The sequence below is a fragment of the Sedimentitalea sp. genome, assembly GCF_039973035.1.
Lineage (GTDB): Bacteria > Pseudomonadota > Alphaproteobacteria > Rhodobacterales > Rhodobacteraceae > Sedimentitalea.
This window is the reverse complement of record NZ_JBDWLR010000054.1, coordinates 1-44,355: the sequence shown is the minus strand read 5'-3', so window position 1 is coordinate 44,355 and position 44,355 is coordinate 1. Positions and strand designations below refer to the sequence as shown.

The following is a 44,355-nucleotide window of genomic DNA, read 5'->3' as shown; positions in this document are numbered from 1 at the left end:
GACGGTGATCGAGATCATGTTTGGCAGGCTCAAGGACTGGAGGCGCGTCGCAACCCGATATGACAGATGTCCGAAGGTCTTCCTCTCGGCCATCGCGCTCGCCGCAACCGTCATCTATTGGTTATGAATCCTGACACTAGTAACGTCATCAAGCGTTTTATCTCTCGAAAGCGTCCAATACTCATCTAAAGCTATCGCTGATAGTTAGCTTTGGTATCCCTGCTGTTCCGAGTAGTGCGCAAGCTTCATCAATATCCGATGCACGTTCAATGCGCTCCAACAACTTGTGCGTCGATAAGTCTGTGACGTTGTCAACGGACAAGTAGCGAAACCCTCGCGCGGCAGCCACTTGTACAGGGGCCAAGTGGCTTCGTGTGGCGTCTACGCCATCTCCTGAAAGTCTCGCGTCCCACCCCTCGAGCGAGTTGTCCCAGACCAAGCGCCATTTTGCTTCAGCTTGCTCTCTACTGTCTGTGTGAAGCGACAGTAGAATAGCTCGACGTTTTTCGACAGAATGGCACCTTTTGGGTACTCGCCGGCGCAAATACCAAGTTTTGGATCGTAGAGCTATCGGCGTGTTTGAAATACTGGTCCGTGTGTATCACTTTGTGTGTCAGAAAGTGTATCACCCGGAAGTTTTTTGGTCGAGACTTTAGGGATATAGCAATAAAAATAGGCCGTTATCTTGGTTTGGGGCCTGTAAATTGGCGGAGAGACAGGGATTCGAACCCTGGGTGGGCTTGCACCCACAACGGTTTTCGAGACCGCCCCGTTCGACCACTCCGGCACCTCTCCGCGGGGGTCTGGTGCGTGCGTGTAATCGGGATCGCGGGGGCTGGCAAGGGCCGTTTTTATCGTTGACCACCCGTTCTCGCGAAATTCATTTGCGGTCGCGTGTAAAAAGCTTACGATTTTGGGTATGTCATATCATTCACATCGCATTTCCTTTCACCGTTCGCGCTGGCCTTTTGGCCTTGGCGCACCCCTTTTCCTGACGTTGCTGTTGCTGACACTCCCGGGGGGGGTGATGGGCGCGGGGCGGGACCGGATTGAGGCTTTTCTGAACGTGACAGGCTTTGACGTGGCGCTTGACAGTATCGCGCTTTCGGCAGGCTCGGCACCGGACATGTTGGGCGTCGATGAAAACAAGTTTGGCTCTGATTGGGAACGGCTTGCAGACGAGGTGTTCGATACGGCCGTAATGCACGACATGGCGCTCGAGATTCTTGAGCAAACCTTGACGGATGATGCCTTGGATCATGCTGTAACATTCTATGCCAGCGATCTGGGACAGCGCCTTGTCGAGGTCGAGAACCAGACGCATATGAACGAGGATGAGACCAAGGAACTCGAAGGACAAAGGTTGGTTGCCGATATGGTTGCCGCGGGGGATTTGCGGCTGGAGATGTTCAAGCGGATGAACAACGCCATTGATGCTTCGGGAAGCAGTTTGCGCGCTATCCAGGAGATCCAGTTTCGTTTTCTAATGGCCGCCGCATCTGCGGGGGTCGTCGAATTGCGCATGGATCCAGAGGACCTGCGGATGATGTTCAAGGCGCAGGAGCCGGACTTGCTGCCGGTCTTGCGGCAATCGGCACTTGCTGGGGCTGCCTATACCTACCGCTCGTTTTCCGACGACGATCTGGCCGCCTATGTCGAGGCTTTGGAAGAGCCTGAGATGATAGAGGTCTACGAATTGTTGAATGCGGTGCAGTACGAGATCATGGCCAATCGGTTTGAAGTTCTGGCCGGCGGCATGACCGAGCTGCACCCTGGACAGGATATCTGAAATGCGGATGCGTCGGCTGGTGGCAGGGCTTGTCGCGCTGGTGATGCTGACATCGACCGCATGGGCAGAACCGCTCGAACAAGAACTGGCCCGTGTCCTCAAGGTAGACGAGGTGTCCGCGATCCTGCGGGATGAAGGGGTGCGATACGGAGCCGAACTTGAGGCCGACATGCTTGGGGGACAGGGAGGCAGGTACTTTCAGGATCGAGTGGCTGCGCTCTATGATGCTGATGCCATGGGCGCGGCACTCACCAAAGCCTTGGCTCAGACGCTGGACAACGATGAGATGCGGGCCGTCATAGACTTTTTTGATACGAAAGAGGGCCAGCGCATTCTGACGCTTGAGAATGCGGGCAGGGTGGCGATGGCGGACCCGGCTGTCGAAGTCCTCGCACGGGCGACCTATCAGGACCTCGTGGGCAGCGATGATCCCCATCTGGTGGCCGTTGAACGCTTTGTCGAAACGAACGACCTGATCGAGCGCAACGTCACATCCGGTCTGGATTCCAACTACCACTTCCTTCGCGGTCTGGTCGAGGGCGGCGGCGCAAAGATGGGCGAGCGCGAGATAGTGTCAGAGGTCTGGGCGCAGGAGGATGAAATGCGCGCGGATACCACCAGCTGGATCTACGGGTTTCTTTTGATGGCCTATCAACCGCTGACCGGGGACACGTTGCAATCTTATTCCGACTTTTCAGCGTCGGTGGCGGGACAGTCGTTAAACAAGGCGCTGTTCATCGGGTTTGAGCAGATATACAACGAAATCTCCTACGAACTCGGACTGGCCGTGGCGCAGGCGATGAATGGCAGCGATATTTGAGCGGGATTGCGGTTGACAGACGGCTCTGCTCTGTTCATAAGCGCGCATCCCGGCCCGAGTGATCGCGCCGGGTTTATGTATCATATCGCCCGGACATGGGCGCGCTGTCTGAGGTGGCTCTGGGGTTTCCCAGTCCAAAACACCCAACCGGGGGACCACAGGACGCGGTAGACAAAGGAAGAGACGCATGTTTGCGGTCATGAAGACCGGTGGCAAGCAGTACAAGGTTCAAGCGGGCGATATGCTTCGCGTTGAAAAACTGGCTGCAGACGCTGGCGAAACAATTCAGTTCAACGACATCCTGATGCTGGGCGGTGATAAAACCGTCGTAGGCGCACCGCTGATCGAAGGTGCCGGCGTTCAGGCCGAAGTTGTCGACCAGATCAAAGGCGAGAAGGTCACCCACTTTGTCAAGCGTCGCCGGAAGCATTCCAGCAAGCGCACAAAGGGCCACCGCCAGAAACTGACTCTGGTCAAGATCACCGACGTCCTGTCGTCGGGTGCCGACAAGTCCGGCGTTAAGGCCGCTGTTGGTGCGGGTTCTGTTGCCGCTGTTGCGGTTGCAGCCACCGAAGCCAAGGCGCCTGCCAAGAAAGCTGCAGCCCCCAAGGCCAAAGCTGCGCCGGTTGAAGGTGCTGACGATCTGAAAAAGCTTTCTGGCGTTGGCCCGGCGCTTGAGAAAAAGCTGCACGCCGCTGGCGTTACGACTTTTGCTCAGGTCGCGGCATGGACCGACGAAGACGTTGCTGCTATGGATGAGCAACTGTCGTTCAAAGGTCGGATCGAGCGTGAAGGCTGGATCGAACAGGCCAAAGAACTGGCTAACGGTTAAGGAGAGAAAGAATGGCACATAAGAAAGCTGGCGGTTCCTCCCGTAACGGACGCGACTCTGCGGGTCGTCGTCTCGGCGTAAAACTCTATGGCGGTCAGGCTGCCATCCCCGGAAATATCATCGTGCGTCAGCGCGGGACCAAATTCTGGCCGGGCGAAGGCGTTGGCATGGGCAAGGATCACACGATCTTTGCAACAGTCGATGGCGCGGTGACCTTTCACAAGGGTCTGAAAGGGCGCACCTTTATTTCGGTCATGCCCGAAGCCGAGGCCGCTGAATAAGCCGAACCTTAAAGGTCAAGCATACCAAGGGATCGGCGGGCACCGCCGGTCCCTTTTTTGTGTCACGAGCAAACAGCCACAGGTTGTCGCCAAATTTGCCTCAATTCTGCTAAGATGCTGGGTGATACTGCTCTTGATCAAGTTTTCTTTGGGGAAAACCCGTTGCGGCGCATGTTGAATATGCCGCGCGGAATCCCCAATTCTTAAGGACGCTGGTGTCTGTCGCCAGGTTGTCCATGTTTTTGTGATGTTCGGAGGAGGGACAGGCGCATGAAGTTGGATCAAATCATCAACCAGCCGGTAATTGAAACGGAACGGTTCGATTTGCGACCACTGCGGCGTTCGGACAAGGGACTGATCGAACTCTATTGGAGCGATGAACGGGTGGCGCGGATGACCACGTCCATCCCCCATCCCCTGCCGCCCGGCTTGGTAGAGGGTTTCATCGCCCGCGCCATGTCAGATGACCGGAACGAAGATGTCTGGGCAATGGATGGCACAAAGTCCGGCGGCTCTGAACTCAAGGGGCTGATTTCCCTCAACCGGCTTGATCGGGATCAGTCGGAAGTCGGCTATTGGGTTGCACCCATCTATTGGAATACGGGGCTCGCCTCCGAGGCGGTAGAGGCTTTGGTACAGGCCAATCCACTGGGCAGCAACGCGATGTTCGCGAGCGTGTTCCAGGACAATCCGGCCTCGGCACGGGTGCTGATCCATTGTGGTTTTGAGTATCTTGGTGATGCCGAGAGCTTTTCGGTGGCGCGCGATACCACTGTGCCTACCTGGACCTACAGCCGCAAACACTGACGGTTCCGCCGCAGGGGGCGTGCTTGATCTGATCGACTACTGCATCGCCTTTTGCGCGCAGAAACACGACGCCGCTACGGCGCGATCCGCACGTGCGAGGGCAAGATCAAGGCGTAGCTTGATCTGAACGCTTTCGACCTGTTCGCCGCGTTCGATCAGACAGTCGTACAATCCCTTGAGGCTCCAGACGTTGTCCGGATGTATCGTTGCGCGGCTTAACTGCCCACCCAGGCCAAGGTCTTCGCGATAGACGGCTTCGGCGTCTGCGACATGGCCTTGTTCGAACAACAATGCGCCCAAGGCGTGGCGGGCAGGCTGCATCCAGCCCCAGGGTTCGTCATAGAGGAGCGCATCGTCAAGTTCGATGGATCTCCGCAAATGGGCAAAGGCGGCCGCATGGTTGCCTTTACGGTATTCGATCTCGCCCCGCAGCATTTCGGTCGCGATTTCAAGCAGATCAACGACGGTGTTATTGTGCAATAGTCGGGTTTCCGGCACGCGCGCCTTGGCGGCCAGAAACACCTGTTCTTCGGCCTCTGCCTCGGCAACGCGACCCAAGGCTGCAAAGGCAAGCGCACGCGCATAATGCGTTGTCGCCGCCAATGTGCGATACAGATCCAGGTCAGCCGGAGGGGGCATCGCGATCAGGTCTTCCCAACGACCAAACCGGATCAGGATATGAGGCTCCATCGCCATGAAGCTTTCAAAATAGTCGGCCATTGGCGGGCTTTCGATGCGCAGCATCTCTTCGGGGACGGTGTCCGCCATTCCCCGTACCGCCGCAAGGGCCGGTTCCATCTGTCCGAGAAACAGCGCGCCATAGATGACAAAGTGGTAATTGTGCTGGCGATAGCCGGTGTAGATATTGAATGCGCCTTCGCGCTCATAGTACTTTAAATCGGCCTCGATGGCCTTTTGGTTCCAGTAAACCACGTTGTGATAGTGACCGCACAGCACGTCGATATGGGTGGGCATATGGATGAGATGGCCAGCATCCGGCACCAGTGTTCTCAGCACATCACCTGCCTGAAGCGCTTTTTCAGGATACGGCGACATTTCCATCAGGTGCACATAGAGGTGGAGCAATCCCGGATGCTGCATCGCCTCGGGCACATTCTGCATCGCGTCTTCCAGGGCGCGTTGGGCCTCAAGCGTTGCGGCACCTTCGGCGGGCTGCGCCTTGGCCAGATCCCACATTTGCCAGGGTGTCAGGTTCATCAGGGCTTCGACATAGATTGTCCGCAGGTCAAGGTGATCGGGCACCGCTGCGAATGCTGCGCGCATGGCGTCGGCATAATCGTGGTTCCACCCTTGCATATCATCGATCGGGTCACGCTGCGGATATCGGGCGAGCAGGGCGCGGATCAGGGCTTGTTCGACGGGCGTGGTTCCACCAGCAAGCGCCAGCGCGGATTGCGTCGCGTCGTAGGCCAGCGCCAGCGCCTTGGCGCGTCCGGCCTCATCGAACAGCTCCCACGGCATATTGTAATTCGGACCGCCCGCATAGGCGACACCCCAGTGCGCCATCGCACAGTCAGGATCATGGGTCAGGGCGCGTTGAAAGCAGGCACCGGCCTCTTCGTGGTTAAAGGCGAAGGTCCAGATCAGGCCGCGATCAAACCATAGCTGAGCGTCCGGTGAACCGGTTGTTACCGGACACCTGTAGCTGCCCAGATCATAATAGTCTGACATCCACTCAATCTCCCTTTGCGACAACGTATCAGAGGGCCGCATTCGGAAACAGAGATTTACGCGACGCTCCGCTTCTCAAGTCGGCCCATCTGCAGCATCAGGAGGAATCCGACCACCGCGCAGGCAAAGATGCCAAAGGCCAGCGGATAAAGCGTGCCATCAAACAGCAGACCAATCGGGGCGGCAATCAGCACGGCGCATACGGTTGCGATGGCCCCGATGACCGAAGCTGCCATGCCGGCGATATGCCCCATGGGCTCCATCGCGATGGCGTTCAGATTGCCAAGCGTGGTTCCGGCGATGAAAAAGACCGAGGTTTGCCAAATCACGAACAGCGCAAACATTGCATCCATCGACAGCCCGATATCCGACACCAGCAGAATGACCCCAGAGGCGACGATCTGCGCGGCCAGTGACCATGTAACCATGCGCCGCATTCCGACGCGTCCGACCACCGCAGCGTTCAGGATGCTGGCTCCGCCGGAAATCAGCGCGACCGCCCCAAACCAGAAGGGAAAGCTGGCAGCATGGTCAAAGATCACGTCATAGACCGGCTGCACCTGACTGAGCAGGGTAAACAACATGCCAAGGCAAAGGCACTGCACCAGAATTGACAGGCGCACGGTGGGATGCCCCAGCATCTCGCGCACGGCATCCAGCATCAGCGGCAAGCGAAAGCGGCGACGATTCTCAGGCGGCAGGGGTTCTGGCAGCCGAACAGCCATCCAGAGCGCGGTGATGGACGCAAACAGGATGAAGGCGACGAAAATCCCGCGCCAGCCAGAAAACGCGATGATGAGCGCGCCGATCATCGGGGCAAAGGCTGGAAAGATGGTAAAGATCATCATCGCGATCGACATCATCTTTGCCATTTCACGGCCTGAATAGAGGTCACGCATAATCGCGATGCCCACGATTCTTGGCGACGCAGCACCGATGCCCTGAAAGACACGGGCCACGAGGATCCACTCCAAAGAAGTGCTGTACCAGGCCGCAGCTGCCGCCACCATGTAAAGGGCCAACCCCGCAAAGATCACCGGCTTGCGGCCAAAACTGTCCGACAGCGGTCCGGTGACAAATGTTCCGATGCCAAGACCCAGTACAAACGAGGTCAGGATCAATTGCGCGCGGTTGACGTCATCCGGGCTCAGTTCACGGCCGATATCGGGCATGGCGGGCAGCATTGCGTCGATGGAAAATGCGATGGTTGCGAACATCATCGCAACAAGCGCGATGAATTCACCGCGTGACATTTGCTTTTTCATGATCAGAACTCCGCGCTATCCGCGTGCGCTAACACAGGAGATGGCGTCGTGCCATACCGTGCGATGCACAGATGGCTCTGCAAAAATGCGCCTTTGTAGAATGTTGAAAATGTACCGTTCTCAGGCTGGGTAAGACCGACAGTTTGCCGGTCTCAGGGATGCCGTGCGGAGGTATCCGAGGGGTCTTGATCATCAGATGGCTCGGGTTGATCATCTTCGTTGGCCGCCGGAATTGGTCTGTCGCGATGCTCATGACCAAGGTGACCCACCAACCAATCGGCATTTTCCTTGCGCTTTAGCATTTGGTAGAGTGCGAACTGCTGGATCGCGACAGCAAATACCCCCAACCCCGCAAAGATCAAGATGGTTGTCCCGATCTTGCCAAGCGCTGTGATAGGAACCAGAGAGCCATACCCCACGGTGGATATGGTCACGACGGTAAAGAAGTAGGAATCCAGCCAGCTCCAGCCTTCGACAAAACGAAAGAACACCGTGCCAGAGACGAGAACGATAACGAGCGTGACGATAACTGTGTTCGGGCCGATCTGTTTCACTGATCGACGGCTTCTTTCAGCTGTTCCGTCAATTCACCGATGACCTTTCGCCAAAGCTCGGGCGGTTGCGCGCCCGGAACCGCGTGTTTTCCGGCGACGATAAAGGTGGGCACCGAATTAACGCCCATCTCGCGGCTGTTGGTGTCGCGCTTGATGATGTCGTCGCGATCCGCGTCAGAAGCGAGAAGCCGCAGCACCACGGATGCATCAAGCCCGATACCATCCGCGATGTCGGCCAGTGTTTCGTGATCGCCAATGTCACGACCATCGACAAAATAGGCCTTGAAAAGGGCATCCACGGCGGCAAGCTGTTTCTGTTCGACCCCGGCCCAATGAATCAGGCGGTGCGCGTCCAGCGTGTTGGGGGTGCGGGTTATGGCCTCAAGGTTGATCGTCAGACCCGCCGCCTCTGCGCGTTCGACAACCGGCGCATAGGCGCGCGTAGCACCTTCCTTGCCGCCAAACTTGGTTTCGAGGTATTCGCGCCGGCCCATGCCCTCTGCCGGCATGTCCGGGTTCAGCTGAAACGGATGCCATTGGATGACAAACGGATGATCCGGAACCGAGGCGAGCGCCGCGTCGAGGTTGGCCTTGCCGATATAGCACCACGGGCAGATCGGATCAGAGAGAATATCAAGCGTGATGGTTTGGTCGGTCATTTGGTCTGCGCCTCAAAATATGCTGGCAACGCCCGGCGCAGCAGCTTGCCATTGGCACTTGCGGGAAGTGCTGGCAGGTGAACATAGGCGCGCGGTTGCTTGTAGCGCGCCAGCTTGGACCGGACATAAGACTCCAGCTCCAATTCGTCCAGTGGCGAGGGGCCAGTGTAGAAGGCAACGATGATCCGGGTGTCTTCCTTGATCTCGATATCGGTAACGCCGACCTGGGTAATATCAGGATGCCCGGCCAGCGCCGTTTCGACTTCGAGCGGGGACACCCGATAGCCACCGGCGTTCATCATGTCATCATTGCGACCGAGATAGGTGATTTGCCCGTCCACGGCCATCGCACCCAGATCGCCGGTCAGAAACCAGTCGCCCTGCAACCTCGCCGCACTTTCCTGAGGTGCGTTGAGATAGCCCATCATCAAACCGGGATCGTTGTGGTGCACGGCGATCACGCCTGACTGTCCCTGCGGGACCGGGCCGTTTTCATCGACAATGGCAATGCGCCGTCCTTGCTGGGGCTGTCCGAGGGCGTCGCCACGTGCGGGATGGCCGGGGCTTGACGAAATGAAGGTCGAACATTCGGACAATCCATAGGCCTCGTAAAGGTCGGTTCCGGTGGTGTCTGACCACATCGCATGAAGATGGGACGACAGCTTTTCGCCCGCACAGAGGCCATGGCGCAGAGCCGGAAGATTCAGATGCGCGCCGTCGGTGAGAAACTTGCGATAGACACCCGGTGCCGCGGCGAAAATCGTCGCTTTGTGCTTGCGCAACAGGGCGGGGAGTGCGGCAAGGTCGGTGCCCGGTTCCGGGATCAGCGCGGTCGCTCCGATGGTCCAGGGATCCATCAGGCCGGTGCCCAATGTATAGGTCCAGTTGAACGCGCCAGCATGGCACAGGCGGTCCTCTGACGTCAGCCCATACCAGCCATCGATCATCATCTGACGCGCCCATATCGCCCGGTGGGCATGGGCCACGGCACGCGGTTTGCCCGATGTGCCCGAAGTATAGACCACATAGGCCAGTCTGTTGGGGTCGCCCATGGCCCAGTCACAGGGCGCGCAGTCGCGCATCGCGCGTAACGCTGAAAGGTCGATTTCACAGGGATGTTCGGCGCTTTCGACCGCAGAATCGCGCAACACGGCGGCGGGCGACAATTCGGCAATCATCTTGCCAACTTCGGGCGCGGTCAGTTGCGAGGACGTCGGGACCGGCACCAGCCCGGCAGCGATCGCACCCAGATAGGCGATTGGAAAGTCGACGGTATTGCCCAACCGCATGAGCACGATGTCACCGGGGCGCAATCCTGCGTTCAGCAATCCGGTCCCGGTTCCCCGCACCGCGTTTTCGAGTTCCGAATAGGTCCAGTCCTGCGAGCCGTTCTGGCTGAGGACCGAGAGCGCAACTTTGCTGGCATGCGTCGAGGCGCGGCCCAGGACATGGGCGGCCAGATTGAACGGATCGGGGCAGGGCGGCGGAGGCCCGTTGTCAAATATCGATAGCATGGCCTGTGGCTAGCCCGCCGCCGTGGCCGTTGCAAGCCACGCACGGCAACCCTATAGAACCGCAATGACACCGCGCGATCCCAAATCCATCATTCGTATTGCCCGCAAAGCCGGCGACGAAACCGTGGCCGAGCCGTTGGACCTTGGCCTGCGGGTGCGGGATTTGCGCAAGGCGCAGGGCTGGACCTTGGAACAGGCGGCCCGGCAGGCGGGGCTGGCACGTTCGACCTTGTCCAAGATCGAGAACGGGCAGATGTCGCCCACCTATGATGCGCTCAAGAAACTGGCAGTGGGCCTGCGCATCTCGGTGCCGCAATTGTTTACCACGCCGCAGAGCGGGCAGGTCAATGGCCGCATGGCGGTGACCCGTATCGGCGAGGGCGAGGCGCATGCAACCGCGACCTACGAGCATGAATTGCTGGCCGAGACCCTGTCCAAAAAACAGATGTTGCCCTATCGCGCCCGTGTCCGTGCCCGATCAATGGAAGAGTTCGATGGTTGGGTGCGCCATGACGGTGAAGAATTTCTGTATGTGCTGACCGGCGTGGTGCAGCTTTTTACGGAATTCTATGAACCGGTCGAAATGCGCCGTGGTGACAGCGCCTATTACGACGCGGCGATGGGGCATAATGTCGTGTCGGTCAGCGAGGAAGACGCGATGATCCTGTGGGTGACGTCGCTGTCCTGATAACCATTGTCGCGGGGGCTTGTCGTTTAGGCGCGATTACGCGGCCTCGTGGCCGCCGCTGCTTTCGAGAACCAGCGCCTCGACAAAGATGAAATCGTCAATCTCTTCGCGTGCTTCGGTCAGGGACAGGTTGTGAGTCTCTGCCAGATACGCCTCGAACCCGCCGCGATCGACCTTGGCGAATGGCATGGCACCGTCGTCAAGATGTGGAAAACGGGTTTGCAGCCTTTTGTACCAAACGCCCCAGTTACGGGTCATATCCGCCCAAGTCATGTGTGCATCCCCTTCGGCATTCCAATGCCTCCCCTAACGCAGCCTAGCGATGCTGCAGCGCAGAGAAACGTGGCGATCTGTCGCAGCAGTGTTACATTCGTTAACAGTGTCTTTCGAGCCGAAGGATTGGACGCAGTGGGTGATCAAACCCTAGTTCTCTTCGTACCACCAGACATCAGGAAGAAAGCCGGTGCGATCGCCGTAGATTGGCAAGTGTTCGGGATAGTGTAACTGGCGGGCATGGGCGATGCGTCCGACATCATACTGCCAGACCGGGATCACATAGCGCCCGGTGGTCAGAACGCGGTCAAGCGCGCGCGCCGCGGCGGTGAATTCCTCACGAGATTCTGTCGCGAGCATCTTGTCGATCAACCCATCGACGGCGACCGATGCGACCCCCATCAGGTTTCGTGTTCCCGGCACATCCACTCCCTCGCTGCCCCAGTAGAGGCGCTGCTCGTTACCGGGTGACAGCGACAGTTCGCGGCGGAAGGTGGTCATGTCAAAGTCATACTGGTCGATCCGCGCGGCGTATTGGGCATCGTCCACGGTGCTGACATCAACCTGGATACCCAGTCGCGAGAGCGCACGACTGTAGATCTCGATCACGGTCTGGTTGCTGCCGTCGCCCTGTCGCAGCAGCACCTCAATTGCAAAGGGGACGCCCTGCGCATTTCTCAGTTCGCCATCCTGAACCGTCCAACCTGCTGCCGCCAGCATATCAACAGCGCGGCGCAGATTGCCGCGGTTGCGGGCGGTACCATCACTGGTGGGCAGGGCGTAACCCTCCAGCGCACCCGGCAACAGTGCGTCCGCATAGGGTTCCAGCATTTCAAGGACTTGGCCCGTCGCCGGACCGGGCTGCATCGCCAGCTCGGAACTGGAGAAATAGGATGTGATCCGAGGCTGTGCACCGCCGGTCATCGTATCGTTGATGTATTCGAAATTGAACGCGAGCAGCATCGCCTCGCGGACGCGCCAGTCATCAAACGGCGCGCGTCGGGTGTTCATCACAAAACCGGTCATCCCCGAAGGGCGTTTGTGCGGTATCTCCGATTTGATCACGTCGCCACGCAGCACCGCCGGAAAGCCGAATTGGGTCTCCCATTTTTCGGCGTTGAACTCTCGCAGCGCGGTCAGTTCGCCGGCTTTGAACGCCTCGAACAGAACCGTCTGGTCACCATAGAATTCGATTCGCAATTCATCGAAGTTTTGTGTTCCCCGGCGAAATGGAAGGTCGTTCGCCCAATAGTCTGGATTTCTGCGCAAGGTGACGTTTCGGCCAGCCTCAAAATCGCTGATCACATAGGCGCCTGAACCGATGGGGATATTGTTCAGGCCCGAGGCCGTAAAGTCGAGGTCCTGCCACTGTGCCTTTTTCAGGATCGGTCGCATTCCGGCGATTAGCGCAAGCTCCCGGTCATCAGTATTGAACGTGATTTTCAGGCTGCGCTCGCCGGTCTGAACGATGCTTTCGATCTGGGTGGCAAACCCGCGATACCGCAGGTGCCCCTGCGTGCCGAGCGTCTCATAGGACCAGATCACATCTTCGACAGTGACCGGGCTGCCATCGGAAAATCGAGCTTCGGGACGCAAGGTGAATTCAACCCACGAGCGATCCGGCGCGGTGCGAATCGATTCGGCGAGCAGCCCGTACAGGGTGAACGGTTCGTCCCATGAACGCCCCATCAGGGATTCGTATCCCCAGAAGCGCAATTGCCACGGCGCTGTGCCTTTTTGGACAAATGGATTGAGGGAATCAAATCCGCCGGTATTGCCGAACACAACCCGGCCACCCTTGGGCGCATCCGGGTTTGCATAGGGCAGGGACACAAAATCAGGTGGTAGCGCCGGTGCTCCATACATAGCTATGCCATGCGGTGATTCCGCCGATGCGGTATAGGCCACCAAAACGGTGGCGAATCCGGTGACGCGCGCGCTTGCGCGGTGAAAAAAATCTAGTCGCACTTTGGCAACAATCCTGCTCTGGCCTTGTTTTGTTAGGCCACAAGTTAACGAGGGATTCATGTCTTTTCAAACTTTTAGCTTGGACGTCGGAGGGGAATTGCGTATAAGAACGTTACTGCTCGATAGGTTTCTTGCCTGTATGAAACCTGCCTCAATAACTCAACGCCCGCTTCGCGCGGGCGTTTTTTTTTGGGCATACACTTGCTCAATGGTTCTGTCGCAAGTTGGTTAACTATTCGTAACCAGACGCGGAGGATGTTTACCGTTTCCTTTGCAGCTGCAGCATGTCACTTTGCGCGACATCAACCAACAGAGCAGAGGGCCTGTCATGACGCTGAAGGGAAAGACCGCAATCATCACCGGATCGAATTCGGGAATCGGTTTGGGTGTCGCGTGGGAACTGGCGCGGGCAGGGGCGGATGTCGTGCTGAATTCCTTTACGGATCGCGATGAGGATCATGCGTTGGCCAAGAAGATTGCCGATGAGACGGGTGTAAAGGCACGTTATATCAAGGCCGACATGTCCAAGGGCGACGAATGCCGTGCGCTGATTGAACAGGCAGGCGTCTGCGACATTCTCGTGAACAACGCCGGGATACAGCATGTGGCGCCGATTGATGAGTTTCCGGTCGAGAAATGGGATGCGATCATCGCGATCAACATGAACTCGGCCTTTCACACGACAGCCGCCGCGCTGCCGGTGATGCGCAAGGCCGGGTGGGGACGGGTGGTCAACATCGCCAGTGCGCATGGTCTGACGGCAAGCCCGTTCAAGGCTGCATATGTCGCGGCAAAGCATGGGGTCGTGGGCATGACCAAGACAGTGGCCCTGGAGACAGCGCGCGAACCGATTACCGCGAACGCGATTTGTCCCGGCTATGTGCTGACACCGCTGGTTGAGGCACAGATTCCCGACACGATGGAAAAATATGGCATGGGGCGCGACGAGGTGATCGAAAAGGTCATGCTGGAGCGGCAACCGTCCAAGGAATTTGCCACCGTGGAACAACTCGGCGGCACCGTCGTGTTCTTGTGTACCGATGCCGCAGCACAGATCACAGGAACGACGATCGGCGTCGATGGTGGCTGGACGGCCCTGTAGAAAGGGTCGGAAAGGGGGCCAGCCCCCTCCGGTGAAAATCGTATTTTCACCGTTCACCCCCGGAGTATTTTTCCAAAGCTGAAGGGCAGGATGTGGCGACTAAGAAACGGATAAACCTCGCATTGCAGGGCGGCGGCGCGCATGGAGCGTTTACCTGGGGTGTGCTCGACCGGATACTTGAAGACGACGATATCGAGATTGCCGGAATTTCGGGGACCTCTGCCGGGGCGCTGAACGGAGCCGCGTTGAAGGCTGGCATGATCACTGGCGGACGTGAAGGCGCGCGCGCCAATCTCGATTGGTTGTGGTCACAGGTCACCGGGCAGCAGGATGCGCGTCTGGTAGAGTGGATGCATGGGTTGGATACGGGCAAGATGGCGCGTGCGATCGAGTATTCGCCTGCGTTTGCCGCGCTGGACCTGTGGTCCCGCGTGGTGTCGCCCTACAGCTATGGCCCTTTTTATCGCAATCCGCTGATCCCGATCGTGGAGAAGTTTGATTTTGGCAAGGTCTGTGCCGACGCCGGCCCGGATCTGTTTATCTGCGCCACGCGGGTACGTACCGGGAAGATCCGGGTCTTTTCCGGAGATGACATCAGCACCGATGCGATTCTAGCGTCTGCCTGTCTGCCCACGGTGTTTCAGGCGGTCGAGATCGACGATCCTGAAACCGGTCGCCGCGAAGCCTATTGGGATGGTGGATATACTGGCAATCCGGCGCTGTTCCCACTGTTTGCGCGGCATCTTCCTGCTGACATCTTGATTATCAATATCAATCCGCTGGAGCGCGACTCACTGCCGGTGACGACACAGCAGATTCAGAACCGGATCAACGAGATCAGCTTTAACTCGTCACTCCTGAGGGAGTTGCGCGCGATTTCATTTGTGCAACGGCTGCTTGATGACGGAACGCTTACGTCAGAGGACAAGGCGCCCGTCCTGGTGCATATGATCGCCGATGACGGGCTGATGAATGAATTGTCCGTGGCGACCAAGCTGGTGCCAAGCGTCTATTTTATCGAAAAGCTCAAGGCGGCAGGGCGTGCAGCGGCTGAGGCTTTCCTCGCTGAACACAAGAAGGACCTGAACAAGGTCAGCACGGTGGATCTCGCCGGCGCCTATAGCTGAACAGCTATTTCGCCGAAGAACCTTGACCATCCGGCGCAACGGTTGCGTCCTTGCCGTTGGGATAGACGAGACCGGCAGAGATAACCAATTTAGCCGCCTCTTCGACGGACATGTCCAGTTCGATGACGTCTTCCTTGGGCAGGAACAGCAGAAAACCGGACGTCGGGTTGGGGGTTGTCGGAAGGAACACGCTGACCAGTTTTCCGGTGGTTTCGGCGCGTTTTGCGACCTCGCCTTTGGCTGTTGTCGATATGAAACCGATCGCCCAAATATCCTTGCGCGGATATTGAATCAGGCACGCCTTTTCGAACGAGCGTTCGGATTGTGCAAACACGGTTTCCGAAATCTGCTTGATCCCGGAATAGATCGACCGAACCACCGGCATCCGGTCAACGATGCTCTCGCCCCAGCGAATCAACGACCGTCCGATCAGACCCTTGCCGATCCATCCGACCATGATGGTAAAGAGCAGAAAGATGATGACGCCGACACCACGCAGGTTGATGCCGATGTATTCCTCGGGGCGCAGGCGATGCGGCACCAGAGGCAGGACAAAACCGTCAATCCATCCGATCACGGACCAGATCAGCCAGATGGTCAGACCCACCGGTGCAATCACCACCAATCCGGTCAGAAACGACGAGCGTAGCCTCGAGAAGAGGCTGACTTTACGTGGGTGAGGGTTTTCGTCGAATGGGGTGGTCATGTGTAATCCGCCAGTTCCGACGCGCAACTTATGTCTTCGCGATGCGGGCTACAATAGCTGGTGAAAACGTCAGCAACCTTGACTGCGGAGAGCGCCCATTGATTGTGCGATCCGGGCTGCGAACCGCGCATTGTTCCGGACCAGCGCAATGTTCGCGGTGAGTGACTGACCTTTGGTTTGCTCGTAGATGCGCTGCAACAGGTAAGGTGTCACGGCCTTGCCGATGATCCGGTGGCGCGCGGCATCCGCCTGTGCGGCGACAATGATGGGGGCGAGCGTCTCGGCCGGGATTTCGGCCTCGGCCGGAATCGGATTCGCTACCAGTTGACCGCCGGGAATATTCATCGCTCGACGCGTCATGTGTGCACGGGCGATGGAATCGGGATCATCCATCCGCAGAGGTGCATCAAACGGAGACCGTGCCGACCAGAAGGCGGGAAAGGCATCCTGCCCGACCGCGATCACCGGCACACCAAGGGTTTCCAGAACCTCAAGCGTCTTGCTGATATCCAGAATGGCCTTGGCACCAGCGGCGACAACAGTGACCGGTGTTTGCGCGAGCTCTTGCAAATCGGCGGAAATGTCAAAGCTCGCCTCAGCACCGCGATGCACGCCGCCAATGCCGCCGGTTGCAAAGACGTCGATCCCTGCCAGATGTGCGGCGATCATAGTCGCAGCGACCGTGGTGGCCCCGGTGCCGCCGGTCGCGAGACAGGCCGCAAAATCCGCGCGCGAAAGCTTGGCGACGCCTCGTGCCTGACCCAATCCATCGAGTTGTTCGGATTCCAGCCCGATGTGCAGGCACCCCTCGATCACCGCGATGGTGGCCGGTGTTGCTCCGGCATCGCGGATGTCCTGTTCGACCTGACGCGCGACCTCGACGTTCTGTGGATGCGGCATGCCGTGGGTGATGATCGTGCTTTCCAGCGCCACGATGGGTCGTTGATTTTGGCGCGCGGTCTGGACTTCGGCGGAATAAATGGGATCGATCACAGGGGTGTTTCTCCTGAAACATAGGTGGCGGCGGCGTGCAGGGCGCGGGCGAGGGCGGTTTGGCGGTCAGCGCCTGTGGCCTCGGCGGCAATGTGGGCGGCCATGAATGTATCACCCGCGCCGGTGACACGGGTGACAAGCACTTCGGGCGGGGTCTGGCAGATCAGATCGTCGGCATCTGCCTCGGTTGCCGAGTTGCCGCCATCGGTGACCAGCACCTTGAGCGCACCACGCGACAACAGGCCGATTGCGGCCTCACGTGATGTGCCGAATTCAGTCTGGCACAGGAGCCCGGCCTCTTCGAGATTGACGTAGAGCGTGGCGCGTCGGTGGTTGAGAAATGGCAGCAACCGTTCCGCCTTGCCCGGAGAGGCCGGGGCGACGCGAAGGTCGGCGGTGGCAAAGGCCGGGCTCTGCGCGATTTTCTCAAGCAGCGAGTGCGTCAGGTTGCCATCCAGCGCGACATGACCGCGATAGGGAGTGGTGTCTGATCCCAGTGTCCCGTTGCTCAATGGGCGAAGGATCTTGTCGCCTGCCGCCTCAAGCGAATGTGCGTCGGCAATTGCCGCGATCAACCCGTTGGCGCCTTCGACCGCCATATAGCGATCGGTGGGCAGATCCTCGGAGCGATAGACATGCTCGGTGATCATGCCAAGTTCAGTGCAGGCTGCGACCAGTTCGTCGCCCTCGGCGTCGCGCCCGATGGCGGTCAGAAGAACGGGACTGAGGCCAAACCGCGCGAGTGTCATCGCGATGTTCATGGCGACGCCGCCGGGCAGACGTGAGATGCGCCCTGGCACGTCCGAGCCTTGCCTCATATGGCTCGCAGAGCGACCGATCACATCCCACAGGACGCTTCCGATGCACAGTACTGGGGCGTTTGATCCGGTCATGCCCCGACTTGTGCCGTTAAACGGATCCAGGTGCAAGCAATGGGCGCCGCAACGTCAGGGCACGGCGAAACTCATCGCGGCCCAGAGCGACTCCCAAACCTCGGGGCTGTCATCCGACAGCGGGCGCAGGACGACTGCATCCAACAGGTATTCATGTCCGGTTTTGACGGCGATTGTCGTCTGACCCTGCGTGTCAGTGCGTTGCAACCGGATGGTGACAGAATCGTCCAGTGCCTTCTCAAAAACCTCGACTTGCGCATCAGCCCGCGGCTGGCCCCGATACAGCAATTGTACCTGAACACCGTCGTCCAGATCACCGGTGTAGGGATTCGTCAGTGCCACGAATTCCGTTTCCATGCCCGATATACGGTCACTGCCAGCGCCATTCCCGACTGCGATCAGAGCTTTGGCATAGCGGGTGTAGCGCTCGGTAAAGCCATTTTCGGGGAGTTTGCGATCCAGATGCCTCGCGCGGATATCGGGAAAGTCCTTGTGATCGGCAAAGGCCTGAAATTTCTCCCAGGTCTTATACTCCAGTGTTTGTGGTGCGGTTTGATGGACGATGACCAATAGTCCGTCGTCGCCAGCGATGGTTCCAATCGCCGGGATATCGCCCATGCGTCCGGCATAGGGCGTCGACTTTCCGGCAACCACCTGCTCAAGCCGCGCGCTGCGCTTGTCAAAATAGGCAAGAGCCGAACCTTTGAATTTTTGCCCGTTTCGGAAATGCGCATTTAGCGTATCGCCGCTTTCGACTTGATATTCCTCCGGCTCAATCCAAAACTCATGTGACACCGCCGGAATGGCGGTGAGTAGCAATGCGGCCAGAACGGCCAGAAAACGGTGGAGTGACATGCGCAGAACCTTTGGACGACCAAGATCGATGCTGGTTCTCCGGGCTGTATTGTCAAGCCTGCTGCTGCTTTTGGCCTGCCCTGTGCAGGCGCATGAAGTGACGCCCACCATTGGCGATCTGACGGTTACGCAGGACGTGCTGACGCTTGATCTGCGCATGAATGTCGAGGCGTTCGTGGCGGGTATTGATCTGGATGGGATGGTCGATACCGACGAATCTGCCAAGTCAGACCAATACGATGCCCTGCGCGCGATGTCCCCGAATGTGCTTGGGCCACGTGTGCGCAGCTTTGCCGAGCAATGGATCGCGCAGCTTGGCGTTGATGCTGACGGTCCGGTTGCATTGTCTGTTGCAGCGATTGTCATTCCCGAAGTTGGCGATCCGGAGCTGCCGCGGGCGAGTCATCTCGTACTGATCGGGCACGTGCCAGAAACAGCGCAAACCCTGACGTTGCACTGGCCCGATGGGGCTGGCGATCTTGTCTTGCGCCAGCAGGGCGTTGAAGAAGCCTATACCGGCTACATCGAAGGCGGCGCATCCAGCCCGGCCATTTCTCTGGCGGGCGGGGCCAGCACCAGCGGTTGGCAGACCTTCTTATCCTATGTGCCGGTGGGTTTTGATCACATCCTGCCAAAAGGGCTGGACCACATCCTGTTTGTCCTCGGCCTGTTCTTTCTGAGTACACATCTGCGACCTCTGGTCTGGCAGATCAGCGCATTTACCCTTGCCCATACTGTGACGCTGGCACTTGGAGCGCTTGGCTGGGTGCGCGTACCCCCTGATATCGTCGAGCCGCTGATCGCCGCATCGATCACTTACGTGGCTGTCGAGAATATCGTGGCCGATGGTTTGAACCGCTGGCGGCCTGTGGTGATCTTTGGGTTCGGCCTGCTGCATGGACTGGGTTTCGCGAGCGTTCTGGGAGAGTTCGGGCTGCCACCGGGACAATTTTTGCCGGCGCTGATCGGCTTTAACGTCGGTGTCGAGATCGGTCAGCTGACGGTGATCGCCATCGCCTTTCTTGCGGTCGGAGTGTGGTTCAGAAACAAGCCATGGTACCGGGCGCTGATTGCGATACCCGCCTCAACTGTGATTGCATTGATCGGCGCCTATTGGTTCGTTGAACGTATCACTTGACCAGATCGATTGCCTGAAGGAGCGTCGCGAGCGACGCAGCAGGATCGTCTGCGTTCCAGATTTCATCGCCGATACCGAAGAAATCCGTAACCGGCGCAAGCGAGCGCAACAATTCAGGCGTCAGGCCGCCCTCGGCAACCACAGGGATTTCGATCACCTCGGACCACCATTGAAACAGATCCAGTTCTGCGACCGATCCGTCGCCCAAAGCGGTCTCTCCAACCGGGCCAAAGCTGATATAGTCTGCTCCTGCCTCGCCAGCCGAAAGCCCGTCATGCCTGGAGGTCCCGCAAAAACTGCCGACGATTGCATCCGGACCAAGCGCCTTGCGCGCGGCACGCACCGATTTCGCGGCGTCGGTGAGATGCACGCCATCAAGCCCGAGCCGCTCTGCCAGCACAACGTGATCGTCGATGACCAAGGCGACATCCCGTGCATGGGTGACTTCGCGCAGCGTGTCGGCAGCCCGCGCTATCCGGTCCTCGTCACGACCGGACATGGCCAGTCTCACACAAGCGATTTCGGCGCTGTCCATGACCTTGGCCAGCGTATCGGCAAACACCTCTGCCTCAAAAGCCTGCGGCGTCGTGAGGTAGATCTGCGGCTTGTCGGGGGTGTCCATGGGTGTGTTCCTTACAGTGTCTCGCCGTGGTGTAGCGGATCGACTGCTGGAAGAAAACTTCAATACAGCGAAGGGCGGCCAATCTGGGTGTGCCATCAGGCCATGCGCCTCTTGCGAGCCGTGCGTCGCAGGGGTAAACGCCTCGTGACAGAGCACGAGAGGTCCCATGTCGATTGATCAGAACAACGCCGCCCGGGTGGCCAAGCTGGCCCGGATCAAGGTCGAGGACGAGGCGCTGCCTGCGTTGGCCGCCGAATTCAACACCATTCTGGGCTTTATCGAGCAGTTGAACGAGGTTGATGTGGACGGTGTCGAACCGATGACCTCGGTAACCCCACAGCGGCTGAAACGGCGTGCGGACGTGGTGACTGATGGCGACCAGCAGGACAAAGTATTGTCGAACGCGCCCGATGCGCGCGAGGGCTTTTTTGCTGTGCCGAAGGTGGTTGAATAATGAGCGATCTGAACAAACTGGGTCTGGCGACGGCGCGCGATGCGCTCCGCGCGGGCGAAACGACATCTGTTGAACTGACCGATGCCTGTCTCGATGCCATCGAGACAGCGGGCGCGCTGAACGCTTTTGTGCACAATACACCGGACCTCGCGCGGGAACGCGCGGCAGCGGCTGATCAGCGGATCAAGGAGGGCGATGCCCCGGCGATGTGTGGTCTGCCGGTCGGTATCAAGGATCTCTTCTGCACGCAGGGTGTGCCATCACAGGCTGGTAGCCTCATTTTGCAAGGTTTCCTGCCGGAATATGAATCCACCGTAAGCCAGAAACTGGCGGATGCGGGGGCGGTGATGCTGGGCAAGCTCAACATGGACGAATTCGCCATGGGCAGCTCGAACGAAACCAGCACCTATGGCAATGCGGTCAGCCCCTGGCGGCGTGGCAACGACGACGCGGCGTTGACGCCGGGCGGGTCTTCGGGCGGCTCTGCTGCTGCGGTTGCCGCCGACCTGTGTCTTGCAGCGACCGGCACCGATACCGGTGGCTCGATCCGCCAGCCAGCTGCCTTCACCGGGACTGTGGGAATCAAGCCGACCTATGGGCGCTGTTCCCGCTGGGGCATTGTGGCCTTTGCAAGCTCGCTGGATCAGGCAGGGCCGATGACGAAATCGGTGCGCGATGCGGCGATCATGCTCGAGGCGATGGCCGGACATGACCCCAAGGACAGCACCAGCGCCGATCTGGCGGTGCCGGATTTCGAAGCGATGCTGACCGGGGACATCAAGGGCAAGAAAATCGGGATTCCCAAGGAATACCGCATGGAAGGTATGCCGGCCGAGATCGAAAAGCTGTGGGCAGACGGTGCCGACATGCTGCGCGATGCAGGGGCCGAGATTGTCGACATCAGCCTGCCGCACACCAAATACGCGCTGCCTGCCTATTACGTGATCGCGCCAGCCGAGGCGTCGAGCAACCTCGCGCGATATGACGGCGTGCGCTATGGCCACCGGGCCACGCTGGCGCAGGGTGACGGCATCACCGAAATGTATGAAAAGACCCGCGCCGAAGGATTTGGACCCGAAGTGCAGCGCCGCGTGATGATCGGAACCTACGTACTGAGCGCGGGGTTCTATGACGCCTATTACAACCGGGCGCGCCGGGTGCGTACGTTGATCAAGAAGGATTTTGAGGATGTCTTTGCACAAGGCGTTGACGCGATCCTGACCCCTGCAACACCATCCGCTGCCTTTGGACTGGGCGAAATGGCCGAGGCCGATCCGGTGCAGATGTACCTGAACGACGTCTTTACCGTCACTGTGAACCTTGCGGGTTTGCCCGGCATCTCGGTGCCAGCAGGGCTTGACCAGAAAGGTCTGCCGCTTGGGCTGCAACTGATCGGGCGTCCATGGGAAGAAGGTGATTTGCTGAATACGGCATATGCGCTGGAAACGGCCGCCGGGTTTGTGGCCAAGCCTGCGAAATGGTGGTAGAGACCGGCGCCAGAAAAACATCAACGGCAGGACAGCAGCGATGCATTCGGTGGCCCGTATTCCCCTCTATCTGGGGCTTTCCCTAGGACTGATCTCGGCCTGCGCCCCGCAGGTTCCTGACAGTGGTGCAACATACAATGCACGCGAGGCCGAGTTGGCCAGCGGTGTCGCAAGCGCCGAACGCCTGGCACCGCCACAGGCCGTGACGAGTCAGCCGCTGTCTCCGTTGGGGTCACCTGTGCCGCCGGGACCCGTAACTGGTGCTCCGGTGGGAACACCCGAAGGTATCGCCGCAGAGACGGCTGCCGTATTGGCCTCAAGCTCTGCCGTTGGAACCGCACCCGCGATCGCACCTGTGGCCCCGGCACCGGTGATTGCAAGCAGCGGCCTGTCGGTAGAGAATGATTTTTCCGCCGTTTCGGAAAATCGCTCGATTCAGGGCGACGCGGCGTTGATTGCTGAAAACAGCGCTCAGTATCAGGTGATCCAACCAACTGCATTGCCCTCGCGCAGCAGCGGATCGCAGCCCAACATCGTCGCCTATGCGCTGAGCAGCAGTCACCCCAAAGGCACACGTATCTACAGCCGCAGCGGGATCAATCTGCAGGGGCGGGCCGAGCGGAATTGCGCCAATTTCCCATCCTCGGATCTTGCGCAGATTGAGTTCCTCTCCAAAGGCGGCCCGGATCGTGATCGCGCCGGGTTGGACCCGGATGGGGATGGCTATGCCTGTGGGTGGGACCCGGCCCCGTTTCGCAAGGCCCAGAACGGGTGAGCGATCGACCGGCACCAAAGTGGTTGCCGTCGCCGAATTTCGGGCCGCGTCGTGGAGACTTGCAGCCAGATCTCATCGTGATTCACTTTACTGCCATGGCCAGCGCAGAGGCTGCGCTGGAGCGCCTGTGTGATGCGGAGGCCGAGGTCTCTGCACATTACTTGATCGGCGGCAATGGAACGCTCTGGCAACTCGTCGAGGAAGAGATGCGGGCCTGGCATGCCGGGGCCGGAAGCTGGCAGGGCAGGGATGATATAAACTCTCGCTCCATTGGCATTGAACTGGACAATACCGGCGCCCACCCGTTTGCCGAGCCGCAGATGTCTGCGCTTGAGGCCTTGCTGCGCGAGGTGATGGCACGCTGGTCGATACCGGCCACTGGAGTAATCGGGCATTCCGACATGGCTCCTGCCCGCAAATATGATCCCGGTGCACGGTTTGATTGGGCCCGCCTCGCGGGGCAGGGTCTGGCGGTCTGGCCTGAAACGCCGTCACAACCCGGCGACTTTGCCAGGGACGCAGCGCAGTTTGGCTATCCGGAGGCTGAAGAGGCCGAGATTCTGGCCGCATTCCGGGCACGGTTTCGCCCCGGCGCCGATGGACCCATTGATGATGTCGACCGCAGTGTCATGGCCGATCTCGCGCGTCGCTTTGGCGTTGACCGGAGGCAGCACAACGCCTAGAGCGCAGAGGCGCGGAGGGCCGGATGGCCGCTGGCGCCTTCGGGCGCGAGAGGAAAGTCCGGACTCCACAAGGCAACGGTGCCGGGTAATGCCCGGGCGGGGTAACCCGACGGATAGCGCCACAGAAACAAACCGCCTCGGTGAAACCCGGGGTAAGGATGAAACGGTGGGGTAAGAGCCCACCGCGCCGCTGGCAACAGGGGCGGCTAGGCAAGCCCCACCGGGAGCAATGCCAAATAGGACCCCCGCGCGGGCTGGTCCCGGCAACGGGATACCGCCGCTAGGCACGCGTTGGCCAAGAGGGGTCGGGTTGGCAGCTTGAGGCCCGCAGCAATGTCGGCCCTAGAGGAATGGTCATCTACCGGCGGGGCAACCTGTCGGGGACAAAATCCGGCTTACAGGCCCTCCGCGCATAACCTTCTAGTTCGGACTGATCAGGGATGTTGGGGTGGCTTCATCGGTTGGCGCGGATCGCTCGGCGGCCAATTGGGTGGCGGCGATAACGGCACCGCAAAGGATCACGATAACGGCAAAGGGGGGAATACGCATAAACAGCTCCACTCATACAAAACAACAAGGTCTTCAAAAACAATGGCGTTCTAGCGTCTGGTGAGGTCCGTGTAAAGATTTCGCAACGCTATCGGCGGGTTTTGGCAAAACACCTGTTGACTCGGGCCACATCGCGGGTAAAAGCGCACGCTCAGATAGATTTTCCGAGAGGTCCGCTTGGGGCTGGCCTTTCGTTGCAGGAGAGATACCATGGCGAAGCCGACCACAATCAAAATCCGCCTGAACTCGACCGCAGGCACGGGCCACTTTTATGTCACCAAAAAGAACGCCCGCACCATGACCGAGAAGATGATCGTTCGCAAATACGATCCGGTTGCCCGCAAGCATGTCGAGTACAAGGAAGGCAAAATCAAGTAAGCCTTTTCGCAATCGCGAAATCGATATGGGCTGCGCCGGGGCGTGGCCCTTTTTCGTTTGCGCAGCATATCCGGCAGAACCGCGCGAGAACCGGCGGTCATGTCCAGCACCGTACCCAGCCTGCGCACGTCGACGATCGCTGATCTGGCAGTGGTTGATGCGCTGTTGTCACGCGCCTATCCCAAGCTGTTATAGGTGGACTATCCTCCGTCCGTTCTGGTGCCCGCATAGCCATTGATCAGCCGGGCGCAGCCGGTTCTGTTGCGGTCAGGCAGCCACTATGTTCCTGAGCTGGAGGGACACATGATCGTCGGTGCCGGTGGCTGGACGCGCGACAAGGTTCACCACCAGAGGGCCCACGTCCGGCATGTTGTCATCGATCACAGGTTGCGACGCCGAGGGATCGCACGGGCCGTGATCCGACACAGCCTGAACGCGGCTGAGTGGCAGGGCATCACCGAAATGGCGTGTTGGTCGACCCTGACCGCCGAGCCGTTATATGCCTCAATGGGCTTTGTATCCGAACGCCCAATGGAGGTCCCCTGTGGCCTGACATAGGCTTTTCCTCGTTGCGAATGCGCTTGATGATGGTTGCTTGCGCGACAGGCCAGTAGTTCCTAGCGCCGCGGAGCCGGTGTCTGACGGCCGTAGGAATGAGCCATTTCGATACCCAGACACTCACCGCTCGGTTGGCGGAACATCTTTCAGCTTGTCAGACAGGGTGCGGCGCTCGGCGGGTGTCCACTTGTTGTGGCGGCGTGTGGTCGAGGCGGGGTGCTTGCCCAGTCCAGTCGTCGGGCGCCAGCTGGTCTTTGGCCGGATCGGGCGCGGCACCAGATTGCCCCCGCAATTGGGGCACACGTTTTCCAGAACCGATTCTGCGCAGGTTACGCAGTAGGTGCATTCATATGTACAGATGCAGGCTTCGGTCGACTCTGGCGGCAAGTCGCAATCGCAGATTTCGCAATTCGGGCGGAGTTCCAGCATATGATTTCGTACCATGCAAAAAGGGCCGGTCACAAGGACCGGCCCTTTGTTGTTCGGGATGTTCCGCGTTTACTCGCGATTGCCGAGCAGTTGCAGCAGGAACATGAACATGTTGATAAAGTCGAGATACAGGCTCAGTGCGCCCATTATCGCGGCCTTGCCCAGCCACTCGCTGTCGCCGGAATGCGCCATCTGCAGGTAGGTGGTCTTGATCTTCTGGGTGTCATAGGCGGTCAGGCCGGCAAAGATCAGAACGCCGAGGATCGAGATGGCGAAGGCCATCGCAGGCATCGGCCAGAAGATGTTGACGATGGAGGCGACGATCAGACCGATCACGCCCATGATCAGGAAGCTGCCCCAGCCCGAGATGTCTTTCTTAGTGGTATAGCCCCAGAGCGACAGACCGGCGAATGCGACGGCGGTAATCAGGAAGACCTGAATGATCGAGAAACCGGTGAAGACCAGAAAGATCGAGCTGAGCGAGACGCCCATCACTGCAGCAAAGGCGTAGAACACGATCTGTGCAGTCGCGGCGGACATCCGGTTGATGCCAGCGCTAAAGCCAAAAACGAAGGCGAGAGGCGCAAACATCACGACCCATTTCAGGGGCGACGTATAAAGCGCGGCACCAAGCCCGGTCAGATATTTGTCCGCACCGATCTGGTATTCCGTCGGCACATCGCTGACTGCGAGCCCGGCCAACGCCCAGGCGGCGGCAAAGGTGATCAACATGCCTACGGACATCGTGCCGTAGACTTTGTTCATATGCGCGCGCAGGCCTTCGTCGATAGCCGCAGTGCGCACACCGGCGGCGGTCCGGCCCGTCATGTGACTCGTGTCGAATTCAGCCATTCAAGGTCTCCGTTCATATTAAAAGGGGCCGCCAGATAAGTCTGACAGCGTTCCTCTTGAATATTGTATCCGCAGCAGCTTTTTTCAAGTGAATCCGTCAGGTTCGTGCACTAAATTCGGCCGAATGACCGACCGCGACGGCGATTTCTTACCGTCGCGATCTGAGTGCGACGAAATTCGGTCAGCAGCGCCAGCTTTCCGGGGCATCCCAGATCGGGCGGCGCGCTTCGGTCTCGGCCTCTTTACGGGTCAGCCCGATGTCTTGCAGAGCGGTATCGTTCAAGCGGGCAAGGGCCCGACGCTGGCGCCAGAGGTCGTAACGGCGAGTCATGCGATTGATCAGAGGCTGACGATTCGGCCGCGCGTGACTGGGAACAGAGATATAAGTCATTATCGTTGTCCTTTCAGTAAAGGCGATGGGTTCTCGCCGTTTAATCAACTGTCTTGATATATGCTGCTATGTCAGTCATGATGAAAGCCAATATTTGTTGCGTGAAACATCAAGGAATGTGATATTGCGAAATCTCGACATCACGACGCTCCGCTCTTTTGTGGCCGTTGCCGATTCTGGCGGTGTGACGCGGGCGGCCGGGGTTCTGAACCTCACCCAATCCGCCGTTTCGATGCAGCTCAAGCGGCTCGAAGAACTGTTGGGGCTTGAGCTGCTTGATAGGACCGGGCGCACCATCGCGCTGACGGCATCGGGCGAACAGTTACTGGCCTATGCTCGTCGTATGGTGGCGTTGAACGACGAGTTGATCACGCGCCTGACGGATCAGGCGTTTGAAGGCGAAATCGTTCTGGGGGTGCCGCATGACATCGTTTACCCGGCGATTCCCCGAGTGTTGCAGCAGTTCAATGCAAGCTATCCCAGAGTGAAGGTGCAACTTGTCACCGCCAACACGCGCAATCTGAAAGACCGGTTTGAGCGTGGGGAATGCGACATGATTCTCACGACCGAGCCGGACAAGACCCCCGGTGCGGAAATGGTTGCGGCGATTCCGCTGGTCTGGGTGGGGGCGCCGGGCGGCGTGGCTTGGCGCAAACGGCCGGTCGAGTTGGCACAAGGGCGCAGCTGCATTTTCCGGCCCATTGTGCTGAGCGCGTTCGAAACGGCCGGAATTGAATGGAACGTGGCGCTGGACAGCGATTCTGATCGCACAATCGAGGCAACCGTAGCTGCAGACCTTGCCGTGATGGCAATGCTTGACGGAACGCAGCCACCGCATGTGGAGGTGATCAATCATGGCAGCGCCCTGCCGCCGCTGCCCATGCACTATATCAACTTCTACGGCGGCGACCGGGAGGGTGGCGAAGTGTCCGAGACACTTGCGAATCTCTTGCGCGTGACGTTTGCCGACATGAAGCCACGCGCGAGACTCAAGGCGGCGGTTTAGATTTCCGTCGGACGAACGATGACCTTGCCCGTCGATTTGCGGGTGCGCAGCAGCTCCATGCCCTCGGCAACCTTTGACAAAGGTAGGGTATTGCTGATGTGGGGGTGGAGATTGCCGGCGCTGTGCCAGTCGATGAGCTGTCGGAAACTGTCGCGGACAAGATCGGGCCGGAATTTCATATAGCCGCCAATGTAAAAGCCGAGAACAGAGAGATTCTTGACCAGCAGGTGGTTAGCGGGGATTTTTGGCACGTCGCCGCTGGCAAATCCGATGGGAAGCAGCCGCCCTTCGGGATTGCAGGCCCGAAACGCGGCCTTGAACGCGTCACCGCCGACAGCATCATAGACGACATCGGCACCACCAAGCGCCAATACGCGCTCGCGCAGGTCTTCGGCATCATCAACCAGATGGTCCGCGCCTGCCGCACGCGCAACCTCCAGCTTGTCCGCGCCGCGCGCATGGGCAATCACTGTGGCCCCCATCAGCCTGCCGATTTCGACCGCAGTCAGGCCGACACCTCCGGCGGCGCCGGTCACAAGGAGAGTCTCGCCCGGTTGCAATCTGGCACGGTGCGCCAGCGCCATGTGGCTGGTCCCATAGGCGATCTGCAGGGCGGCGGCGTCTTCAAAGCTCATGGTATCGGGAATCAGGGTCGCACGCGCGGCCTCGAACACCCCGAATTCGGCCAAACCTCCCTGTCCTGAGAAGACCGCGACGCGATCACCGACTGAGAGATTGTCAACCGAATCGCCCGTTTTCGCGATGATTCCGGACAATTCCATCCCAAGTGTAAACGGTGCGTCCGGAATATCCTGATACGTGCCCTTTTGTATGAGCAGGTCCGCAAAATTCAATCCGCAGGCCATGATGCGAACCTGGATTTGGCTGGATCCAGGGGGCGGTACCGCGATCTCTGCGAGTTTGGCGTCACCCCCTTTGGTTGCTATCTGATAGGCGAGCATATCAAAATCCTTGTATTTGCGAAGGTTTAAGGTGATTGTCTCAGACAAGTTAAACGTGTCGTGCCAAGAGTTCGATAGTCGGCTGTGGTTGATGACACTCTGCCTATATGGTGAGAAAAACTGTTTCCAAACAGGCACAAATACAACCTTACGCAGAGATATTTTCCCGCTTTCCGGGAGTTGCCCACCTTGAATTCAACTCAAAAGCCCGTAGTATCTGCATCGTGTAGTACTTCGGGTCTAGCCAGAGTGGGTTTTCGCGGATTGACTGAATACAGTCGTTCCGTTGGAGTTCAGCGGTCGAGCTCGAGTGTTAATTAGTTTTGCAAAGGAGAAAAGTATGACTCACCCTGTAGATGTGCATGTTGGAAAGCGCGTGCGTCACCGTCGATGGCTGATCGGAATGACACAGCAGCAACTGGCCGAACAGGTCGGAATCAAGTTCCAACAGATCCAGAAGTACGAAACCGGTGCCAACCGTGTCAGTGCTTCCCGTCTCTGGGATATTGCCGACGCGCTTGATGTGCCCGTAAGCTTCTTTTTTGAAGGCCTCGAAGACGCCGACAGACCCGAGGGTGAAAAGTCGATGGTGCCGGCTGATCTGATGGGGGACAAAGAGGCGCTCGACCTTGTGCGGTCCTATTATGCCATTCCAGAGAACCAGCGTCGCCGGCTCTTTGAATTGGCGCGAGTGCTCAGCGACGTCGCCTGAGCCCGTTGCGGCAACGCTTGCAATTCCCGTGGAGGACTGGCAGTCGCCTGTTATGACCTCTGCGATACTTACAGATCTTGCTCTTGCGCATCTGCTTGCAGATGCGGCGCGTGTGGAAATTCTCCCGCACTTCAGACAACCTGGGTTGTTGGCGCAGAACAAGGAAGCCGCAGGGTTTGATCCGGTTACAGTTGCAGATCGCTCGGCTGAAAAGGCGATGCGCGACTTGCTGACTGAACATCGGCCGCAGGATGGTATTTGGGGGGAAGAGTTCGGGCGCCAGAAAGGCACGTCCGGGCGAGAGTGGGTGCTGGACCCAATTGATGGCACACGCGGATTTATCAGTGGCACACCAACCTGGGGTGTTCTGATTGCGCTGTCGGACCAGAACGGTCCGACACTTGGCCTCATTGATCAACCCTATACCCAAGAGCGTTTTGTCGGCGGTCCCGAAATCGCCGAGCTTATAGGGCCATTTGGCACAGTGCCAATGGTGACAAGACCCACCGAAACGCTGGAACAGGCAATCCTGTTTACCACATATCCCGAAGTCGGCAGCCCAACCGAACGCGCGGCGTTTGAAACCGTTGCGTCACAGGTGAAACTCGCCCGCTATGGCATGGATTGCTATGCCTATGCATTGCTCGCTGCCGGTCAGATTGATCTGGTGATCGAAGCTGGACTCAACGCCTATGATATCCAGGCCCCAATCGCCGTGGTTCGGGCTGCAGGCGGCATAGTCACCGATTGGCATGGAAAACCGGCGCATCTGGGCGGGCGGGCATTGGCTGCGGCCAATCCTGCGATCCACGCCGCCGCACTGGAACTGCTCGCGCCCACCGCCAAGGGTTGAGCCGCAGCGCGTCTGCCGCTAAAAGGACATTAGCGCCAAGTCCTTTGCCCGTTTTCTGTTGGCGCATGTTCACACTTCTCATCCGAACCGGGCCAAACCTGAAGTGTGGAGACGAATATGTCTGAAATCCTGATCAAAAATGCCGATACCATGCTAACCATGGACGACGCGCGCCGGGAACTTGCCGGTGCCGATATCCTGATCCGCGACGGGGTGATCGCCGAGATCGGCCAGAACCTTTGCACCAGCGGGACTGTCCAGTCAGCCTCGGGATGTGTTGTGACACCGGGGTTGGTCAATACGCATCATCACCTGTACCAGACCCTGACACGAGCGGTTCCGGGTGGGCAAGACGCGCTGCTTTTTGGGTGGCTCAAGACGCTCTACCCGATCTGGGCGCGGTTTGGCCCTGAAGAAATGTTTGTGTCCGCGCAAATCGGTCTGGCGGAACTCGCGCTGTCCGGATGTACGCTGTCCTCGGACCATCTCTATCTTTATCCCAATGGCGCACGACTGGACGATACGATTGCCGCCGCTGCCGAACTTGGTCTGCGGTTCCATCCGACGCGCGGAGCGATGAGCATCGGCGAGAGCGATGGAGGCTTACCACCAGATTCGCTGGTCGAGCGTGAAGCCGCGATTCTTGAGGATTGTATCCGGGTCATCGACGCGCACCACGACGCGGGCGAGGGGGCGATGTGCCGCGTTGGCATTGCGCCCTGTTCGCCTTTTTCAGTCAGCCGGGATCTCATGCGCGAGGCGGCGCTGCTGGCGCGGGACAAGGGCGTGATGCTGCATACCCATCTCGCGGAAAACGATGAAGACATTGCCTATTCCCAAGCCAATTTCGGCTGTCGGCCGGGACAATACGCCGAGGATTTGGGGTGGACCGGACCAGATGTCTGGCACGCGCATTGCGTCAAACTGGATGGTGAAGAGATCGATCTGTTTGCGCGCTCGCGCACGGGCGTTGCCCATTGCCCTTGCTCGAACTGCCGATTGGGCAGCGGGATCGCACCGGTCCGCGCGATGCGGGATGCGGGCGTTCCGGTCGGTCTGGGCGTCGATGGCTCTGCCAGCAACGACGCCGGGAACATCATCTCCGAAGCGCGCCTGTCCATGTTGCTGCAAAGGGTGTCGCGTGGGGCCGACGCGATGAGCGCGCGTGAGGCGCTGGAGATCGCCACACGCGGCGGCGCAGATGTTGTTGGTCGGCCTGATTGTGGGCGACTTGCCGTCGGCAAACGGGCGGACATTGCGATCTGGGATACGACCGGTGTGGAAAGTGCAGGGAGCTGGGCCCCGGCGGCGCTCTTGCTGGCAGGGCCGACGCGGGTCAGGGACCTGTTTGTCGAAGGCCGGCAGGTTGTTGCAGACGGACAGATCGCGACACTGGACCTGACCACCGTGATCCAGCGCCAGAACGCGCTCGCAAAACAGATCGCCGTGGCGCTCTGAGCGCAGGCACTATTGTTGTTTGCCGCCGATCCAGACCTCGTGAATGGCGCGATCATCGCCCATCATGATGGTGGCAAACAGTGCCTCCCAGATATCGTTGGCACAGGCGGTTCTCTGGGCGATGGCAGGTGTTGAGGCCAGATCAAGAACGATCAGATCGGCCTCGCGCCCCGCGACGACGTTGCCAATCTGGTCCTGCATGTGCAGCGCTTGCGCCGATCCGACCGTTGCCAGCCACAAAAGCTGTGCGGCGTGCAGTGGGACGCCGCGCAACTGGCCGATTTCATAAGCCGCCGCCATCGTGCGCAGCATGGAAAACGATGACCCTCCGCCGGTATCCGTGGCCAGCCCGATGCGATGGCCGTCTTTCATCAGGCCCATCATGTCAAACAGGCCAGAGCCGATGAAAGTGTTGGAGGTCGGGCAATGAACCAGCGCTGCCCCCATCTCGCTCAGGCGTGCACGTTCGCGATCTTCGAGATGGATCGCATGGCCATAAAGCCCACGCTCGCCAAGCAATCCGTGTGCCTCGTAAGTATCAAGATAATCGCGCGCGTCGGGGAACAAGTCGCGGACCCAGGCGATTTCGTCCACCTGTTCGCTGAGATGGGTCTGCATCAGACAATCCGGATGCTCGGCCCAGAGCGCGCCCATGGCATCAAGCTGTTCCGGTGTTGATGTCGGTGAAAAGCGAGGGGTGATCGCATATGAGAGCCTGTCAATCCCGTGCCAACGCTCCAGTAGCGCCTTGGATTGATCATAGGCGGTTTGCGGGGTGTCACGCAGCCCTTCGGGCGCGTTCCTGTCCATACAGGTCTTGCCAGTCATGACCCGCTGATTGCGACGCTGCGCCTCGGCAAAGAACGCCTCGACGCTCTCTGGATGGATGGTGGCAAAGCTGCACATGGTTGTGGTGCCGTGGGCGGTTGTGAGGTCCAGATAGCGCGCCGCAATCTCGGCCGCATACCCGGCGTCACAAAACCGCATCTCCTCGGGAAACGTATAGGTATTCAGCCAGTCGATCAGCCGTTTTCCCCAGCTCGCGATCATCGCGGTTTGCGGAAAGTGTACATGGGCGTCCACAAAGCCAGCCATGATGACCCGGTCACCATGATCGATCACCGTGGCCTGCGGGGTATCCGCACAAAGCCTGTCAGACGGGCCGACCGCGACGATATGACCATCGCGCAACGCCACGGCCTCCTCGATGCGGGCAGAGTCGGTTGGATCGCCTTCAAAAGGCGTGCCGGAGAAGGATAAGACCTGTCCCTTCAGGATCACGGTTTCGGCCATTGACAGCTCCCTAAGCATCGCTGAATACGAAGAAGCAGCCTAGCGAGCAGATTCACCTGCGTAAATCATCGCATTGTCATTGTTTTCCATTAGCAGCTTCTTTTAATTTGACGCCAATTGAAGGGGGCAGAGCATGACCACCACCGATGACAAGGCGGAAGCCGACGACCATCGCGAAGACGATGCCTATCTGCTGGATCGGAGCGCCGTCGCTGCGATCCTCGATGCCGTAGACGTTGGCAATCAGACCCTCCTGACCGAACTGATGGAACCGCTGCACGCGGCGGACATCGCCGACCTTCTGGAACAGATTGGTCATGCGGAACGCGAAAGCCTGATCCGGCTTTACGATCATGAATTTGATGGCGACATCCTCTCAGAACTGGATGAGAGCATCCGCGAGGACGTGATTTCGATCCTAGCGCCACATGTTCTGGCGGATGCGGTGCGTGATCTCGAAAGCGATGACGTCGTCGACTTGATCGAGGATCTGGAGGAACCACAGCAAGAGGCCATTCTGGACGCGCTTGCCGAGACTGACCGTCTCGCCGTCAAGCAGGCGATGTCCTATCCCGAAGGGTCCGCCGGTCGCCTGATGCAACGCGAGGTGGTGATGGCGCCCGAACACTGGAATGTCGGGCAAGCCATCGATTACATGCGCAGCAATGAACACATGCCGGATCAGTTCTATCATGTCATTCTGGTTGATCCGCGTCTGCATCCCGTTGGCAATGTAACGCTGGGCAAACTGATGGGTACGCGTCGCGAAGTGCCGCTTGTCGATATCACCGAAGAGATGTTTCACGTCATTCCTGTGACGCAGGACGAGGAAGACGTCGCCTATGCGTTCAACCAGTATCATCTGATTTCGACGCCGGTTGTGGATGACGAAGGGCGTCTGGCTGGCATGATCACCATTGATGACGCGATGGCGGTGCTGGACGAAGAACACGAAGAAGACATCTTGCGGCTTGCCGGTGTCGGCGACGAAAGCTCGCTGTCTGACAGCGTCGCTGAAACGGTCAAGCGACGGTTACCGTGGTTGGCCGTAAATCTGCTGACCGCGATCCTGGCCTCACTCGTGATCGCCTTGTTTGAGGACACCTTGTCGAGATTCGTCGCGCTGGCGGTCCTGATGCCGATTGTTGCCTCAATGGGAGGCAACGCGGGCACACAGTCGTTGACCGTTGCGGTGCGTTCACTTGCGACCCGCGACCTCACCGGTTCAAACGTCTGGCGGGTGATCCGGCGCGAGGTGTTGGTGGGCCTGCTGAATGGTCTGGTCTTTGCTGTGACCATGGGCGTTGTCGGCGTGATCTGGTTCGGATCCCCGCAGATTGGGTATGTGATTGCCGTTGCCATGGTGATTAATCTGGTCGTCGCCGGGTTGGCAGGCACCGTGATTCCGGTCGCTATGGACAAGATGGGGGTCGACCCGGCGTTGGCATCAGGCACCTTTGTGACAACGGTTACTGATGTCGTGGGCTTCTTTGTATTTCTTGGTCTGGCTGGAATGGTGCTGCTATGACCGATCTTGCCGCGATCAAGGGAGCCGCGCGCAAGGCGGCATTCGCCCGGCGCAAGGCGGCGTTTGAACGGGCAAGCGGGGCAGGGGCGGGCCTGCTGTCCGAATTGCTTGCAGGGTACCGCGGCGTTGCGCTGTCGGGCTATCTGCCGATCCGCACCGAGATTGATCCGCTGCCCGCGATGGCCGAGGCGGCAGCCCACGGCCCTGTCGGGCTCCCGGTGATCGAGGGCCCTGACCTGCCGCTGCGCTTCAGCCGGTGGGAACCTGACATGCCATTGCGCGCGAACGGTTTTGGCACGCAGGTTCCCGAACACGACGATTTTTTTGAACCTGAAATGCTCATCGTTCCCTTGGTTGCGTTTGACGCTGCGGGCGGGCGGCTGGGATATGGCGGGGGCTTTTATGACCGAACCCTTGAACAGTTGCGCGCCAAACGCGCCACGCTGGCCATCGGTTTCGCCTTTGATGCGCAGGAGGCAGAAAACCTGCCGCTGGAAGCGACCGATCAGCCGCTGGACTTTCTTGTGACAGAAAGCCGGGTCCTGACGTTCAGGGACTGATCGGCGCAAACACGGGGTCAGATCAAATTTCGCGCGTCCTTGCCGTGATACCTTGGCTGCATATCGCAGAGAGGAAGACGTCATGGTATTATCAGAAACCGAACTGGATATGGTGTGCAGCAGTCTGGAGCGTTTGCAGATCGATTTCAGTGGCCATCCACAGTATTTCTATCAATCCCTGTTTCGCCACGCGCCCGAATTGCGCGAGATGTTTCGCGAGGACCTCGAAGGGCAGGGGATGAAGTTCATGACCACGCTCTCCGTCATCGTTTCACGTCTGAACGACGATGCAGGCAGCGCGGAACAATATCTTGGTCTGGGCAAGCTGCACGCGACCCTTGGCATACAGCGCGCCCATTTCGTACCGATGGGCGAAGCGTTGATGGACACATTGCGCGTGGGGCTGGGGGATGGTTTTACCCCGGAACTGGAGGCGGCATGGCGCAAGGCTTATGACCATGTGTCCAGCACCATGATCCGTCGTGGGGCCATCGGCGCGTAGCACCGGATTTGTGCCAAGAAAAATCTGAGGAGGCCGTAAGAACAATCGGTCAGGCGATCCCTGAATATGGCGCGCAACTCTCTTGCCCTTGTCTCTCTCGCAGCCTAGGACAGCGGCATGAGAATATTGTTTTTGGGCGATGTGATGGGCCGGTCTGGACGGGCCGCTGTTACGACGCATCTGGCGCGGCTGCGCGATGAATGGCGGTTGGATTTTGTCGTGGTCAACGGCGAAAACTCCACCAACGGCATGGGCCTGTCGGGCGATCATGCCAAGCTTTTGCTTGATGCTGGGGCCGATTGTGTAACGCTGGGCGATCACGCGTTCGATCAAAAGGACATGCTGCAATTCATCGAACGTGAGCCCCGCGTCATCCGCCCATTGAACTTTGCCAAAAACGCGCCGGGCAAAGGGTATCGTGTCTTTTCGGCTCCCGGTGGGCGCAAGGTGCTGGTGCTTCAGGTGCTGGGGCAGGTGTTCATGAAACGCCCGTTTGACGATCCGTTCTCGGCGGTCGAACCGATCCTGAAATCGCACCCGCGTGGCGGGCTTGCTCATGCGGTGATCGTCGACATGCACTGCGAGGCGACTTCTGAAAAGATGGCGATGGGGCATTACTGCGACGGGCGCGCAAGCCTTGTTGTGGGAACGCATACCCATGTGCCGACGGCGGATGCGCAGGTCTTGCCGGGTGGAACCGGGTATCTGAGTGATGCCGGGATGTGCGGCGACTATAATTCGGTGATCGGCATGGACAAGGCAGAGCCGCTGCGCCGTTTCATCACCGGTATGCCCAAGGCCCGGTTCAGCCCGGCCGCGGGCGAGGCCACCCTCTCAGGTGTATTTGTCGAAACCGATGACCGCACCGGCGCCGCCAAATCCATACGGATGATCCGGGTCGGAGGGCGGCTGCAAGAGGCCACCCCGTGACACGTCGCGAGCGGATCATGCTCCTAGCGTTCCTTGTGGTTCTGGGCGCCGGATGGGGGATAACGCAGCCGCTCTCCAAAATTGCCGTCAGTACAGGCCACGGGCATTTCGGCCTGATTTTCTGGCAGTTGGTGATCGGTGCGCTGCTGATAGGCGTCGTAATACTGCTGCGTCGCGATCACTTGCCGATCACGGCAGCAACGCTCCGCGTATTTGTCATCATTACGCTGGTTGGTACCATCATCCCCAATTCTGCGTCCTACAAGGCGGTTGTGCATATTCCGGCCGGGGTGATGTCGGTGCTGTTGTCTCTGGTGCCTCTCGTCGCCTTTCCGATGGCGTTGGGCTTGGGGCTTGAGCAGTTCTCGTTTCGACGATTTGGTGGGTTGCTCTTGGGCTTGGCAGGCGTCGCTCTGCTGGTGCTGCCGGATACCAGCTTGCCAGAGCCCGGTTTGCTGAAATGGGTGGCCGTGGCGATGATCGCAGCTGCTTGCTATGCGTTCGAAGGCAACTTTGTCGCCCGATGGGGGATCGCGGGCATGAACCCGATGCAGGTGATGTTCGGCGCGTCCCTCGTGGGGGCAATGCTCAGCCTGCCGCTCGCCCTGGGGACGGGCCAGTTCATTAACCCGCTACGGCCATGGGACGAGGCGGAATGGGCCTTGTTGGCATCGTCGATCGTACATGCGGTGACATACACGGGCTACGTCTGGCTGGTGGGGCGTGCGGGATCGGTTTTTGCGGTTCAGGTCAGCTATCTGGTCACTGGGTTCGGTGTGTTCTGGGCCATGTTGCTGCTAGGAGAAAGCTATTCGCCCTATTTCTGGGCAGCAGCGGCGTTGATGCTGGTCGGGGTCTTTGCGGTGCAACCGCGCCGACAACAGCCTCTTGCGCCTGACGTGGCAATGAAGGAGACTGTGCGCTAGCCAATTGCAGTGCCGGGTCCATCGCAAAACATGCAGCTATTTCAGCTTTCTGACACCGGCAGCGCCGTCCTGACTCTGCTCATCGTGGCGGCGATGTTCGTCCTTTTCCTGCGCGAGGCTTTCCCGACCGAGGTCGTGGCCATCGCGGGCGTTGCAACGATGCTTGTAACGGGCGTTCTTCCTTATCAGGCGGCGTTGCCGGTGCTGGCCAACCCCGCTCCCTGGACGATTGCTGCGATGTTCATCATCATGGGCGCGCTTGTGCGGACCGGCGCGCTGGATGCTTTTACCTCGCTGGCGCAACGGCAGGCCAGCGTGAACCCGCGTTTTGCGATCGGCCTGCTGATGGCGTTTGTGGTTTTGGCTTCGGCATTCGTGTCCAACACGCCTGTGGTCGTGGTCATGATCCCGGTGTTTATCCAACTCGCGCGAACGCTCGACCTTGCCGCCAGCAAGCTCTTGATACCGCTCAGCTATGCGGCGGTCATGGGCGGAACGCTGACGTTGATCGGAACCTCGACCAATCTGCTGGTCGATGGTGTCGCGCGGGCGCAGGGGCTTGAGCCATTTACGATATTTGAGGTGACGCCACTGGGACTGGCCGTTGTCATCTGGGGCATGATCTATCTGCGCTTTGTCGGCGCCAAACTGCTGCCGGTGCGCGATAGCATGGCGATGATGCTGTCAGACCGGTCGCGGATGAAGTTCTTTACCGAGGCGGTCATTCCTCCAGACAGCAACCTGATCGGGCGCGAAGTCACGGGCGTGCAATTGTTCAAACGCGACGGCGTGCGTCTGGTTGACGTGGTGCGCGGCGATGTCTCGCTTCGGCGCAATCTCAAAGGGGTTGAATTGCAGGTCGGTGACCGCGTGGTGCTGCGCACACAAATGACCGAACTTCTGAGCTTGCAGAATAATAAGGAACTGAAACGGGTTGATCAGGTCTCTGCGGTAGAGACATCAACAGTCGAGGTTCTGATCACCCCCGGTTGCAAGATGGTCGGGCGGACGCTGGGCACCTTGCGTCTGCGCCGTCGCTACGGTGTTTATGTGCTGGCCGTGCATCGGCGTAATCAGAATATCGGACGGCAGCTTGACGATCTTGTGGTGCGGGTGGGGGATACGCTGCTGCTCGAAGGCGCTCCGGGAGATATTCAGCGGTTGGCTTCGGACATGGAGATGGTTGACGTCTCGCAACCCTCTGCCCGTGCCTTTCGCCGCAACCATGCGCCGATCGCCATCATCGCACTTGTCGGTATCGTGCTTCTGGCGGCTCTGGGCCTCGCTCCGATCCTCTACCTGTCGATCGTCGCCGTCGCGATTGTGCTGATCACGGGCTGTATCGATGCGGACGAGGCGTTTTCCTTTATTGACGGGCGTTTGTTGGCGCTGATCTTTTCCATGCTTGCGATTGGCGCGGCGCTGGAAAGCTCGGGTGCAGTTAGCATGATCGTGAACGCAATCGCCCCGACCTTGCAAATGTTGCCACCGTTCCTCGTGATCTGGGCGATCTATTTGCTGACGTCTGTTCTGACAGAACTTGTGTCCAACAACGCCGTTGCTGTTGTCGTGACACCAATTGCCATCGGGCTAGCAAGCGCCATGGGGATTGATCCGCGACCCTTGGTCGTTGCGGTGATGATCGCGGCCTCAGCCTCGTTTGCAACCCCGATCGGATATCAGACCAATATGCTGGTCTACGGCCCCGGTGGTTACAAGTTTACAGACTTCATGCGGGTCGGCATCCCGTTGAACCTGTCAATCGGGGTTCTGGCCTCAGCCTTGATCCCGCTGCTCTGGCCGCTTTAGGCGACCGAGTCCGAGCGCCCGGCATTCCGACCGGAAAAGATGCAACCACCCAGAAACGTGCCTTCCAGCGCGTTGTAACCGTGATAACCGCCGCCGCCAAAGCCAGCGACCTCTCCGGCCGCGAAAAGGCCCGGCACGACCTCGCCATCAGCGCCAATTGCGCGGCTGTCCAAATCGGTTTGCAGACCACCCAAGGTCTTGCGGGTCAGGATATGCAGGCGAACCGCGATCAACGGACCATTCGCCGGGTCAAGGAACTTGTGCGGCTTGGCCGTGCGGATCAGACGGTCGCCCCGGTAATTGCGCGCGGCATGGATCGCCATCATCTGGGCGTCCTTGCTGAACGGGTTGTCGACTTGCAAATCGCGGGCGGCGATCTGGGCCTGCAACCCGGCCTCGTCAATCAGCGATGTGCCTGTAACGCGGTTCATCCCCGCCACCAGTTCGCCCAGCGTATCGGCGACGACAAAATCCTCGCCGTGCTGCTTGAACGCTTCTACGGGGCCGGTCGCCTTGGCCCCGGCCAGTATCCGTTGGCGGATCACTTCGGACCATTTTGCCGAGGTGAAATCGGGGTTCTGTTCCGACCCCGAAAGCGCGAATTCCTTCTTGATCACCTTTTGGGTCAGGACGAACCAGCTGTAGTCAAACCCGGTCTTGAGAATCTCGCGCAGCGTGGCCAAGGTGTCAAAGCCCGGCAGGCAAGGAGGGGCGAGCCTGTTGCCTCGGGCGTCAAACCACATCGACGACGGACCCGGCAGGATCCGGATACCGTGATCCGGCCAGATCGGATCCCAGTTCTTGACGCCCTCGGTATAGTGCCACATGCGGTCGCCATTGATGACATGGCCGCCGGCGGCTTCGGTAATCGCGATCATCCGGCCATCCACATGTGCCGGGACCCCTCTGATCATGGTCGCGGGCGGCTCGCCCAGCCGATCCCGGGGCCAGACCTTGCGCACCAGATCAAAGTTCCCGCCAATCCCGCCAGAGGTGACGATCACCGACGGCGCGTGCAATTCAAAATTGCCGATCACATCGCGATTGGTACTTTGACCCCGCTCTGCGCTGTCCTCTGCGAGGATTTCGCCCGCGACGCCTTTGGCAGCGCCATTTTCCATGATGATGCCGCTGACCTGATGACGGAATTTCATCTCTATTAGGCCGTTTGCAACATGCTCGCGCACGCGGCGTTCAAACTGTTCCATCACGCCGGGACCGGTGCCCCACGTGATGTGAAAGCGTGGTACCGAATTGCCGTGGCCGGTGGCAAAGCTGCCCCCGCGTTCAGCCCAGCCGACGACTGGAAACCACCGCAGTCCCATACCATGCAGCCACGACCGCATGTCTCCGGCGGCGAAATCGACATAGGCCTCGGCCCATTTACGCGGCCAGGCATCCTCGGTCCGGTCAAACCCAGCGCTGCCCGCCCAGTCACTCGTGGCGAGCTCGCGGCTGTCCTTGATCCCCATGCGCCGCTGTTCGGGGGTATCGACCATGAATAGCCCGCCAAGCGACCAGAATGCCTGACCACCCAGAAATCTCTCGGGTTCCTGATCCAGTAGGATCACTTTCTTGCCGCGATCTCCCAATTCCGCAGCTGCCGCCAGCCCGGCCAGACCACCACCGACGATGATTGCATCCGCCATGCAAGACCTCCCCCTGTTTTCAGCAGCCTAGGGGTGGTCGAGGTGACGCGCAATGGCGCAGCAGGTGACAGGATCAGCCGTACCGTTCGGCGAAACGGCGCAGGATTTCACCTGGAACGGTTACCTGCGCGGCGTGGCAGGTATTGATCAACTCGTCGGCTTGTTCGGGCGGGAAATACCCGTGGTTGCGATAAACATGGATACGGCGTTCAAAGTCGCGCGCGTCTGCCTCGGGGTGAAACTGCGTCGCATAGACGTTGGTGCCATAGCGGATCATCTGGATCGGGCAGGGGGCGGATGCGATTAGATGAACACAGCCCGGCGGCAGCGCCTGCACCGCCTCCTTGTGGCCGACAAACGCTTGGAATTGGTCTGGCAGGCCACTGGTCAATGGATCGTCTGTCGCCTCTGACGTCAGGCTGCAATCAGAGGGGCCAACAGGCTCACCATACCGCGCCTTGCTGACGTCGCCGCCAAGATGATGCGCGAGGATCCCAAGCCCGTAACAACAGCCCATGAATGGGTGATCGCGTTCAGTAATGTTCGGCATCAATGCCAAGATTTGCGCCTCGATCCGCGCGTCCATTTCGGATTTCACCTCTGGCGCATCACTCACGCAACCCGGTCCGCCACCGACGACAACCCCGGCATAGTCGGTGACATCCAGCTCCGTGGGCAGCGCCTGACAATCCAGCCTCACCCGATGCGCGCGATCCTGTGTCAGTCCGCACTTGTCCAGAATCGCGGCAAATTCATCATCGGCGGCGTCGGTTTCGGGGCGCAGTTGCAGGATCAGAAAGCGTTTCATCATGATCGCCTAGAGCGCAAGAGGCCAGAACACAAGGATTGCCGGGATAGAGACCGCGATGATGATAATCTCCAGCGGTAGTCCCATGCGCCAGTAGTCACCAAACTGATAACCACCGGGGCCGAGAATCAGCGTGTTGTTCTTGTGTCCGATCGGGGTCAGGAACGCTGCCGATGCGGCTACGGCCACTGCCATCAGGAACGGATCGGGCGACACCCCAAGGGTTTGCGCCATTTGGATGCCCACCGGTGCGGCGACGATGGTTGTCGCCGTGTTGTTCAGAACGTCCGACAAGGTCATGGTCACGACCATCAAGACCGTCAGGACCGCCCAGGTCGGCAGGCCCTCCGTGAGATCGGTCAATGCCCCAGCGATGAGTTCTGTGCCGCCCGATGTCTCCAGCGCCGAACCCAGCGGGATCATCGACCCCAGCAAGACCACCACCGGCCATTCGATATGGTCATAGATCTCGCGGATCGGCAGGATGCGGGTCAGCACATAGGAAATGACCACAAGACCCAGGGCGATCGGCAAATAGAGCAGACCAAAACTTGCCGCGGCAACGGCGGCGGCGAACAGTCCGATGGCCAACCAGACCTTTTCATTTGCGGTCACGTTCAGGCCCCGCGCCGCGAGAGGCAGGCAACCCAGCCACTCGGTCACGTCGGCACCATGATCCCGCGGGCACAGCAGCAACAGGATGTCACCGGGCAGTATTTCAGTCTGCCGCACATGTCGGGTGATCCGGGAACCCTGTCGCGACACGCCCATCAAGATCGTACTCTGCCGCCATGACAGACCAACGCCCTGCGCGGTCTTGCCGGCGATCCGGGCGGTCTCGGGCACCACGACCTCGATGACCTCCAGCCCTTCGTTATCGGCGGTGAGCATTTCCTGCCGCTTTGTGTCAGAAAAATCGAGCTTTAACGCCGACCTGAATTCGTCGAGCGCTTCGGGTCTCGCCTCAAGGACCAAGGTGTCTTCCGCCGCAAGCAAGGCGTTGGCGGCACGGCCATAGCACCGCTTGCCATTGCGGATCAGCCCGATGATGGCGACATCCGACTTTTCCGCCGTCTCATAAAGTTCCGCCAGCCGTTTGCCGATATGTTCGGAATCCGGCGGCACGGTCAGTTCGGCGACATAATCCGCCAGACTCTCAGCACCGCCTGTGTCACTGTCCCGGTTCGGGATCAGACGCCAGCCAAACAGCGCGACAAAGGCAAGTCCCGCAATTGCAGCCACGCCACCGACAGGGGCAAAATCGAACATCCGGAACGGCTCACCCAGCGATTCCTGCCGGATTGCCGCGATGATGATGTTGGGCGGGGTGCCGATCAGCGTCACCATGCCCCCAAGGATGGTGGCAAAGGCCAGGGGCATCAGCGACAGGCCCGGATTGCGTTTGGCCTTGCGCGCGGTCTGGATATCGACAGGCATCAGCAGGGCGAGTGCCGCAACGTTGTTCATGAAGGCTGACAGAACCGCCCCGATCCCGCCCATCAGTGCGATATGCCCGCCAAGGGCGCGGCTGCTGTCAACCAACGTGCGGGTAATCAGGAATACCGCGCCGGAGCGCACCAGCCCGGCGGATACGATCAGAACCAGCGCCACCACCAAGGTGGCCGGATGCCCAAAGCCAGAAAACGCGTCATCCACCGGAACCACGCCTAGAACGACGCCTGCCATCAACGCCGAAAATGCCACCAGATCATAACGGAATTTCCCCCAGAGAAGCAGGGCAAAGACACCGCCAAACAAGGCGAAAAGGATGATCTGGTCGGTGGTCATTTGCGGAACTGCCCAATTGAACTGGTATTGCGCAAAGCCTATCGCAGGAACGAGCGGGGGGCAAAGCCGCTGTTCCAGTCACTGCCGGACGACCCTGCGCGTGAAACTTGCGCGATGGATTGCGATGCATCCCAGATGCAGAAACCTATAGTCCAGCTTGCTTCTATGGTAGCTGACGTACATTGCTCGGTCGGCGAATGGAAAAGTCGCGGACGAAGCTGCCGTTCGCTGCAAGCGGACCAATGTCGGGTTCGGTGAGCCTTTCAACAAACGATCCTTTTTGAACGCTGCCGAGATTAGGGTCAGGACTCATAGCCAATAGATGACGGTTGCCGCTAGCGCGATTGCGGAGAGGAAGACCTTCGGGCACCTGTCGTATCGGGTCGCGACCCGTCTCCAATCTTTCAACCTGCCGAACATGATCTCGATGCGATTGC

General features: G+C 59.2%; 48 protein-coding genes, 1 tRNA gene and 1 other RNA gene. 27 read left to right on the top strand and 23 right to left on the bottom strand.

Annotated elements, in window-relative coordinates:
• On the top strand, window positions 1-127 hold a 127-nt coding region (locus ABJO75_RS13435; protein ID WP_348123866.1), incomplete at its 5' end, for a transposase.
• 578 nt (window positions 128-705) lie between these two features.
• Here ABJO75_RS13435 and ABJO75_RS13430 read toward each other — a convergent pair.
• A tRNA-Ser gene (locus ABJO75_RS13430) sits at window positions 706-795 on the bottom strand.
• A gap of 124 nt (window positions 796-919) precedes the next feature.
• Here ABJO75_RS13430 and ABJO75_RS13425 point away from each other — a divergent pair.
• The 5 genes from ABJO75_RS13425 (at window position 920) to ABJO75_RS13405 (ending at window position 4,529) form a co-directional block, all read left to right on the top strand.
• A complete protein-coding gene (locus ABJO75_RS13425) occupies window positions 920-1,789 on the top strand; it encodes a DUF2059 domain-containing protein (RefSeq protein WP_348124051.1) in 870 nt (289 codons plus the stop codon).
• A gap of 1 nt (window position 1,790) precedes the next feature.
• Entirely contained in the window at window positions 1,791-2,609 is an 819-nt protein-coding gene (locus ABJO75_RS13420; protein WP_348124050.1) for a DUF2059 domain-containing protein, read from the top strand.
• 187 nt (window positions 2,610-2,796) lie between these two features.
• The gene (locus ABJO75_RS13415; RefSeq protein ID WP_348124048.1) at window positions 2,797-3,441 is read left to right on the top strand and encodes a 50S ribosomal protein L21; all 645 of its coding nucleotides are present in this window, start codon (window positions 2,797-2,799) and stop codon (window positions 3,439-3,441) included.
• Window positions 3,442-3,452: 11 nt separating this feature from the next.
• Complete coding sequence (rpmA, locus tag ABJO75_RS13410) at window positions 3,453-3,722, top strand: 50S ribosomal protein L27 (protein WP_348124046.1); 270 nt, start codon at window positions 3,453-3,455, stop codon at window positions 3,720-3,722.
• 270 nt (window positions 3,723-3,992) lie between these two features.
• A complete protein-coding gene (locus tag ABJO75_RS13405; RefSeq protein WP_348124044.1) occupies window positions 3,993-4,529 on the top strand; it encodes a GNAT family N-acetyltransferase in 537 nt (178 codons plus the stop codon).
• Between the two features lie 36 nt (window positions 4,530-4,565).
• On the opposite strand, the gene ABJO75_RS13400 is transcribed toward ABJO75_RS13405, so the two are convergent.
• The 5 genes from ABJO75_RS13400 to ABJO75_RS13380 all read right to left on the bottom strand — a co-directional run bounded on the left by ABJO75_RS13400 (window position 4,566) and on the right by ABJO75_RS13380 (window position 10,213).
• Window positions 4,566-6,221, bottom strand: a complete 1,656-nt coding sequence (locus ABJO75_RS13400; RefSeq protein WP_348124042.1) for a hypothetical protein — start codon at window positions 6,219-6,221, stop codon at window positions 4,566-4,568.
• A gap of 56 nt (window positions 6,222-6,277) precedes the next feature.
• Window positions 6,278-7,486, bottom strand: a complete 1,209-nt coding sequence (locus tag ABJO75_RS13395) for a multidrug effflux MFS transporter (protein WP_348124040.1) — start codon at window positions 7,484-7,486, stop codon at window positions 6,278-6,280.
• Between the two features lie 152 nt (window positions 7,487-7,638).
• Window positions 7,639-8,040, bottom strand: coding sequence for a potassium channel family protein (locus tag ABJO75_RS13390; RefSeq protein WP_348124038.1), 402 nt, complete (start codon window positions 8,038-8,040; stop codon window positions 7,639-7,641).
• Window positions 8,037-8,699, bottom strand: a complete 663-nt coding sequence (locus ABJO75_RS13385) for a DsbA family oxidoreductase (protein WP_348124036.1) — start codon at window positions 8,697-8,699, stop codon at window positions 8,037-8,039. Before ABJO75_RS13385 ends, ABJO75_RS13390 begins: the two co-directional genes overlap by 4 nt.
• Window positions 8,696-10,213, bottom strand: a complete 1,518-nt coding sequence (locus tag ABJO75_RS13380) for a class I adenylate-forming enzyme family protein (protein ID WP_348124034.1) — start codon at window positions 10,211-10,213, stop codon at window positions 8,696-8,698. The genes ABJO75_RS13385 and ABJO75_RS13380 overlap by 4 nt, the downstream gene beginning before the upstream one ends.
• A gap of 64 nt (window positions 10,214-10,277) precedes the next feature.
• Between ABJO75_RS13380 and ABJO75_RS13375 the strand changes: the two genes are divergently transcribed.
• Window positions 10,278-10,901 carry an XRE family transcriptional regulator gene (locus tag ABJO75_RS13375; protein WP_348124032.1) on the top strand — a complete coding sequence of 208 codons (624 nt, stop codon included), beginning with the start codon at window positions 10,278-10,280 and terminating at the stop codon, window positions 10,899-10,901.
• 36 nt (window positions 10,902-10,937) lie between these two features.
• On the opposite strand, the gene ABJO75_RS13370 is transcribed toward ABJO75_RS13375, so the two are convergent.
• Entirely contained in the window at window positions 10,938-11,174 is a 237-nt protein-coding gene (locus ABJO75_RS13370) for a hypothetical protein (RefSeq protein ID WP_348124030.1), read from the bottom strand.
• A gap of 150 nt (window positions 11,175-11,324) precedes the next feature.
• Window positions 11,325-13,040 carry an extracellular solute-binding protein gene (locus ABJO75_RS13365; RefSeq protein WP_348124055.1) on the bottom strand — a complete coding sequence of 572 codons (1,716 nt, stop codon included), beginning with the start codon at window positions 13,038-13,040 and terminating at the stop codon, window positions 11,325-11,327.
• A 430-nt stretch (window positions 13,041-13,470) separates the two neighbouring features.
• Here ABJO75_RS13365 and ABJO75_RS13360 point away from each other — a divergent pair, with 430 nt between their 5' ends.
• Complete coding sequence (locus tag ABJO75_RS13360) at window positions 13,471-14,244, top strand: 3-hydroxybutyrate dehydrogenase (protein WP_348124028.1); 774 nt, start codon at window positions 13,471-13,473, stop codon at window positions 14,242-14,244.
• Between the two features lie 92 nt (window positions 14,245-14,336).
• On the top strand, window positions 14,337-15,371 hold the full coding sequence (locus ABJO75_RS13355; protein ID WP_348124026.1) for a patatin-like phospholipase family protein: 1,035 nt from the start codon (window positions 14,337-14,339) through the stop codon (window positions 15,369-15,371).
• Between the two features lie 4 nt (window positions 15,372-15,375).
• Here the strand turns inward: ABJO75_RS13355 and ABJO75_RS13350 are convergent, their stop codons facing one another.
• From ABJO75_RS13350 to ABJO75_RS13335, 4 genes are all read right to left on the bottom strand, one after another.
• Window positions 15,376-16,077 carry a DUF502 domain-containing protein gene (locus ABJO75_RS13350; RefSeq protein ID WP_348124024.1) on the bottom strand — a complete coding sequence of 234 codons (702 nt, stop codon included), beginning with the start codon at window positions 16,075-16,077 and terminating at the stop codon, window positions 15,376-15,378.
• 69 nt (window positions 16,078-16,146) lie between these two features.
• Window positions 16,147-17,070: a pseudouridine-5'-phosphate glycosidase gene (locus ABJO75_RS13345; protein ID WP_348124022.1), complete on the bottom strand. Its 924-nt coding sequence runs from the start codon at window positions 17,068-17,070 to the stop codon at window positions 16,147-16,149.
• On the bottom strand, window positions 17,067-17,963 hold the full coding sequence (locus tag ABJO75_RS13340) for a PfkB family carbohydrate kinase (RefSeq protein WP_348124020.1): 897 nt from the start codon (window positions 17,961-17,963) through the stop codon (window positions 17,067-17,069). Before ABJO75_RS13340 ends, ABJO75_RS13345 begins: the two co-directional genes overlap by 4 nt.
• Before the next feature lie 54 nt (window positions 17,964-18,017).
• A complete protein-coding gene (locus ABJO75_RS13335) occupies window positions 18,018-18,818 on the bottom strand; it encodes a DUF4198 domain-containing protein (RefSeq protein WP_348124018.1) in 801 nt (266 codons plus the stop codon).
• Between ABJO75_RS13335 and ABJO75_RS13330 the strand changes: the two genes are divergently transcribed.
• Window positions 18,817-19,956: a HupE/UreJ family protein gene (locus ABJO75_RS13330; RefSeq protein ID WP_348124017.1), complete on the top strand. Its 1,140-nt coding sequence runs from the start codon at window positions 18,817-18,819 to the stop codon at window positions 19,954-19,956. The genes ABJO75_RS13335 and ABJO75_RS13330 overlap by 2 nt on opposite strands.
• Here ABJO75_RS13330 and ABJO75_RS13325 read toward each other — a convergent pair.
• On the bottom strand, window positions 19,949-20,578 hold the full coding sequence (locus ABJO75_RS13325; protein ID WP_348124015.1) for a thiamine phosphate synthase: 630 nt from the start codon (window positions 20,576-20,578) through the stop codon (window positions 19,949-19,951). The genes ABJO75_RS13330 and ABJO75_RS13325 overlap by 8 nt on opposite strands.
• Window positions 20,579-20,744: 166 nt before the next feature.
• On the opposite strand from ABJO75_RS13325, the gene gatC reads away from it, so the two are divergent.
• The 5 genes from gatC to rnpB all read left to right on the top strand — a co-directional run bounded on the left by gatC (window position 20,745) and on the right by rnpB (window position 24,391).
• Entirely contained in the window at window positions 20,745-21,032 is a 288-nt protein-coding gene (gatC, locus tag ABJO75_RS13320; RefSeq protein WP_348124013.1) for an Asp-tRNA(Asn)/Glu-tRNA(Gln) amidotransferase subunit GatC, read from the top strand.
• Window positions 21,032-22,519, top strand: a complete 1,488-nt coding sequence (gene gatA / locus ABJO75_RS13315; protein WP_348124012.1) for an Asp-tRNA(Asn)/Glu-tRNA(Gln) amidotransferase subunit GatA — start codon at window positions 21,032-21,034, stop codon at window positions 22,517-22,519. Before gatC ends, gatA begins: the two co-directional genes overlap by 1 nt.
• Window positions 22,520-22,559: 40 nt before the next feature.
• The gene (locus ABJO75_RS13310; RefSeq protein ID WP_348124010.1) at window positions 22,560-23,294 is read left to right on the top strand and encodes a hypothetical protein; all 735 of its coding nucleotides are present in this window, start codon (window positions 22,560-22,562) and stop codon (window positions 23,292-23,294) included.
• Entirely contained in the window at window positions 23,291-23,977 is a 687-nt protein-coding gene (locus tag ABJO75_RS13305; protein WP_348124008.1) for an N-acetylmuramoyl-L-alanine amidase, read from the top strand. The genes ABJO75_RS13310 and ABJO75_RS13305 overlap by 4 nt, the downstream gene beginning before the upstream one ends.
• A gap of 11 nt (window positions 23,978-23,988) precedes the next feature.
• Window positions 23,989-24,391, top strand: an RNA gene (gene rnpB, locus ABJO75_RS13300) — RNase P RNA component class A.
• A 6-nt stretch (window positions 24,392-24,397) separates the two neighbouring features.
• Here rnpB and ABJO75_RS13295 read toward each other — a convergent pair.
• Window positions 24,398-24,526: a hypothetical protein gene (locus tag ABJO75_RS13295; RefSeq protein WP_348124006.1), complete on the bottom strand. Its 129-nt coding sequence runs from the start codon at window positions 24,524-24,526 to the stop codon at window positions 24,398-24,400.
• Between the two features lie 210 nt (window positions 24,527-24,736).
• Here ABJO75_RS13295 and rpmG point away from each other — a divergent pair, with 210 nt between their 5' ends.
• The gene (rpmG, locus tag ABJO75_RS13290; RefSeq protein ID WP_058275626.1) at window positions 24,737-24,904 is read left to right on the top strand and encodes a 50S ribosomal protein L33; all 168 of its coding nucleotides are present in this window, start codon (window positions 24,737-24,739) and stop codon (window positions 24,902-24,904) included.
• A gap of 303 nt (window positions 24,905-25,207) precedes the next feature.
• Entirely contained in the window at window positions 25,208-25,462 is a 255-nt protein-coding gene (locus tag ABJO75_RS13285) for a GNAT family N-acetyltransferase (protein WP_348124004.1), read from the top strand.
• 120 nt (window positions 25,463-25,582) lie between these two features.
• Here ABJO75_RS13285 and ABJO75_RS13280 read toward each other — a convergent pair whose 3' ends face one another.
• The 3 genes from ABJO75_RS13280 to ABJO75_RS13270 all read right to left on the bottom strand — a co-directional run bounded on the left by ABJO75_RS13280 (window position 25,583) and on the right by ABJO75_RS13270 (window position 27,134).
• Window positions 25,583-25,891, bottom strand: a complete 309-nt coding sequence (locus ABJO75_RS13280) for a DUF1272 domain-containing protein (RefSeq protein WP_348124002.1) — start codon at window positions 25,889-25,891, stop codon at window positions 25,583-25,585.
• 69 nt (window positions 25,892-25,960) lie between these two features.
• Entirely contained in the window at window positions 25,961-26,743 is a 783-nt protein-coding gene (locus ABJO75_RS13275; protein ID WP_348124000.1) for a Bax inhibitor-1/YccA family protein, read from the bottom strand.
• Window positions 26,744-26,924: 181 nt separating this feature from the next.
• The gene (locus ABJO75_RS13270; RefSeq protein ID WP_348123998.1) at window positions 26,925-27,134 is read right to left on the bottom strand and encodes a DUF1127 domain-containing protein; all 210 of its coding nucleotides are present in this window, start codon (window positions 27,132-27,134) and stop codon (window positions 26,925-26,927) included.
• Between the two features lie 121 nt (window positions 27,135-27,255).
• On the opposite strand from ABJO75_RS13270, the gene ABJO75_RS13265 reads away from it, so the two are divergent.
• Window positions 27,256-28,140, top strand: coding sequence for a LysR family transcriptional regulator (locus ABJO75_RS13265; protein WP_348124053.1), 885 nt, complete (start codon window positions 27,256-27,258; stop codon window positions 28,138-28,140).
• Here the strand turns inward: ABJO75_RS13265 and ABJO75_RS13260 are convergent.
• The gene (locus tag ABJO75_RS13260; RefSeq protein ID WP_348123996.1) at window positions 28,137-29,102 is read right to left on the bottom strand and encodes an NADPH:quinone oxidoreductase family protein; all 966 of its coding nucleotides are present in this window, start codon (window positions 29,100-29,102) and stop codon (window positions 28,137-28,139) included. The two genes, ABJO75_RS13265 and ABJO75_RS13260, sit on opposite strands and share 4 nt — an antisense overlap.
• 340 nt (window positions 29,103-29,442) lie before the next feature.
• Here ABJO75_RS13260 and ABJO75_RS13255 point away from each other — a divergent pair, with 340 nt between their 5' ends.
• The 3 genes from ABJO75_RS13255 to ABJO75_RS13245 all read left to right on the top strand — a co-directional run bounded on the left by ABJO75_RS13255 (window position 29,443) and on the right by ABJO75_RS13245 (window position 32,125).
• Window positions 29,443-29,814: a helix-turn-helix transcriptional regulator gene (locus tag ABJO75_RS13255; protein ID WP_348123994.1), complete on the top strand. Its 372-nt coding sequence runs from the start codon at window positions 29,443-29,445 to the stop codon at window positions 29,812-29,814.
• Window positions 29,815-29,866: 52 nt separating this feature from the next.
• The gene (hisN, locus tag ABJO75_RS13250) at window positions 29,867-30,667 is read left to right on the top strand and encodes a histidinol-phosphatase (protein WP_348123992.1); all 801 of its coding nucleotides are present in this window, start codon (window positions 29,867-29,869) and stop codon (window positions 30,665-30,667) included.
• Window positions 30,668-30,784: 117 nt separating this feature from the next.
• Window positions 30,785-32,125: an 8-oxoguanine deaminase gene (locus ABJO75_RS13245; RefSeq protein ID WP_348123990.1), complete on the top strand. Its 1,341-nt coding sequence runs from the start codon at window positions 30,785-30,787 to the stop codon at window positions 32,123-32,125.
• 9 nt (window positions 32,126-32,134) lie between these two features.
• Here ABJO75_RS13245 and guaD read toward each other — a convergent pair whose 3' ends face one another.
• Entirely contained in the window at window positions 32,135-33,418 is a 1,284-nt protein-coding gene (guaD, locus tag ABJO75_RS13240; RefSeq protein ID WP_348123988.1) for a guanine deaminase, read from the bottom strand.
• Window positions 33,419-33,551: 133 nt separating this feature from the next.
• Here guaD and mgtE point away from each other — a divergent pair, with 133 nt between their 5' ends.
• The 6 genes from mgtE to ABJO75_RS13210 all read left to right on the top strand — a co-directional run bounded on the left by mgtE (window position 33,552) and on the right by ABJO75_RS13210 (window position 39,673).
• Window positions 33,552-34,946: a magnesium transporter gene (mgtE, locus tag ABJO75_RS13235; RefSeq protein WP_348123987.1), complete on the top strand. Its 1,395-nt coding sequence runs from the start codon at window positions 33,552-33,554 to the stop codon at window positions 34,944-34,946.
• Window positions 34,943-35,506, top strand: coding sequence for a 5-formyltetrahydrofolate cyclo-ligase (locus ABJO75_RS13230; RefSeq protein WP_348123985.1), 564 nt, complete (start codon window positions 34,943-34,945; stop codon window positions 35,504-35,506). Before mgtE ends, ABJO75_RS13230 begins: the two co-directional genes overlap by 4 nt.
• A gap of 82 nt (window positions 35,507-35,588) precedes the next feature.
• Entirely contained in the window at window positions 35,589-36,008 is a 420-nt protein-coding gene (locus tag ABJO75_RS13225; protein WP_348123983.1) for a globin domain-containing protein, read from the top strand.
• A 117-nt stretch (window positions 36,009-36,125) separates the two neighbouring features.
• Window positions 36,126-36,938, top strand: a complete 813-nt coding sequence (locus tag ABJO75_RS13220) for a TIGR00282 family metallophosphoesterase (protein WP_348123981.1) — start codon at window positions 36,126-36,128, stop codon at window positions 36,936-36,938.
• Complete coding sequence (locus ABJO75_RS13215) at window positions 36,935-37,864, top strand: DMT family transporter (RefSeq protein WP_348123979.1); 930 nt, start codon at window positions 36,935-36,937, stop codon at window positions 37,862-37,864. The genes ABJO75_RS13220 and ABJO75_RS13215 overlap by 4 nt, the downstream gene beginning before the upstream one ends.
• 30 nt (window positions 37,865-37,894) lie before the next feature.
• Window positions 37,895-39,673, top strand: coding sequence for an SLC13 family permease (locus ABJO75_RS13210; RefSeq protein WP_348123977.1), 1,779 nt, complete (start codon window positions 37,895-37,897; stop codon window positions 39,671-39,673).
• Here the strand turns inward: ABJO75_RS13210 and ABJO75_RS13205 are convergent.
• The 4 genes from ABJO75_RS13205 to ABJO75_RS13190 form a co-directional block, all read right to left on the bottom strand.
• On the bottom strand, window positions 39,670-41,322 hold the full coding sequence (locus ABJO75_RS13205; RefSeq protein ID WP_348123975.1) for an FAD-binding dehydrogenase: 1,653 nt from the start codon (window positions 41,320-41,322) through the stop codon (window positions 39,670-39,672). The two genes, ABJO75_RS13210 and ABJO75_RS13205, sit on opposite strands and share 4 nt — an antisense overlap.
• A 73-nt stretch (window positions 41,323-41,395) precedes the next feature.
• Window positions 41,396-42,130 (bottom strand): glutamine amidotransferase, encoded by a 735-nt coding sequence (locus tag ABJO75_RS13200; RefSeq protein WP_348123974.1) that lies wholly within the window; start codon window positions 42,128-42,130, stop codon window positions 41,396-41,398.
• Window positions 42,131-42,139: 9 nt separating this feature from the next.
• Window positions 42,140-43,918, bottom strand: a complete 1,779-nt coding sequence (locus tag ABJO75_RS13195) for an SLC13 family permease (protein WP_348123972.1) — start codon at window positions 43,916-43,918, stop codon at window positions 42,140-42,142.
• 309 nt (window positions 43,919-44,227) lie between these two features.
• Window positions 44,228-44,355, bottom strand: a 128-nt coding sequence (locus tag ABJO75_RS13190; protein ID WP_333483634.1) for a transposase, incomplete at its 5' end; no start/stop codon positions are given.

What these genes read in the sequence shown, in the direction of transcription:
- ABJO75_RS13425 (WP_348124051.1), top strand. Translation starts at nt 920, where the DNA reads ATGTCATATCATTCACATCGCATTTCCTTTCACCGTTCGCGCTGGCCT.
- ABJO75_RS13420 (WP_348124050.1), top strand. Translation starts at nt 1,791, where the DNA reads ATGCGGATGCGTCGGCTGGTGGCAGGGCTTGTCGCGCTGGTGATGCTG.
- ABJO75_RS13415 (WP_348124048.1), top strand. Translation starts at nt 2,797, where the DNA reads ATGTTTGCGGTCATGAAGACCGGTGGCAAGCAGTACAAGGTTCAAGCG.
- rpmA (WP_348124046.1), top strand. Translation starts at nt 3,453, where the DNA reads ATGGCACATAAGAAAGCTGGCGGTTCCTCCCGTAACGGACGCGACTCT.
- ABJO75_RS13405 (WP_348124044.1), top strand. Translation starts at nt 3,993, where the DNA reads ATGAAGTTGGATCAAATCATCAACCAGCCGGTAATTGAAACGGAACGG.
- ABJO75_RS13400 (WP_348124042.1), bottom strand. Translation starts at nt 6,221, where the DNA reads ATGTCAGACTATTATGATCTGGGCAGCTACAGGTGTCCGGTAACAACC.
- ABJO75_RS13395 (WP_348124040.1), bottom strand. Translation starts at nt 7,486, where the DNA reads ATGAAAAAGCAAATGTCACGCGGTGAATTCATCGCGCTTGTTGCGATG.
- ABJO75_RS13385 (WP_348124036.1), bottom strand. Translation starts at nt 8,699, where the DNA reads ATGACCGACCAAACCATCACGCTTGATATTCTCTCTGATCCGATCTGC.
- ABJO75_RS13380 (WP_348124034.1), bottom strand. Translation starts at nt 10,213, where the DNA reads ATGCTATCGATATTTGACAACGGGCCTCCGCCGCCCTGCCCCGATCCG.
- ABJO75_RS13375 (WP_348124032.1), top strand. Translation starts at nt 10,278, where the DNA reads ATGACACCGCGCGATCCCAAATCCATCATTCGTATTGCCCGCAAAGCC.
- ABJO75_RS13370 (WP_348124030.1), bottom strand. Translation starts at nt 11,174, where the DNA reads ATGACTTGGGCGGATATGACCCGTAACTGGGGCGTTTGGTACAAAAGG.
- ABJO75_RS13365 (WP_348124055.1), bottom strand. Translation starts at nt 13,040, where the DNA reads ATGTATGGAGCACCGGCGCTACCACCTGATTTTGTGTCCCTGCCCTAT.
- ABJO75_RS13360 (WP_348124028.1), top strand. Translation starts at nt 13,471, where the DNA reads ATGACGCTGAAGGGAAAGACCGCAATCATCACCGGATCGAATTCGGGA.
- ABJO75_RS13350 (WP_348124024.1), bottom strand. Translation starts at nt 16,077, where the DNA reads ATGACCACCCCATTCGACGAAAACCCTCACCCACGTAAAGTCAGCCTC.
- ABJO75_RS13340 (WP_348124020.1), bottom strand. Translation starts at nt 17,963, where the DNA reads ATGACCGGATCAAACGCCCCAGTACTGTGCATCGGAAGCGTCCTGTGG.
- ABJO75_RS13330 (WP_348124017.1), top strand. Translation starts at nt 18,817, where the DNA reads ATGCGCAGAACCTTTGGACGACCAAGATCGATGCTGGTTCTCCGGGCT.
- ABJO75_RS13335 (WP_348124018.1), bottom strand. Translation starts at nt 18,818, where the DNA reads ATGTCACTCCACCGTTTTCTGGCCGTTCTGGCCGCATTGCTACTCACC.
- ABJO75_RS13325 (WP_348124015.1), bottom strand. Translation starts at nt 20,578, where the DNA reads ATGGACACCCCCGACAAGCCGCAGATCTACCTCACGACGCCGCAGGCT.
- gatC (WP_348124013.1), top strand. Translation starts at nt 20,745, where the DNA reads ATGTCGATTGATCAGAACAACGCCGCCCGGGTGGCCAAGCTGGCCCGG.
- gatA (WP_348124012.1), top strand. Translation starts at nt 21,032, where the DNA reads ATGAGCGATCTGAACAAACTGGGTCTGGCGACGGCGCGCGATGCGCTC.
- ABJO75_RS13310 (WP_348124010.1), top strand. Translation starts at nt 22,560, where the DNA reads ATGCATTCGGTGGCCCGTATTCCCCTCTATCTGGGGCTTTCCCTAGGA.
- ABJO75_RS13295 (WP_348124006.1), bottom strand. Translation starts at nt 24,526, where the DNA reads ATGCGTATTCCCCCCTTTGCCGTTATCGTGATCCTTTGCGGTGCCGTT.
- rpmG (WP_058275626.1), top strand. Translation starts at nt 24,737, where the DNA reads ATGGCGAAGCCGACCACAATCAAAATCCGCCTGAACTCGACCGCAGGC.
- ABJO75_RS13285 (WP_348124004.1), top strand. Translation starts at nt 25,208, where the DNA reads ATGATCGTCGGTGCCGGTGGCTGGACGCGCGACAAGGTTCACCACCAG.
- ABJO75_RS13280 (WP_348124002.1), bottom strand. Translation starts at nt 25,891, where the DNA reads ATGCTGGAACTCCGCCCGAATTGCGAAATCTGCGATTGCGACTTGCCG.
- ABJO75_RS13275 (WP_348124000.1), bottom strand. Translation starts at nt 26,743, where the DNA reads ATGGCTGAATTCGACACGAGTCACATGACGGGCCGGACCGCCGCCGGT.
- ABJO75_RS13270 (WP_348123998.1), bottom strand. Translation starts at nt 27,134, where the DNA reads ATGACTTATATCTCTGTTCCCAGTCACGCGCGGCCGAATCGTCAGCCT.
- ABJO75_RS13260 (WP_348123996.1), bottom strand. Translation starts at nt 29,102, where the DNA reads ATGCTCGCCTATCAGATAGCAACCAAAGGGGGTGACGCCAAACTCGCA.
- ABJO75_RS13255 (WP_348123994.1), top strand. Translation starts at nt 29,443, where the DNA reads ATGACTCACCCTGTAGATGTGCATGTTGGAAAGCGCGTGCGTCACCGT.
- hisN (WP_348123992.1), top strand. Translation starts at nt 29,867, where the DNA reads ATGACCTCTGCGATACTTACAGATCTTGCTCTTGCGCATCTGCTTGCA.
- ABJO75_RS13245 (WP_348123990.1), top strand. Translation starts at nt 30,785, where the DNA reads ATGTCTGAAATCCTGATCAAAAATGCCGATACCATGCTAACCATGGAC.
- guaD (WP_348123988.1), bottom strand. Translation starts at nt 33,418, where the DNA reads ATGGCCGAAACCGTGATCCTGAAGGGACAGGTCTTATCCTTCTCCGGC.
- mgtE (WP_348123987.1), top strand. Translation starts at nt 33,552, where the DNA reads ATGACCACCACCGATGACAAGGCGGAAGCCGACGACCATCGCGAAGAC.
- ABJO75_RS13230 (WP_348123985.1), top strand. Translation starts at nt 34,943, where the DNA reads ATGACCGATCTTGCCGCGATCAAGGGAGCCGCGCGCAAGGCGGCATTC.
- ABJO75_RS13225 (WP_348123983.1), top strand. Translation starts at nt 35,589, where the DNA reads ATGGTATTATCAGAAACCGAACTGGATATGGTGTGCAGCAGTCTGGAG.
- ABJO75_RS13220 (WP_348123981.1), top strand. Translation starts at nt 36,126, where the DNA reads ATGAGAATATTGTTTTTGGGCGATGTGATGGGCCGGTCTGGACGGGCC.
- ABJO75_RS13210 (WP_348123977.1), top strand. Translation starts at nt 37,895, where the DNA reads ATGCAGCTATTTCAGCTTTCTGACACCGGCAGCGCCGTCCTGACTCTG.
- ABJO75_RS13205 (WP_348123975.1), bottom strand. Translation starts at nt 41,322, where the DNA reads ATGGCGGATGCAATCATCGTCGGTGGTGGTCTGGCCGGGCTGGCGGCA.
- ABJO75_RS13200 (WP_348123974.1), bottom strand. Translation starts at nt 42,130, where the DNA reads ATGAAACGCTTTCTGATCCTGCAACTGCGCCCCGAAACCGACGCCGCC.
- ABJO75_RS13195 (WP_348123972.1), bottom strand. Translation starts at nt 43,918, where the DNA reads ATGACCACCGACCAGATCATCCTTTTCGCCTTGTTTGGCGGTGTCTTT.